Source organism: Burkholderia sp. MSMB1072 (assembly GCF_001524725.1).
GTDB lineage: Bacteria > Pseudomonadota > Gammaproteobacteria > Burkholderiales > Burkholderiaceae > Burkholderia.
Map to the genome: position 1 here is coordinate 56,030 of NZ_LOYC01000050.1, position 55,938 is coordinate 111,967.

General features: G+C 67.3%; 51 protein-coding genes and 1 tRNA gene (2 of these 52 only partly in view). 25 read left to right on the forward strand and 27 right to left on the reverse strand.

Annotated features, from left to right (window positions below; translation table 11 throughout):
• Positions 1-144, reverse strand: the start of a protein-coding gene (locus WS89_RS24390; RefSeq protein ID WP_059794097.1) for a LacI family DNA-binding transcriptional regulator. 921 nt of this gene lie to the left of the window's left edge; 144 of the gene's 1,065 nt are visible here — the first part of the coding sequence; its start codon is at positions 142-144; its stop codon lies off the left edge, out of view.
• Positions 145-309: 165 nt separating this feature from the next.
• Here WS89_RS24390 and WS89_RS24395 point away from each other — a divergent pair, with 165 nt between their 5' ends.
• Genes WS89_RS24395 through WS89_RS24405 form a run of 3 tightly spaced genes read left to right on the forward strand, consistent with a single transcriptional unit; the run spans position 310 to position 2,995 of the window.
• A complete protein-coding gene (locus WS89_RS24395) occupies positions 310-1,392 on the forward strand; it encodes a fatty acid desaturase family protein (protein ID WP_059794017.1) in 1,083 nt (360 codons plus the stop codon).
• A gap of 36 nt (positions 1,393-1,428) precedes the next feature.
• Positions 1,429-1,737, forward strand: a complete 309-nt coding sequence (locus WS89_RS24400) for a non-heme iron oxygenase ferredoxin subunit (RefSeq protein WP_059504510.1) — start codon at positions 1,429-1,431, stop codon at positions 1,735-1,737.
• 4 nt (positions 1,738-1,741) lie between these two features.
• Complete coding sequence (locus tag WS89_RS24405) at positions 1,742-2,995, forward strand: NAD(P)/FAD-dependent oxidoreductase (RefSeq protein ID WP_059794019.1); 1,254 nt, start codon at positions 1,742-1,744, stop codon at positions 2,993-2,995.
• Between the two features lie 207 nt (positions 2,996-3,202).
• Here the strand turns inward: WS89_RS24405 and WS89_RS24410 are convergent, their stop codons facing one another.
• The 3 genes from WS89_RS24410 to glpD form a co-directional block, all read right to left on the reverse strand.
• Entirely contained in the window at positions 3,203-3,919 is a 717-nt protein-coding gene (locus WS89_RS24410) for an MIP/aquaporin family protein (RefSeq protein ID WP_027785355.1), read from the reverse strand.
• Between the two features lie 80 nt (positions 3,920-3,999).
• Positions 4,000-5,502 carry a glycerol kinase GlpK gene (glpK, locus tag WS89_RS24415; RefSeq protein ID WP_059794021.1) on the reverse strand — a complete coding sequence of 501 codons (1,503 nt, stop codon included), beginning with the start codon at positions 5,500-5,502 and terminating at the stop codon, positions 4,000-4,002.
• A gap of 104 nt (positions 5,503-5,606) precedes the next feature.
• Entirely contained in the window at positions 5,607-7,130 is a 1,524-nt protein-coding gene (gene glpD / locus WS89_RS24420) for a glycerol-3-phosphate dehydrogenase (RefSeq protein WP_059794023.1), read from the reverse strand.
• Between the two features lie 162 nt (positions 7,131-7,292).
• Here glpD and WS89_RS24425 point away from each other — a divergent pair, with 162 nt between their 5' ends.
• Positions 7,293-7,661, forward strand: coding sequence for a hypothetical protein (locus WS89_RS24425; RefSeq protein ID WP_041489246.1), 369 nt, complete (start codon positions 7,293-7,295; stop codon positions 7,659-7,661).
• A gap of 90 nt (positions 7,662-7,751) precedes the next feature.
• Here the strand turns inward: WS89_RS24425 and WS89_RS24430 are convergent, their stop codons facing one another.
• Positions 7,752-7,949: a hypothetical protein gene (locus tag WS89_RS24430; protein ID WP_006477892.1), complete on the reverse strand. Its 198-nt coding sequence runs from the start codon at positions 7,947-7,949 to the stop codon at positions 7,752-7,754.
• A 301-nt stretch (positions 7,950-8,250) separates the two neighbouring features.
• A complete protein-coding gene (locus tag WS89_RS24435) occupies positions 8,251-9,030 on the reverse strand; it encodes a DeoR/GlpR family DNA-binding transcription regulator (protein ID WP_034208319.1) in 780 nt (259 codons plus the stop codon).
• 211 nt (positions 9,031-9,241) lie between these two features.
• On the opposite strand from WS89_RS24435, the gene WS89_RS24440 reads away from it, so the two are divergent.
• From WS89_RS24440 to WS89_RS24450, 3 genes are all read left to right on the forward strand, one after another.
• The gene (locus WS89_RS24440) at positions 9,242-10,882 is read left to right on the forward strand and encodes a gamma-glutamyltransferase family protein (protein ID WP_059794025.1); all 1,641 of its coding nucleotides are present in this window, start codon (positions 9,242-9,244) and stop codon (positions 10,880-10,882) included.
• 326 nt (positions 10,883-11,208) lie between these two features.
• Positions 11,209-12,036: a ferritin-like domain-containing protein gene (locus tag WS89_RS24445; RefSeq protein ID WP_059794100.1), complete on the forward strand. Its 828-nt coding sequence runs from the start codon at positions 11,209-11,211 to the stop codon at positions 12,034-12,036.
• Positions 12,037-12,106: 70 nt separating this feature from the next.
• Entirely contained in the window at positions 12,107-12,613 is a 507-nt protein-coding gene (locus WS89_RS24450; RefSeq protein WP_059794027.1) for a hypothetical protein, read from the forward strand.
• Here WS89_RS24450 and WS89_RS24455 read toward each other — a convergent pair.
• From WS89_RS24455 to WS89_RS24465, 3 genes are all read right to left on the reverse strand, one after another.
• Entirely contained in the window at positions 12,607-14,058 is a 1,452-nt protein-coding gene (locus tag WS89_RS24455) for a DEAD/DEAH box helicase (RefSeq protein ID WP_059504521.1), read from the reverse strand. The genes WS89_RS24450 and WS89_RS24455 overlap by 7 nt on opposite strands.
• A 137-nt stretch (positions 14,059-14,195) precedes the next feature.
• Positions 14,196-15,494 (reverse strand): c-type cytochrome, encoded by a 1,299-nt coding sequence (locus tag WS89_RS24460; RefSeq protein WP_059794029.1) that lies wholly within the window; start codon positions 15,492-15,494, stop codon positions 14,196-14,198.
• A 19-nt stretch (positions 15,495-15,513) separates the two neighbouring features.
• On the reverse strand, positions 15,514-16,278 hold the full coding sequence (locus WS89_RS24465; protein WP_034208313.1) for a c-type cytochrome: 765 nt from the start codon (positions 16,276-16,278) through the stop codon (positions 15,514-15,516).
• Between the two features lie 378 nt (positions 16,279-16,656).
• Here WS89_RS24465 and WS89_RS24470 point away from each other — a divergent pair, with 378 nt between their 5' ends.
• A complete protein-coding gene (locus WS89_RS24470; protein ID WP_059504525.1) occupies positions 16,657-17,589 on the forward strand; it encodes a CopD family protein in 933 nt (310 codons plus the stop codon).
• 179 nt (positions 17,590-17,768) lie between these two features.
• Here WS89_RS24470 and dgoD read toward each other — a convergent pair whose 3' ends face one another.
• Positions 17,769-18,917, reverse strand: coding sequence for a galactonate dehydratase (dgoD, locus tag WS89_RS24475; protein ID WP_059504527.1), 1,149 nt, complete (start codon positions 18,915-18,917; stop codon positions 17,769-17,771).
• A 145-nt stretch (positions 18,918-19,062) separates the two neighbouring features.
• On the opposite strand from dgoD, the gene WS89_RS24480 reads away from it, so the two are divergent.
• Positions 19,063-19,746 carry a FadR/GntR family transcriptional regulator gene (locus tag WS89_RS24480; RefSeq protein ID WP_034208310.1) on the forward strand — a complete coding sequence of 228 codons (684 nt, stop codon included), beginning with the start codon at positions 19,063-19,065 and terminating at the stop codon, positions 19,744-19,746.
• 33 nt (positions 19,747-19,779) lie between these two features.
• Here WS89_RS24480 and WS89_RS24485 read toward each other — a convergent pair whose 3' ends face one another.
• Positions 19,780-20,025, reverse strand: a complete 246-nt coding sequence (locus tag WS89_RS24485) for a DUF1272 domain-containing protein (protein WP_006483256.1) — start codon at positions 20,023-20,025, stop codon at positions 19,780-19,782.
• Positions 20,026-20,173: 148 nt separating this feature from the next.
• Between WS89_RS24485 and WS89_RS24490 the strand changes: the two genes are divergently transcribed.
• Positions 20,174-20,521, forward strand: coding sequence for a GFA family protein (locus WS89_RS24490; protein ID WP_059794031.1), 348 nt, complete (start codon positions 20,174-20,176; stop codon positions 20,519-20,521).
• Positions 20,522-20,560: 39 nt separating this feature from the next.
• On the opposite strand, the gene WS89_RS24495 is transcribed toward WS89_RS24490, so the two are convergent.
• From WS89_RS24495 to WS89_RS24510, 4 genes are all read right to left on the reverse strand, one after another.
• Positions 20,561-23,668, reverse strand: a complete 3,108-nt coding sequence (locus WS89_RS24495) for a transglycosylase domain-containing protein (RefSeq protein ID WP_059794033.1) — start codon at positions 23,666-23,668, stop codon at positions 20,561-20,563.
• Positions 23,669-23,914: 246 nt separating this feature from the next.
• Complete coding sequence (locus WS89_RS24500) at positions 23,915-24,802, reverse strand: LysR family transcriptional regulator (protein WP_059794035.1); 888 nt, start codon at positions 24,800-24,802, stop codon at positions 23,915-23,917.
• Positions 24,803-25,165: 363 nt separating this feature from the next.
• Positions 25,166-25,477 (reverse strand): cupin domain-containing protein, encoded by a 312-nt coding sequence (locus WS89_RS24505; RefSeq protein WP_059794102.1) that lies wholly within the window; start codon positions 25,475-25,477, stop codon positions 25,166-25,168.
• A 59-nt stretch (positions 25,478-25,536) separates the two neighbouring features.
• On the reverse strand, positions 25,537-26,220 hold the full coding sequence (locus WS89_RS24510) for a DJ-1/PfpI family protein (protein WP_059794037.1): 684 nt from the start codon (positions 26,218-26,220) through the stop codon (positions 25,537-25,539).
• A 117-nt stretch (positions 26,221-26,337) separates the two neighbouring features.
• On the opposite strand from WS89_RS24510, the gene WS89_RS24515 reads away from it, so the two are divergent.
• Entirely contained in the window at positions 26,338-27,312 is a 975-nt protein-coding gene (locus WS89_RS24515; protein WP_059504539.1) for a GlxA family transcriptional regulator, read from the forward strand.
• A gap of 175 nt (positions 27,313-27,487) precedes the next feature.
• Positions 27,488-28,462 (forward strand): LysR family transcriptional regulator, encoded by a 975-nt coding sequence (locus tag WS89_RS24520; protein WP_059794039.1) that lies wholly within the window; start codon positions 27,488-27,490, stop codon positions 28,460-28,462.
• 240 nt (positions 28,463-28,702) lie between these two features.
• Here WS89_RS24520 and WS89_RS24525 read toward each other — a convergent pair whose 3' ends face one another.
• A complete protein-coding gene (locus tag WS89_RS24525; protein ID WP_059794042.1) occupies positions 28,703-28,963 on the reverse strand; it encodes a hypothetical protein in 261 nt (86 codons plus the stop codon).
• Between the two features lie 609 nt (positions 28,964-29,572).
• On the opposite strand from WS89_RS24525, the gene WS89_RS24530 reads away from it, so the two are divergent.
• From WS89_RS24530 to WS89_RS24540, 3 genes are read left to right on the forward strand one after another with little or no spacing between them, the layout of a single operon-like run.
• Positions 29,573-30,832, forward strand: a complete 1,260-nt coding sequence (locus WS89_RS24530; RefSeq protein ID WP_059794045.1) for an HlyD family secretion protein — start codon at positions 29,573-29,575, stop codon at positions 30,830-30,832.
• An 11-nt stretch (positions 30,833-30,843) separates the two neighbouring features.
• On the forward strand, positions 30,844-33,012 hold the full coding sequence (locus tag WS89_RS24535; RefSeq protein WP_059794047.1) for a peptidase domain-containing ABC transporter: 2,169 nt from the start codon (positions 30,844-30,846) through the stop codon (positions 33,010-33,012).
• A complete protein-coding gene (locus WS89_RS24540) occupies positions 33,009-34,430 on the forward strand; it encodes a TolC family protein (protein WP_059794049.1) in 1,422 nt (473 codons plus the stop codon). The genes WS89_RS24535 and WS89_RS24540 overlap by 4 nt, the downstream gene beginning before the upstream one ends.
• A gap of 473 nt (positions 34,431-34,903) precedes the next feature.
• Here the strand turns inward: WS89_RS24540 and WS89_RS24545 are convergent.
• The 4 genes from WS89_RS24545 to WS89_RS24560 form a co-directional block, all read right to left on the reverse strand.
• A tRNA-Met gene (locus WS89_RS24545) sits at positions 34,904-34,980 on the reverse strand.
• A 160-nt stretch (positions 34,981-35,140) separates the two neighbouring features.
• Positions 35,141-36,799 (reverse strand): MFS transporter, encoded by a 1,659-nt coding sequence (locus WS89_RS24550; protein ID WP_034208301.1) that lies wholly within the window; start codon positions 36,797-36,799, stop codon positions 35,141-35,143.
• A 227-nt stretch (positions 36,800-37,026) separates the two neighbouring features.
• On the reverse strand, positions 37,027-38,574 hold the full coding sequence (locus WS89_RS24555; protein ID WP_059504550.1) for a sensor histidine kinase: 1,548 nt from the start codon (positions 38,572-38,574) through the stop codon (positions 37,027-37,029).
• A 17-nt stretch (positions 38,575-38,591) separates the two neighbouring features.
• Complete coding sequence (locus WS89_RS24560) at positions 38,592-39,320, reverse strand: response regulator transcription factor (protein ID WP_006497347.1); 729 nt, start codon at positions 39,318-39,320, stop codon at positions 38,592-38,594.
• Between the two features lie 188 nt (positions 39,321-39,508).
• Here WS89_RS24560 and recA point away from each other — a divergent pair, with 188 nt between their 5' ends.
• From recA to WS89_RS24610, 9 genes are all read left to right on the forward strand, one after another.
• The gene (gene recA, locus WS89_RS24565) at positions 39,509-40,579 is read left to right on the forward strand and encodes a recombinase RecA (RefSeq protein ID WP_059504553.1); all 1,071 of its coding nucleotides are present in this window, start codon (positions 39,509-39,511) and stop codon (positions 40,577-40,579) included.
• On the forward strand, positions 40,579-41,442 hold the full coding sequence (gene recX / locus WS89_RS24570) for a recombination regulator RecX (protein WP_059794051.1): 864 nt from the start codon (positions 40,579-40,581) through the stop codon (positions 41,440-41,442). The genes recA and recX overlap by 1 nt, the downstream gene beginning before the upstream one ends.
• Positions 41,443-41,587: 145 nt before the next feature.
• Positions 41,588-42,196 (forward strand): DUF2889 domain-containing protein, encoded by a 609-nt coding sequence (locus WS89_RS24575; protein WP_059794053.1) that lies wholly within the window; start codon positions 41,588-41,590, stop codon positions 42,194-42,196.
• Between the two features lie 68 nt (positions 42,197-42,264).
• Positions 42,265-43,431, forward strand: a complete 1,167-nt coding sequence (gene sucC / locus WS89_RS24580) for an ADP-forming succinate--CoA ligase subunit beta (protein ID WP_006477915.1) — start codon at positions 42,265-42,267, stop codon at positions 43,429-43,431.
• Positions 43,432-43,577: 146 nt separating this feature from the next.
• Positions 43,578-44,459, forward strand: a complete 882-nt coding sequence (sucD, locus tag WS89_RS24585; RefSeq protein WP_006477916.1) for a succinate--CoA ligase subunit alpha — start codon at positions 43,578-43,580, stop codon at positions 44,457-44,459.
• 157 nt (positions 44,460-44,616) lie between these two features.
• Positions 44,617-45,321: a TerC family protein gene (locus tag WS89_RS24590; protein WP_034208295.1), complete on the forward strand. Its 705-nt coding sequence runs from the start codon at positions 44,617-44,619 to the stop codon at positions 45,319-45,321.
• Positions 45,322-45,423: 102 nt separating this feature from the next.
• A complete protein-coding gene (locus WS89_RS24595) occupies positions 45,424-46,020 on the forward strand; it encodes a pilin (protein ID WP_059504558.1) in 597 nt (198 codons plus the stop codon).
• Between the two features lie 156 nt (positions 46,021-46,176).
• Positions 46,177-47,955 (forward strand): PglL family O-oligosaccharyltransferase, encoded by a 1,779-nt coding sequence (locus WS89_RS24600; RefSeq protein ID WP_059794055.1) that lies wholly within the window; start codon positions 46,177-46,179, stop codon positions 47,953-47,955.
• A 461-nt stretch (positions 47,956-48,416) separates the two neighbouring features.
• On the forward strand, positions 48,417-48,767 hold the full coding sequence (locus WS89_RS24610) for a TonB family protein (protein WP_059504564.1): 351 nt from the start codon (positions 48,417-48,419) through the stop codon (positions 48,765-48,767).
• A 506-nt stretch (positions 48,768-49,273) separates the two neighbouring features.
• Here the strand turns inward: WS89_RS24610 and moaC are convergent.
• A complete protein-coding gene (moaC, locus tag WS89_RS24615; RefSeq protein ID WP_059794059.1) occupies positions 49,274-49,768 on the reverse strand; it encodes a cyclic pyranopterin monophosphate synthase MoaC in 495 nt (164 codons plus the stop codon).
• A gap of 267 nt (positions 49,769-50,035) precedes the next feature.
• Between moaC and WS89_RS24620 the strand changes: the two genes are divergently transcribed.
• Positions 50,036-51,727, forward strand: a complete 1,692-nt coding sequence (locus WS89_RS24620; RefSeq protein ID WP_059794061.1) for a M48 family metalloprotease — start codon at positions 50,036-50,038, stop codon at positions 51,725-51,727.
• A gap of 49 nt (positions 51,728-51,776) precedes the next feature.
• On the opposite strand, the gene WS89_RS24625 is transcribed toward WS89_RS24620, so the two are convergent.
• From WS89_RS24625 to WS89_RS24650, 6 genes are all read right to left on the reverse strand, one after another.
• Positions 51,777-52,364, reverse strand: a complete 588-nt coding sequence (locus WS89_RS24625) for a DUF2946 family protein (RefSeq protein ID WP_059794063.1) — start codon at positions 52,362-52,364, stop codon at positions 51,777-51,779.
• Positions 52,357-53,394, reverse strand: a complete 1,038-nt coding sequence (locus WS89_RS24630; RefSeq protein ID WP_059794065.1) for a hydrolase — start codon at positions 53,392-53,394, stop codon at positions 52,357-52,359. The genes WS89_RS24625 and WS89_RS24630 overlap by 8 nt, the downstream gene beginning before the upstream one ends.
• Before the next feature lie 33 nt (positions 53,395-53,427).
• Complete coding sequence (locus WS89_RS24635) at positions 53,428-53,874, reverse strand: nuclear transport factor 2 family protein (RefSeq protein WP_006477934.1); 447 nt, start codon at positions 53,872-53,874, stop codon at positions 53,428-53,430.
• Between the two features lie 115 nt (positions 53,875-53,989).
• Entirely contained in the window at positions 53,990-55,027 is a 1,038-nt protein-coding gene (gene waaF, locus WS89_RS24640) for a lipopolysaccharide heptosyltransferase II (protein WP_059794067.1), read from the reverse strand.
• 139 nt (positions 55,028-55,166) lie between these two features.
• Positions 55,167-55,361 carry a zinc-finger domain-containing protein gene (locus WS89_RS24645; protein WP_006482499.1) on the reverse strand — a complete coding sequence of 65 codons (195 nt, stop codon included), beginning with the start codon at positions 55,359-55,361 and terminating at the stop codon, positions 55,167-55,169.
• A 50-nt stretch (positions 55,362-55,411) separates the two neighbouring features.
• A protein-coding gene (locus tag WS89_RS24650; RefSeq protein WP_059794069.1) for a branched-chain amino acid transaminase crosses the window boundary here: on the reverse strand, positions 55,412-55,938 show its 3' portion. It continues 397 nt past the right edge of the window; 527 of the gene's 924 nt are visible here — the last part of the coding sequence; the start codon falls outside the window, past its right edge; it ends in the stop codon at positions 55,412-55,414.

Consider the following 55,938-nt stretch of genomic DNA (forward strand, 5'->3'; position numbering starts at 1 on the left):
CACGCGTTCGCGCGCCTGCGCGGAGACGCTGCCGCGTTCGTTCAGTACGCGGTCGACGGTCGTCGTGCTGACGCCGGCGAGCGCCGCGATCTCGTCGAAACGCGCGGTGCGCTTGCGCCAGCGCGGCCCGGATTCACCTGCCATGGTCGTCTCCATCGTGAGGGTCGCCATCGATCGCGTGGCGTTGTCGGGAACGCTAAAGCGATGGCGAAATTTCGTCAACGTTTCGATTGAGGCGGGGCGGCCGGTCGCCTAATTTCGGTCTTGTTGCGAAGCGCTTGCCGCGCACAGAAACCCGAGGAGACAGAAATGGCCCATACCGACGACCCGGCACGAGAGCGCACGGCAGCGCGCCGTCAGGAATACAAAATGATCGGCGGCGCCGGCGAGCGCGCGCACGCGGCCGGGCTCGTCAACGCCGCGTGGTACCGGTGCGCGGTGCCGCGGCCGCTGATGAAGCAGTTGATGCAGCGCGGCGATGCGCGTGCGATTCGCGACACGCTGATCTGGTACGCGGCGATCGCGATCAGCGGCGCGCTCGCGTGGCTGGCGTGGCGTGCGCATTCGGCGTGGGCGATCCCGGCGTTCTTCGTGTACGGCACGCTTTACTGCAGCCCCGCCGATTCGCGCTGGCACGAATGCGGGCACGGCACCGCGTTCCGCACGCGCTGGATGAACGACGTGCTGTACCAGGTCGCGTCGTTCCAGGTGTTCCGCCGCGCGACCGCATGGCGCTGGAGTCATGCACGCCATCACACCGACACGCTGGTCGTCGGGCGCGATCCGGAAATCGCCGCGCCGAAGCCGACCGACTGGCTTGCGCTCGCGCTGAACGTCGTCGCGCTGAAGCACGTGGCCGGCGAGCTGCGCAAGATGATCGCGGTGTCGGTCACCGGCCGGCTCGACGACGAGGAGCGCACCTACGTGCCCGAATCGGAATGGCCGAAGGTCGTGCGCGAGTCGCGCATGCATCTCGCGATCTACGTGCTCGTGGCGGGCGCCGCGCTGTACTGGCGCACGATTCTGCCGCTGCTCTACATCGGGCTGCCGAGCCTCTACGGCGCATGGCTGTATCTGTATTTCGGCCTCACGCAGCACGCGGGTATGCCGGAGAACGTGCTCGATCACCGGCGCAACTGCCGGACCGTGATGATGAATCCGGTGTTCCGCTTCCTGTACTGGAACATGAACTATCACGTCGAGCACCACATGTTCCCGATGGTGCCGTTCCATGCACTGCCGAAGCTGCACGAAGCCGTGAAGGCCGACATGCCGCCGCCGTACCGCAGCACGCTGGCGGCGTATGCGGAGATCGTGCCGGCGCTGGTCCGGCAGACGCGCGACCCGTCCGATTACGTCGTGCGGCCGGTGCCCGGTGCCGCGCGCGCCTAGCAGTTATCGACTATCCCGACGAAGGAGACACACACCATGACGCAATGGATCGACACCGGCGCGCTCGACGACATCGACGACGAAGACGTCGCGCGCTTCGATCATGCCGGCCGCACGTACGCGATCTACCGGATTGACGGCGAGGTTTATGCGAGCGACGGCCTGTGCACGCACGAGCACGTGCATCTCGCGGACGGGCTCGTGATCGATCACGTGATCGAATGCCCGAAGCACAACGGCCGCTTCGACGTGCGCGACGGCCGGCCGCTGTCGGCGCCCGCGTGCGAGAAGCTGCGCACCTACCGGGCGAAGGTCGAGGACGGCCGCATCCTGATCGAGGTATGACGCGATGACCGGCGACCGGGTGATGGCGATCGTCGGCGCGGGCCATGCGGGCGGCCGCGCGGCGCAGGTGCTGCGCGCGTCCGGCTGGCGCGGGCGCATCGTGCTGATCGGCGCGGAGCCGCATTTGCCGTACGAGCGGCCGCCGTTGTCGAAGGGCGTGCTGACCGGCGAGCGCAGCGCGGCGCAATGCCGATTGCGCGATGCCGACGCATGGGCGGCCGATCGTATCGAGCGGATCGTCGCGACCGTCGAGCGCATCGATCCGCCCGCACGCGAAGTGCGCATGTCGGGCGGGCACGTGCTCCGCTACGACGCGCTGCTGCTCGCCACCGGCGGCCGCGCGCGCCGTCTGGGCGTGCCGGGCGCGGCGCTCGACGGCGTAGTCGCGTTGCGCACGCTCGACGATGCGGCCGCGCTCGGCGCGCGGCTCGTGCCCGACGCGCGGATCGTGCTGATCGGCGGCGGCTTCATCGGTCTCGAAGTCGCGGCGTCGGCGCGGCAGCGTGGCTGCCGCGTGACCGTGCTCGATGCGGCGCCGCGGCTGCTCGGCCGCGCGGTGCCCGAGCCGATCGCGGCCCGCGTGCATGCGTTGCATGTGCAGCGCGGCGTCGCGATCGGCCTGAACCGCCGGCCCGTCGCGATCGCACGCAGGCCGGACGGCGCACTGGCCGTCGTGCTCGACGACGGCGATACGCTGATCGCCGATACCGTGGTCGCCGGCATCGGGATCGAACCCGCGGACGAGCTGGCGCGTGCGGCGGGCCTCGCCGTCGATCGCGGGATCGTCGTGAATGCGCGGCTCGAGACGTCGGCGCCCGGCATTTATGCGGCCGGCGATGTCGCGGTGTTCCCGAGCGGGGCGTCCGGGCGGCTCGTGCGTCAGGAAACCTGGCACGGCGCCGAAACGCAGGCACGCGCCGCCGCACTCAACATGCTGGGTGCCGACGAACCGTATCGCGACACGCCGTGGTTCTGGTCCGATCAATACGATGCGCAGCTGCAGGTGGCCGGCGAACCGGCGCTCGGCGAGCACACGGTCGCGCGTGTGCTCGGCGAGGACGCCGAGATTCATTTCCACTTCGATGCGAGCGAGCGGCTCGTCGCGGCGAGCGGCTTCGGCCGTGCAGCGGGATTCGCGAAGGAAATGCGCGTCGCGCGCATGCTGGTCGAGCGCGGGATCGACGTGACGCCGGGCGCGGTCGCGGATGCGACGGTGAAGCTGAAGTCGCTGGTATCGGCCGCGAGCGATCGGCGGTGACGCGCTGCGGTGCCGGCCCGAGCGCGGCCTCACGCGAGTCGACAGCGACGAAGACGGCGACGAAGACGGCGACGGCCGACGACAGGCATCCGACGACGACCGACGAGCCTCGACAGTCGACGACGTGAGAATGAAGCGGGGGAAGGAGCGGGGAGAGCGGCAGCGCGCGGCAACCGCTGCCGCGCGCGAGCTCGAGCGAAACCGCGATCAGATCGTCGCGTGCAGGTGCAGATACAGGCCGGCTGCCGCGGCGCCGCCGAGCAGCGGGCCGACGACCGGCACCCAGGCATAGCGCCAGTCGCTGTCGCGCTTGCCGGGAATCGGCAGCAGCGCATGCATGATGCGTGGCGACAGGTCGCGCGCGGGGCTCATCGCATAGCCGGTGGGGCCGCCGAGCGAGATGCCGATGCCGAGCACCAGCAGGCCGACGGGCAGCGCGTCGAGTGCGCCGAGGCCGACCTGCGGCGACGCGAGGTACAGCACGCCGAGGATCAGCACGAACGTGCAGATCGCTTCGGTCAGCACGTTGTGCGTGACGCTGCGGATCGCCGGCGCCGTGCAGAACACCGCGAGCTTCAGGTCCGCATCCGCTTCCTTCGCGAAGTGCTGGCGATACGCGAGCCACACGAGCAACGCGCCGGCCATCCCGCCGAGCATCTGCGCGAGCACGTAGCCGCCGACTTTCGACCACGCGAACTTGCCCGCGAGCGCGAGGCTGATCGTGACGATCGGGTTCAGGTGCGCGCCGCTGAACGACGCGGTCACGTAGACGGCGACGAATACCGCCATCGCCCAGCCCATCACGATCACGATCAGGTCCGCGCCTTTGCCCTTGGTCTTCGCAAGCAGCACGTTCGCGACCGCGCCGTTGCCGAGCAGCACGAGGATCGCCGTGCCGATGAATTCCGCAATATAAGGTGACATGTTGTCTCTCGTAGAGTGCGGCGGACTCGCGCGCTGCGCGGTCCGCCGGTGTTGTTGTATTTCGTTCGAGGGTGTTGCGGTTACTGCGTGTCGTCGGCCCATGCCTTCGCGGCGCGCACCGCACGCTGCCAGCCGGCCATGCGCTGCTCGACCTGCTCCTTCGGCATCGACGGCGCGAAGCGGCGATCGAGCTGCCACTGGTCGCGCACTTCGTCGAGATTCTTCCAGTAGCCGATCGCGAGGCCCGCGAGGTAGGCCGCGCCGAGCGCGGTCGTCTCGGTGATCTGCGGACGCACCGCATCCACGCCGAGCAGGTCCGCCTGGAACTGCATCAGCAAGTCGTTCGCGCTTGCGCCGCCGTCCACCCGCAGCTCGCCGATGCTGATGCCCGAATCGGCTTCCATCGCGGCCAGCACGTCGAGCGACTGGTACGCGATTGCATCGAGCGCCGCGCGGGCAAGATGCGCAGCGCTCGTGCCGCGCGTGACGCCGAACACCGAGCCGCGCGCCCGCGCGTTCCAGTGCGGCGCGCCGAGGCCGGCGAAGGCGGGCACGAGGTAGACGCCGTCGGTATGCGGCACGCTGGCTGCGAGCGCCTCGATTTCCGCGGCCGTCTTGATGAGGCCGACGCCGTCGCGCAGCCACTGCACGACCGCGCCCGCGATGAAGATGCTGCCTTCGAGCGCGTACTGCACGTCGTCGCCGATCTGCCACGCGATCGTCGTGACGAGGTTGTTCTTCGACTCGATCGGCTTGTCGCCGGTGTTCATCATCAGGAAGCAGCCGGTGCCGTAGGTGTTCTTCACCATGCCCGACGTCGTGCACATCTGGCCGAACAGCGCGGCGTGCTGGTCGCCGGCGATCCCGGCGAGCGGGATCTTCGACGCGAACACGGTGGTCTTCGTGTGGCCGTAGATCTCCGACGACGCCTTCACTTCCGGCAGCATGCTGCGCGGGATGTCGAGCAGTTCGAGCAGCTCGTTGTCCCACTCGCGCGTGTGGATGTTGAACAGCATCGTGCGCGACGCGTTGGTCACGTCGGTCACGTGCAGCTCGTGCTTCGTGAAGTTCCACACGAGCCAGCTGTCGACGGTGCCGAACGCGAGCTTGCCCTGGCGGGCCTTGTCGCGCGCGCCCGGCACGTTGTCGAGGATCCAGCGGATCTTGGTCGCGGAGAAGTACGAGTCGATCGGCAGGCCGGTCTTCGCGCGCACCTTCGCTTCGAGGCCCTGCTGCTTCAGCGAATCGCAGAAGTCGGCTGTGCGCCGATCCTGCCAGACGATCGCGTTGTAGACGGGCTGGCCCGTCTCGCGATCCCAGACGATCGTCGTTTCGCGCTGGTTCGTGATGCCGATCGCGGCGATCGACGTGCCGTTCAGGCCCGTGCGCGTGACGGCTTCCGCGGCGACGCCGGCTTGCGTCGACCAGATTTCCTGCGGGTCGTGCTCGACCCAGCCGGGTTGCGGGTAGATCTGTTCGAATTCCTTCTGGGCGATCGATACGATATTGCCCTGGCGATCGAACAGCATCGCGCGGGAACTCGTGGTGCCCTGGTCAAGCGCGAGGATGTACTGGTCCTGCATGTCTCTCATCTCCATCCGTGGATTGGCTTAGTTGTGATGCGCGCCGCATGTGGGCGGCGCGTCGGTGAATCAACGTCGGTCAGGCAACTGCAACTGCATTCGAATCAGGCGTGCGGCGCATGCGCGGCGGCGAACCATGCGTCGACCGCGGCGGTCACGGCATCGAGCGTGCCGGGCGCGACGTGCAGCCCGAGCTTCGAGCGCCGCCACAGCACGTCCTGCGCGCAGGTCGCCCATTCGGCGTCGCGCAGGTAGCGCAGTTCCGCGTCGTGGATGCCCGGTGCGATTTCGGCGCCGAGATCGGCAAGCGACTTCGCGCCGTCGATCACGCGCTCCGCACGGGTGCCGTACGCACGCGCATAGCGGCGCGCGAGTGCGGCGGGCAGCCACGGATGGCGTTTCGCGAACGCGCCGGCGAACCCGTCGAACTTCGCGTTCGCGATGTCGCCGCCCGGCAGCGCGATGCCGGCCGTCCAGGGCTTCGCGTCGCGGCCGAGCGCGCGGCACAGCATGTCGCCGGCTTCTTCCGCGAGCTTGCGGAACGTCGTGATCTTGCCGCCGAACACCGACAGCAACGGGGCGCCCGCGCCGTCGTCGAGCTCGAGGCGATAGTCGCGCGTGACGGCCGATGCGTTCGCCGCGTTCTCGTCTTCCAGCAGCGGGCGCACGCCCGAATAGGTCCAGTGCACGTCGGCCGGCGAGATCTTGCGCTTGAAGTAGCGGTTGATCGAATCGCACAGGTACTGCGTCTCGTCGCGATCGATCGCGACCTTCGCGGGATCGTTCGTGTATTCGACGTCGGTCGTGCCGATCAGCGTGAAATCGTGCTCGTACGGAATCGCGAAGATGATCCGCTTGTCCGGGTTCTGGAAGATGTAGGCGTGATCGTGATCGAACAGGCGGCGCGTGATGATGTGGCTGCCCTTCACGAGCCGCACGCTGTGATGCGCGCCGCGGCCGAGCGCGCCGTGCAGCACTTCGCCGACCCACGGGCCGGCCGCGTTCGCGATCGCGCTCGCGTGTACGACGCGGATCGAACCGTCGGCCTGCTGCAGCCGCGCTTCCCATGCGTCGCCGCGGCGCTCGGCGGAAACGAGCTTCGTGCGCGTCAGGATCTCGGCGCCGCGCTCCTTCGCATCCATCGCGTTCAGCACGACGAGGCGGGCGTCGTCGACCCAGCCGTCGGAATACACGAAGCCGCGCTTGATCGAGTCGATCAGCGGCGCGCCGGCCGCATGGCGGCGCATGTCGATGCCGCGCGAGCCGGGCAGCAGCTCGCGTTTCGCGAGGTGATCGTAAAGGAACAGGCCGATGCGGATCAGCCAGGCCGGGCGCAGGTTCGGCATGTGCGGCATCACGAAGCGCAGCGGCCACATGATGTGCGGCGCCGCGCGCAGCAGCGTTTCGCGTTCCTGCAGCGCCTTGCGCACCAGCCCGAACTCGTTGTACTCGAGGTAACGCAGGCCGCCGTGAATCAGCTTCGTGCTGGACGACGACGTGTGCGACGCGAGGTCGTCCTGCTCGCAGAGCATGACCGACAGGCCGCGGCCGGCCGCATCGCGCGCGATCCCCGCGCCGTTGATGCCGCCGCCGACGACGAGCAGATCGTAGCGATTCGGTTGGGTCACCTGCTGTCCTTATCGTCTGTTGAAATAGGGCGAACATGAAATGTTCGAATTCGAAATTTAACGAACGAAATCGAAAAAGTAAAGTTCGAAAAAGCGGGGCCAGTAGCGCGCCAGCCGATCCCGGACGATACTGACGAAATCGACCGTTTCGCGAGGTGAATCATGCGTATTGGGATGTGGGCCGGCGTGTGCGCCGTCCTTCTGGCGGGGTGCAGCGCGGGTATGCCGCCGCTCGCCGGCAACTGGCGGGCGCCGTCGTTCGTCGACCTGCAGACGTCGTGCGGCGGCGCGGCGCGCGACTGGGGCGCGGACGCGCAGCCGGTCTACTCGACGCTGTACGACGCGTACGTCGCGAAACGGTATCGCGGGCTGACCGAGGCGAACTATTGTGCGTTCGTAAACGAACTTTCGACCCACTATGTGGCGCCCGACGCGGCGGCGCGCGCCGGCTGGATCGCCTATTTCAACGGGGCGCGTGCGCAGGCCATCAGCTGGCGGGCGGCGGTCGATCCGACGCTGCGCGGCGGCTGATGCCGGGGGCGGCGAACGGCGGGCAGGCGGGAGGCCGAAACGAACGCGCGGCCGGAGTCCGGCCGCGCGTTCGGGTCAAAGCGGCGGGGCTTACGAATAGCGGTACTTGATGGATCGCAGCGCGGCGTCGCCGGTCTCGGTCACGCAGTATTTGCGTCCCGAGCCGAGCCCTTCCAGGCGGACGAGCTGTTGTTCGAGCAGGATGTCCAGTTCATCCCGATCCATGTCGCGCTGATCAGGCGCGTCCTTCACAAGCAAGAGCGTGGCGAATTCATGCGGACTCAGCATCGTTCTCTCCATGGCAATCGGACTGCCCGCGCGGCCGGCGCATACGCCGCCGCGCGATACCCCGCGAGGGTATGGCTTGGGGGGAAAAGCTGCATTCGCCGGCCTGCGATTCGCACCGCCCTGGCACAGGCGGATCGGCGAACGGGCCGGGGAACTGGAGTCTAGTCGAGCGCGCAGGCAACGACAAATCGTGCCCCGTTAATTTTCCGTTTGACAGAAGGGCCCGCCGCGAGCGGTTCGCGCGCGGCGTCAACTTCTTGATTTCACTTGAAGTTTCAGGTGCGCTGCAACATCGCGAGCGTCATTCCGCGACGTACACCTGGGTGCCGGCCGCGGCCACCGTGTCGGCCATGTCGGGCGGCAGCGGCTTGTCGGTGAAAAGCGCGTGCACCTGGCTCAGATGGCCCTGGCGCACCAGCGCCGGGCGGCCGACCTTCGAATGGTCGGTCACGAGGTAGACCGTGCGCGCATGCTGCATGATCGCCTCGGCCACGCGCACCTCGCGCGTGTCGAAATCGCGCAGCGTGCCGTCGGCCTCGATCGCGGACGTGCCGATGATCGCGTAGTCGACCTTGAATTGGCGGATGAAGTCGATCGCGAGCTCGCCGACGATACCCTTGTCCCACGGCCGCACGATGCCGCCCGTGATCAGCACCTCGCAGTCGGGGTAGCCGCTCATCATCGACGCGACGTTCAGGTTGTTCGTGATCACGTGCAGCCCGTGATGGCGGTTCAGCGCGCGCGCGACTTCCTCGGTCGTCGTGCCGAGGTTGATGAACAGCGATGCCTGGTCGGGGATGTGCGATGCCGCGAGCGCCGCGATGCGTCGTTTCTCGTCGTGGAACATCCGCTGGCGCGCCGTATACGACACGTTCTCCGAGCTGGTCGGCAGGCTCGCGCCGCCGTGGTAGCGGCGCAGCAGGTTCAGGTCGGCGAGCCAGTTCACGTCGCGGCGGATCGTCTGCGGCGTCACCGCGAAATGCGCGGCGAGATCGTCGACGGTCACGAAGCCGTCGCGCTGCACCCATTCGAGCAATTCCTGCTGGCGCGCGTTGAGGGTGAGGCGGGGATCTCGGGTCATGGCTCGATGGTCGGGTCGTGAGACGGAGCGGGTATTGTAAGGGCGGCAACGGCGTTCGGCCGGCCAGCCGGCCGTCGGCGCACATGAATCATGTAGAAATTGCATGGATTCATGTGACAAATGAATTTGTGCGATTGCGCCGATCGCGCTGCAATGGCGGATTGCCCGCTCGCGCGGGCGCGTTCATTCGGCTTTCGACGAGGTGGTATCGATGACTGATTTCAACTGGCACAACCCGTATCCGTCGACCCGCATTCCGGTGTTCGCGCGCAACGTCGTGTCGACGTCGCACCCGCTTGCCGCGCAGGCCGGGCTGCGGATGCTGTGGAAGGGCGGCAACGCGGTGGACGCGGCGCTGGCCGCGGCCGCCGCGATCACGGTCGTCGAGCCCGTGTCGTGCGGGCTCGGCGGCGATGCATTCGCGCTCGTGTGGGACGGCGAGCGGCTGTCCGGGCTGAATGCATCGGGCGTCGCGCCGGCCGCGTGGAACGTCGACTACTTCCGCAAGCGCCACGGCGCCAACGCGCGCGGCATCGCGAACAAGCCGACGCGCGGCTGGGACACCGTCACCGTGCCGGGCGTGATCGCGGGCTGGGAAGCGCTGCACGCGAAGTTCGGTTCGCTGCCGTTCGCGGACCTGCTCGAGCCGGCGATAGAGATCGCGGAGCGCGGCTATTCGGTGTCGCCGATCGTCGCGCACAAGTGGGCGGCGGCCGTTCCCGAACTGCAGGGCCTGCCCGGCTTCGCGGACACCTTCATGCCGCGCGGCCGCGCGCCGCTCGTCGGTGAACGCATGTGCCTGCCCGGGCATGCGCAGACGCTGCGCACGCTCGCGAAGGACGGTGCCCGTGCGTTCTACGAAGGCGCGCTCGCCGAGCGTATCGCCGCGTTCGCGCGCGAAGGCGGCGGCGCGCTGACCGAAGCCGACTTGCGCGCGTACCGGCCGGAATGGGTCGAGCCGATCGGCAAGCGCTTCGGCCGCCACACGATTCACGAGATCCCGCCGAACGGGCAGGGCATCGCCGCGCTGATCGCGCTCGGCATCGCCGAGCATGCGGGCGCGACCGAATGGCCGATCGACTCGGTCGATTCGCAGCACCTGCAGATCGAGGCGATGAAGCTCGCGTTCGCGGACGTCTATCGCTACGTCGCCGATCCGCGCGCGATGGACGTCACGCCCGAACAGATGCTCGACGATGCCTATCTCGCCGAACGCGCGAAGCTGATCGATCCTGCCCGCGCGACGCACTTCGCCGCCGGCCGCCCGCATTCGGGCGGCACGATCTACCTCGCGGCGGCCGACGAACGCGGAATGATGGTGAGCTTCATCCAGTCGAACTACATGGGCTTCGGTTCGGGGCTCGTCGTGCCCGGCACGGGCATTGCGCTGCAGAACCGCGGGCACGGCTTCTCGATGGACCCGGCTTCGCCGAACGTCGTCGCGGGCGGCAAGCGGCCGTTCCACACGATCATCCCGGCGTTCGTCACAGAGGAAGCCAACGGCCGCACCGAGGCCGTGATGAGCTTCGGCGTGATGGGCGGCGACATGCAGCCGCAGGGCCATCTGCAGACCGTCGTGCGGATGCTCGGCTATGGCCAGCAGCCGCAGGCCGCATGTTGCGCGCCGCGCTGGAAGGTCAACCGCGACTTCACGCTCGACGTCGAGGCGACGATGAACCGCGCGACGGTCGACGCGCTGGCCGCCCGCGGCCACACGATCCAGTCGATCGACGATCCTTACATGGATTTCGGTTCGGGGCAGTTCGTCTGGCGCCTCGATCCCGACGATCCGGAGCGCGGCTACGTGGCCGCGAGCGACAGCCGGCGCGACGGGCTGGCGGCCGGTTTCTGACGGATCGCTTCCAGCGTTACCGGCAATTTTCACGCATCACGGGCGGCCCGGCGGCCGCCCGTTTCGTTTCGCGCGGCGGATACGGTCGCACGCGCGCAAGCGGTTCGAAGGCCTCGTCTAACGAACGGCAACGGACGCCGTGGAACTGCGCCTGCCGGGTATGGTCAGTGCTTTGGAGCACGAACGTCAAAGTCCGGCTAAGATGCCAGGATGGTTCGGCCGGACCGATTCACTATAAACGCATGTAAAACGCCGCCTGCGGATCGGCTGGCGCCTGTGCCCCAGGCATGGGCCGGCCTCCGCGCGACGACTGGGAGCGCACCACCATGGACACCAAAACGACGCATGTGATGCCGTGGCGTATCGAGGACATCGACCTGAACCGGATCGATCGTCAGCGTGCCGCCGCGAACGAGGATCTGTTGTTGCTGCTGTGCGCATCGTCGTTCATCGAAAGCGGCTCGGATCTCTATACGAGCAATCTGAGCGAATTCTTCAACGACGATCCGGAAGTTTCCGCATGGCTCAACAATGCGTGGGAGCACGAAGAATTGCAGCACGGCCGCGCGCTGAAGGCGTACATCGCGCACGTGTGGCCCGAGTTCGACTGGGATACCGCCTTCGCGAATTTCTTTGCCGAGTATTCGAAGACCTGCTCGGTCGAGGCGTTCGAAAAGACCCGCGCGCTTGAAATGGTCGCACGCTGCGTCGTCGAGACGGGCACGGCCACGCTCTATCGCGCGATCAACGAATGCTCGGACGAGCCGGTGCTGAAGGAAATCACCGACAACATCCGCACGGACGAAGTGCGCCACTACAAGCACTTCTTCAAGTTCTTCAAGAAGTACAACCAGGTCGAAGGCAACGGCCGGCTCGCGGTGCTCGGGGCGCTCGCGCGCCGCGTGATGGAAATCAAGAACGAGGATTCCGAGATCGCGCTGCGCCACGTATTCGCGATCCGCTATCCGGACCGCGTCGGCGACAGCCAATACAACCGCGAGCGCGCCGCGCGCATCAGCAGGCTCGTGCGGCGCAACCTGTCGGCCGACATGTGCGTGAAGATGCTGCTCAAGCCGCTCGATCTGCCCGCGAAGATCCAGCCGAGCGTCCACTATCCGCTCACGAAGATCACGCGGCACGTTTTCCTGCGCTGATCGCCGCGGCGCGGCCCGTCGCGCTATGCTGGCGCATCCTCGTCCGATCCGTACCCGGGGCCACGCCATCATGACCGATACCCATCGCCACGCGCTCGAACAATGGACCTTCGACGCGTGGCCGTCCGCCGTCGTGTCGTTGTTCGACGGCACCGCACTCGAACGTCATGCCGATATCGCCGCGTCGCTGATCGTCGCGACCGACGACGGCCAGTTGCGCACGACGCTGCTCGGCGTCGGCGAGATCTATGCGCACGATGCGCGCACGCTGCTGATCGCGCTCTGGCCGCAGTCGCGGACGGCCCGCGCGATCGCGCAACGGCGCACGGCCGCGTTGACGCTCGTCGCGGACGGTGCGTTCTTTCAGGCGCAACTGGAGATGGCGCCGCTCGAAGGAGACTTCGGGGGACTGGCCGGATTCGCTGCGACGATCGCGCACGGCGATGCGCAGCGGGTCGGCTATGCGCGTCTCGCGACGGGCGTCACGTTCACACTGGAAGGGGAGCGCGCCGCGGTGCTCGCACGCTGGCAGCGCCAGATCGAGCACCTGCGGCGCGCGGCCGCGCGGCTTCAGTGACCGCGCTGGCCGCTGCGCGACGAACGGTTGCGGTTCGCGTGCGCGGCGTTGCCGCTCGCCGGCCGGGCGCCGTTGCCGCCGCCCGCCGGACGGCCGCCGCCGTTACCACCGGCGCCGCCCTGCGTGCGCGGCTTCGCTGCCTTTTGCGGTGCCGCTTTCGGTTGCCCGGCCTTCGGTTGCGCGTTGCCGTCGCGTTTCGCGGCCGGCTGGCCTGAGCCGCCGCCACGCGGCGGGCGATTGCCGCCGCCGCCGCGCGGTTGCTGTTGCCCGCGGCGTTGCTGGATCGGCTCCGGCTTCGCGTTCGGATCGGGTTCGAAGCCTGCGATCACTTCCTGCGGGATCTCGCGCTTGATCAGCCGCTCGATGTCGCGCAGCAACTGCTTCTCGTCGACGCACACGAGCGACACGGCTTCGCCGGTCGCGCCCGCGCGGCCCGTGCGGCCGATCCGGTGCACGTAATCCTCGGGCACGTTCGGCAGGTCGAAGTTGACGACGTGCGGCAACTGGTCGATGTCGATCCCGCGCGCGGCGATATCGGTCGCGACGAGCACCTGCAGCGTGCTGTTCTTGAACTCGGCCAGCGCGCGCGTACGGGCCGACTGGCTCTTGTTGCCGTGGATCGCCATCGCGCTGATGCCGTCCTTCGTCAGTTGCTCCGCAAGCCGGTTCGCACCGTGCTTGGTGCGCGTGAACACGAGCACCTGGAACCAGTTGTGCTCGCGGATCAGGTGCGTGAGCAGCTCGCGCTTGCGGTCGCGGTCGACCGGATGAATCTTCTGCGCGACGCTCTCGGCGGTCGTGTTGCGGCGGGCGACCTCGATCAGCGCGGGCGAGTCGAGCAGGCTGTCGGCAAGCGCCTTGATCTCGTCGGAGAAGGTGGCCGAGAACAGCAGGTTCTGGCGCTGCGGCGGCAGCTTCGCGAGCACGCGCTTGATGTCGTGGATGAAGCCCATGTCGAGCATCCGGTCGGCTTCGTCGAGCACGAGGATGTCGAGATCCGACAGGTCGATGGTCTTCTGCTGCATGTGGTCGAGCAGGCGCCCCGGCGTCGCGACGACGATGTCGACGCCGCGCTTGAGCGCATCGATCTGCGGATTGATGCTGACGCCGCCGAACATCACGGTCGAGCGCAGCTTCAGGTACTTGCTGTACGCGCGCACGCTTTCCTCGACCTGGGCGGCGAGTTCGCGCGTCGGCGTGAGGATCAGTGCGCGCACCGCGCGCTTCGCGCCACGGTGCTCGGCATAGAACGTGTGCAGGCGTTGCAGGATCGGCAGCGTGAAGCCGGCGGTCTTGCCGGTGCCGGTTTGTGCGCCGGCGAGCAGGTCGCCGCCGCCGAGGACGGCCGGGATCGCCTGCTGCTGGATCGGGGTCGGCGACGTGTAGCCGAGCTCGTTGACCGCCTTGACCAGCGGTTCGGCCAGGCCTAGAGATTCGAAAGACATAGATACCACTCTTGAGTTTTATGATCGGCGATGCATCGCGCGGCCCGCGCGGCAAACCTGCATCGCAAAACAGCCAAAAAGCAAAAGGGCGCGGCCGCGGTTTCCCGCAGCCGCGCCCCGTGTGTGTGAGCCGCTTCTTAGTCGAGCGGCGCGGAACGCAGATCGCTCACCTGTTGCGGCGAGATCGGCGTACCGTTGTTACCCCAAGACATCCGGATATACGTGACGACCGCCGCGACTTCCTGGTTCGACAGCGACTGTGCGAACGGCGGCATCCCGTACGGACGCGGATTCTTGAACGTGCTCGGCGGGTAGCCGCCATTCAGCACCATGCGGATCGGGTTGACGGCCGATTCCATCATGATCGAGTGGTTGCCCGCGAGCGGCGGATAGGCCGGCGGCTTGCCGGCGCCGTTTTCGGCGTGGCAGGTCGCGCAGTTGTCCGCGTAGATCTTCTTGCCCTGCTCGAACAGCGCGTTGCCGAACTGCTTCGACGGCTCGTACTGCATGTTCTTCGGCGCTTCGGCCTTCTGCGGGATCGACTTCAGGTACGTCGACATCGCGCGCGTATCTTCGTCGGTCATGTACTGCAGGCTGTTGTGGACCACGTCCGCCATCGGGCCGAACACCGCGCCCTTTTGCGACACGCCGGCTTGCAGCAGGTCGGACAGCTCCTGCACGTGCCAGTCGCCGAGGCCGAGTTCCTTGTCGTTCGTCAGCGACGGCGCATACCAGTTCTGCAGCGGGATCAGGCCGCCGGCGAACGCCGACGAGTTCACCGGGCCGCCCATCATGTTGATCGACGTGTGGCACATCGAGCAGTGGCCGAGGCCTTCGACGAGATACGCGCCGCGGTTCCATTCGACCGACTTCGTCGGATCCGGCTTGTACTCGCCTTCCTTGAAGAACAGCGTGCGCCAGCCGATCAGCAGGTTGCGGTTGTTGAACGGGAACTTCAGTTCGTGCGGGCGGCTCGGCACCGACACCGGCGCCACCGAGCGCAGGTACGCGTAGATCGCGTCCGAATCGGCGCGCGTGACCTTCGTGTAGCTCGCGAACGGGAAGCCCGGATAGAGCAGGCTGCCGTCCTTCGAACGGCCGGTGTGCATCGCGCGGTAGAAGTCGTCCGACGTCCACTTGCCGATACCGTTCTGGTCGTCCGGCGTGATGTTCGGCGTGTACATCGTGCCGAACGGCGTCGCCATCGGCAGGCCGCCCGCGAACGGCTTGCCGCCGCGCACGGTGTGGCACGCGATACAGTCGCCCACGCGCGCGAGGTATTCGCCCTTCTTGATCAGCGCGGCCTGGTCGGCCGGCGTGGCCGCGACGGCGGCAGCGCCGTGCAGCGTGTCGTTGCCCGGCCACAGAACCGGCACGAGGGCGGCGGCCGCGATGATCGCGACGGCCGAGAGTGCAAACAGGGACTTGCGTTTCATTGTGTCTGTCTCCCTTGCCTTATTGCGGTTCGCTGCCGCAGGCGAGCGGAGTCTTCATCGAACGCGCCGGAGCCGGCACGGGGTTGGCGGGCGCCGGTTGCGCGGCGAGCCATGCGGTCACGGCCGTCACGTCTTCGTCGGAAAGCTTCGCGGCGATGTCGTGCATGCAATCGGGCGCCTTCGCGTGGCGGTTGCCCGAGCGCCATGCGCCGAGCTGTGCGCTCAGGTAATCGGCGTGCAGGCCGACGAGGCCCGGGATCGCCGGCTGCATGCCGGTCAGCCCTGCGCCGTGGCAGGCCACGCAGGCCGGCAGCTTGCGGGACGGGTCGCCCTGCGTGACGAGCTGCTTGCCGCGGGCGAGCGTCGCGGCCGGCAGCGTCGGCTTCGCCGGCGTCGGGTACGGCGGACGTTCGGCCGAGAAGTGCTCGGCGATTTCGCGCAGGTAGTCGTCGTTCAGGTACGTCAGCAGGTAATTCATCGGCGGGTACTTGCGCCGGCCGTCACGGAAGTTGACGAGCTGGTTGTACAGGTACTCGGCCGGCTTGCCGGCAAGCCGCGGGAAATAGTCGTTGTCCGTGCCCTGGCCGTGAACGCCGTGGCATGCGGTACAGCCGCGCACACGCTCGGCCATGGTATCGGGTGCCTTGAGCGGCGCCTGCTGGGCGTGCGCTTGCTCCGTGGGCTTGGTCTGCGCTTGGGCAGCGCTCGTAAGGCCCGCGCCGCCGATCATCAGAACGGCGAGCAGCGGACGGAAGAGGCGTCTTGAAGACACACGAGACTCCATGATTATTCGTCGGGGACCTTGTCCGGGCTACGATCGGCTCGGCGCATGGACGGCAGGACAGCCGGGCTGCTGCGACGCGGCATTCTATCATCGATGGGTAATGACGGCTATTTGACGAAAGGACATCGGTTCCTGTCTGTTTGCGACTTGCGACAATTTGACGCGCATTGCGCCACGCGCGAGTGAACCGGCGTGCGCTTTCACCCTCGAAGACCGTACACTCGCGGGTCGCGCGGCGCCGCCTCCGCCGCAGGTCCAGTCATTTCTCCCGTTTCCGGATTCATCGATGACGTTTCTTACCGTGCCGTTGCCTGCCTCACGCCGTCCGTCCCGTTGCCGCCGCACTGCCGGCCTGCCGCTTGCGGGAGGGCATGCGCGATGAAGTTCGACAGTTTGTGGATCGGGCAGGTCGCGCTCGCGGCGCTGATGGACGCGGCGTTCGCGATGGCGGTCGGCTCGGCGCTGCTCAAGGCGTGGCTCGGCAAGGACGGCGCGCGGCCGGTCGTCGCGCCGTCGCACCCCGCATGGCTGCGTGCGCAACATTCGCTGGTCGCGGCGGCGCTGGCACTGGTGCTCGCCGATCTCGGCTGGCTCGTCTACGAGGCCGCGGCGATGAGCGGCGCGGGGCTCGGCGGCGCGTTCGCCGCGATGCCCGTCATGCTGATGCAGACGCACACGGGCTTCGCGTGGAGCGTCGCGTTCGCCGGCGCGGTGGTGCTCGCGATCGTCGCGCTCGCGAAGCCGGACGGCCCGCTCGCGCATGCGGTGCTGTGGCTCGCGGTGATCGTGGTCGCGGCCGGCAAGGCGTCGCTCGGCCATGCGGCCGATAGCGGCGTGCTGTCCGCGGCGGTCGGCGTGCAGACGCTGCACCTGCTGGCCACCGCCGTATGGGGCGGCCTCGTGCTCGCGGGTGGGCTCGCGGTGCTGCCGGCGCTGGGGTCGTCGGTCGCGCGCGGCGCGCTGATCCGCATCGGCCAGCACCTGTCGCGTACGTCGATCGTCGCGGTCGTCTTCGTGCTCGGCACCGGCGTGCTCAACGCGATCCGCGGGCTCGGCGGCTCGCTCGCGCCGCTCGACGGCAGCACGTGGGGGCGCGTGTTGCTGCTGAAGCTGCTGCTCGTCGCGCTCGCGCTCGTGCTCGGCGGGCTCAACCGCTTCTCGGCGCTGCCGCGCCTGCGCCGCACCGCGTCGACCGAGGACGCGTACACGTTCCGCAACATCCTGCATCTCGAAGGGATGACGATGATCGGCGTATTCGTCGCGGCGGCCGTGCTGTCGTTCAGCGTGCCGGGGTTCGCGGCGCTCGGCTGACGGCGCGCTCCGTGCGGCGCGACGTCATGGCGACGCGCATGTAAAACGGCCGCCCTGCCGGGCGGCCGTCCGGAACCGGCTGTCCGAGACCGGCTGTCCGAAACCGGCCGTCCGCAACCGGCCGTCGGCAACCGAATGCGTATCGCGCCGGCCGCAGCCGCGCGCGATGCGCATCGCACTCACCACTCGGCGACGCTGCCATCCGCGTGGCGCCACACCGGGTTGCGCCAGCGATGGCCCGTCTTCGCCATCTCGCGCACCTTTTCCTCGTTCACGTCGATGCCGAGCCCCGGGCCCTGCGGGATCGCGACGAAGCCGTCTTCGTAGCGGAACACTTCGGGATTGCGCAGGTAGTCGAGCAGGTCGTTGCCCTGGTTGTAGTGGATGCCGAGGCTCTGTTCCTGGATGAATGCGTTGTAGCTGACCGCGTCGAGCTGCAGGCACGCGGCGAGCGCAATGGGCCCGAGCGGGCAGTGCAGCGCGAGCGCGACGTCGTAGCTTTCCGCGAGCGTCGCGATCTTGCGGCATTCGGTGATGCCGCCCGCGTGCGATGCGTCCGGCTGGATGATGTCGACGTAGCCGCCCGCGAGGATGTGCTTGAAGTCCCAGCGCGAGTACAGCCGTTCGCCGAGCGCGATCGGCGTATTGGTCTGGTTGACGATGTCGCGCAGCGCCTCGGCGTTCTCCGACAGCACCGGCTCCTCGATGAACATCAGCTTGTACGGGTCGAGCTCCTTCGCGAGCACCTTCGCCATCGGCTTGTGCACGCGGCCGTGGAAGTCGACGCCGATTCCCACGTGCGGGCCGACCGCATCGCGCACCGCCGCGACGTTCGCGATCACCTGCTCGACCTTGTCGTAGGTGTCGACGATCTGCAGTTCTTCGGAGCCGTTCATCTTCAGCGCCTTGAAGCCGCGCTCGACGACCGCGCGCGCATTGTTCGCGACGTCGCTCGGCCGGTCGCCGCCGATCCACGAATACACCTTGATGCGGTCGCGCACCTGGCCGCCCAGCAGCGCGTGCACCGGCACGCCGTGATGCTTGCCCTTGATGTCCCACAGCGCCTGGTCGACGCCGGCGATCGCGCTCATCATGATCGGCCCGCCGCGATAGAAGCCCGCGCGGTACATCACCTGCCAGTGATCCTCGATCAAGCGCGGGTCGCGGCCGACGAGGTAGTCGGCCAGTTCGTGCACGGCGGCCTCGACCGTGTGCGCGCGGCCTTCGACGACCGGCTCGCCCCAGCCGACGATGCCCTCGTCGGTTTCGATCTTGAGGAACAGCCAGCGGGGCGGGACGACGAAAGTTTCGAGGCGAGTGATTTTCATGAGGCGAGTCTCCATGATTGACCGGCGCGGCCGTGCGGACGCGGCGCGCGATCCGTGCTTTCGCGGTTATCCTAGCGTAGTCGAATAAAAAATAGTATTAATAGCATTAATGTGCAGATAGTGGGCACCCGCCCGACGGAGAACGATCATTCAACGCGACCTGCATGGACAGACGGCCTTCCGGCTCGCGACGGCGATCCTGCGCGGCGACTATCCGCCCGAATCGCTGCTGCCGAGGGAACCCGACCTGATGGAGATGTACGGCGTGAGCCGCACGGTGATGCGCGAGGCGTTGCGCACGCTGACGTCGAAGGGGTTGGTCGAATCGCGGCCGAAAGTCGGCACGCGCGTGCGGCCGCGCCGTGCGTGGAACCTGCTCGATGCCGATCTGCTCGACTGGTATGCGCGCGTCGCGCCGCCGCTCGCGTTCGCGCTGAAGCTGCAGGAGATGCGCGAGATGATCGAGCCATACGCGGCCGCGCTGGCCGCGCGCACGCATACGCCCGACGCGTTCGACGCGATCGAGGGCGCGGCGCGCGCGATGGCCGCCGCGCGCAACGTCGACGAATGGGTGCGCGCCGACCTGCGCTTTCACCTGAGCGTGCTGGAGGCCGGCGGCAACGAGCTGCTGGTGCCGCTCGGCGCGCTGATCGATCGCACGCTCGAGGCGCAACTGCAACTGAATGCGCGTCGGGCGGACGTGTACAACGCGTCGCTTGCCGAGCATACGGCCGTCAGCGACGCGATCCGCGTGCGCGACGAGGACGGCGCGCGCCGCGCGATGGCGACGCTGCTCGCGGTGACGCGCGCGCGCATCGAAGCGTCGTGACAGGAGCGGGGCGGGGCGGCCGGTGCCGCGCCGTCAGGCGTTCGCGCAGCCGCCCGGCTTGTGGATGCGTTCCGTCGACGGCGGGTACTTCGCGAGCAGGCTCGCCGGTCGCCGCGGGCGCGCGACCAGGTCGCCGCCGCAGTTCGGGCAGCGGCCCTTCAGCACGTCGTCCGCGCAGGTCGCGCAAAACGTGCACTCGAATGTGCAGATGCGCGCTTCCGCCGAATCGGGCGGCAAGTCCTTGTCGCAGCATTCGCAGCCGGGGCGCAGTTCGAGCATGACGGTCTCCTGGGTCAGTGAAGGATGGGCGCCGCCCGGACATTGCGTGCGGCGCATGCGAGCGCTACTGTACGCGTTTGTATCGGCCCGGCCAACGGCGTCCCGCCCGGGCGCCGGCGACGCCCATGGGCCGCACCGGGAGACGACCATGCTTTATCGCGGAAGCTGTCACTGCGGCGACGTGACGTTCGACGCGGAAGGCGACCTGCAGGGCGTGATGGCGTGCAACTGCTCGATCTGCCAGCGCAAGGGTGCGCTGATGTGGTTCGTGCCGCGCGACCGCATGAAGCTGCTGACACCCGACGAGAATCTGGCGACCTACATGTTCAACAAGCACGTGATCCGGCATCGCTTCTGCAAGCGCTGCGGGATTCATGCGTTCGGCGAAGGCGTCCACCCGGACGGCACCGCGATGGCCGCGATCAACGTGCGTTGCCTCGAAGGCGTCGACCTCGACGCGCTGCCCGTCACGCACTACGACGGCCGCTCGCGCTGAACGGCGCGCGGGCGCGGGCGCCGATGCGCCGCAATCGGCTCAGGACGGTTGCACGGCGGCCGCGTTCGGCGCAGGCGTTTCCGCCTGCGGTGCGGGCCCGGCGGTGCGCGTGCCGGCGTCGGCCGGGCGTTCGATCAGCGGCGCGAGCGCCGGCGCCATCGACTTCAGCAACTGCACGGCCATCGCGCTCGTGAAGTCGTAGCGCGCCGCATACGGCTCATGCGCGGTCGCCGTCAGCACCCCGAAGAACCGGTCGCCGATCGCGAACACGAAGGTGCCGCTGCGGTTGACCTTGCGCGACTCGATCAGCCGCGCGCCGCGCGCATAGACGTTGAAGCGCTGGTCGCCCGTCCCCGTCTTGCCGTACACGTCGAGCGTCTTGCCGTCCGGCAGCGTGAGCCCGCCCGCGAGGCGGCGCGCGGTGCCGTGGAGCACGACGTCGCGCAGCAGCGTGTGCGCGACGTTGACGATCTCCGGCGCCAGCATCGGCTGCGGCTGCGCGGCCGCGCGGACGAAGCGGGTTTCGTACGGCGTGCCTTTCGCGAAATCGAGCCGCGTGATCGTTTCGGTCGGCGCCTTCCGGCCGCCGTTCGCGATCAGGCCGATCAATTTCGCGAGCGCGTCGGGCTGGTCGCCCGATGCGCCGATCGCGGCGGCATAGGACGGCGTCACTTCCGCGAACGGGTAGCCGAGCGCGCGCCACGACTTCGTGATTTCCGCATACGCGCGCAGCTCGACCATGCGGCGGATGCGCCGGTCCTGCGTCGCGTGGTAGCGGGTCTTGTACAGCCACGAATACGTGTAGAAGCGCGCATCGCGGCTGTCGCGCTGAACGTCGGCAAGCGCTGCGCCCGGGTGCGCGCGCAGGTAGTTGAGCGTCCACAGCGCGAGCGGATGGACGCTCGCGATATAGCCGCGGTCGTTGAGGTTGAAGCGGTCGATCGCGTACTTCGCATAGAGCGCGGCGAGATCGTCGTCGGACAGCGTCGCGGCCGGCGTGCCTTTCAGTTGCGCGCGCATCTGCGCATCGAACCACGCGAGCGATTCGTTCGGCGCGACGCTGCGCAGCACCGTCGCGATCTTCGGCGGCGACTTGCGTACGTCGCGCAGCATCAGCGCGAGCGCGTCGTCGGGCGCCTTGCCCGCATAGCGCGTGTAGTAGCGCTTCACGTAGACCTGGCTTTCGCCGTCGACGAATTGCTGGAGGTAATGCTGGCGCTGCGCGGGATCGCCCAGCCACGACGACGACGGGCCGGCCGCCTGCAGCGTTTCGTAGTGGACGATGTCGCGCATCAGTCGCACGAACACGAGGTTCACCGAGTGCTCGAACGCCGCGTGCAGCGTCATGATGCGGCCGTTGTCCGACTTCTCGAAGTTGGAGAACACTTGCGCACCGCCGCCCGTGTAGAACACGTCCGGGCTCGCCGAATACTTGCGTTCGACGGCTGCATCGAGCATTGCCTGCAGCGAGCGGTCGCGCGTATGCGACAGGTAGTCGAGCGCCCAGCGCGACAGCCCGTCGATCGGATCGGGCTTCACGCGCGCCAGCTCCGCGTTCGACAGGTTCGCATAGCGCGCATGCAGGTCGGAGACGATCTGCAGGTACGTGATCAGCGTGCGCAGCTTCGCGGTCGAGCCGAGGTTGATGCGGCCGCCGCGATTCACGTCGAACGGCTGGTTCACGCTGTCGGTCTGCACGCGCAGCAGGTTCGCGCCGTTGCGGTGTTCGTACAGCGTGAAGCTGTACGTGAGATGCGACGGGTCGTCCTTCGGCGCGAGCATCTCGAAACCGTACAGGCCGGCGGCCTGCGCGCCGTCGCGCGTCGACGCCTGCGCGAGCCGCTGCGCGACCGCCTGCTGCACGCCGTTGTCGAGGGTGCTGGTGGCCTGCAGGTCGAGCTGGTCGAGCTGGTACAGGTCGCTGATGCCGAGCGCGGACAGCAGCGACGCGCGTGCGGACGTCACGGCCTTGCGCGACACGAACGACTGCACGCGCGCGGCGGCCGGCGGTGCGCTGCGTTCGATCTGCGCGGCGAGCGCGGCGTCGCGCAGCGCGGGCGAGATCACGCCGCCGTTCGACAGCAGCCGCAGGTAGCTGTCGGTCAGCTTCTGCAGCGCCGGATAGCCGCGGTTGAGGAAGTACGACGGCGCGCGCTGCGCGATCAGCAGCGACAACACCTCGCGGAACGTCTTGCCCTGCTGGTCGACGTTGTCGCCGGTCGTCGGCGCGGACAGCACGCGGTTCACGTCGTTGAAGTCGCGGCCGTACCACGCGGCCAGACCGTCGCCGATGCCGGTGATTTCGCCCACGTGCGGCCGCGCGGCGAGCGGCACCGAGTTCAGGTAGCGCACGACGATCGTGCGGCGCGCGAGCATCGTCTGCGGGCCGTTCAGGTAGGCGCGCACCGACGCGGACGCGATCTGCCGCAGCTTCTCGGGCGGCGTCGCGGTGCGGCCCTCGGGCGAATGGCGGAACTTCTCGATCTGCGTCGCGAGCGTGCTGCCGCCCGGGCGTGCCTGGTGGCGGTTGACGACGTGCAGCGCCTGGTCGGCGAGCGCGCGGCCGAAGCGCCCCCAGTCGATCGCGGGGTTGCGGTTCGGTTCGTTCGCATCGAGCAGGTAGCGATCCTCGATGAACAGCAGCGAATCGGCGATCACGCGCGGCACCGTGTCGAAGTCGGCATAGACGCGCTGCGGAAACACGGTCGCGAACAGCGGCGAGCCGGTCGAATCGAACAGCATCAGGCCTGTCTGGTCTTTCTCTTCGTAAGGGAGAAACAGCCCGCGCTGGCCGAGCGACAGCATCCGCTGCGAATCGCGCGCCTGTTCGCTAACGACGAAGCCGCGTGCAAGCAGTCGTTGCTGGAACGCGGGAATCATCGCGTAGCCGAAGCGCCGGTCGTACGGGCCGTCGGCGGGGAAGCGGATGTGGTCGCTCGGCCCCGCTTCGACCGTGTAGCCGACGTCGCGGGTGAGCTCGGACAGGTAGTGCGCCTGCAGCCGGGACGTTTCGATCTCGGTCTGCACGAGCCGCGCGACGATCGCCACCGCGATCAGCAATGCGGCGAGCAAAGACCACTTGACCCACGTCCAGACCGATGCCGGACCGGTCACGCGCGGCAGGATACGATTCAGCGGCCGATTCATGGCGGCGTCTCCCTGAGGGCGCGGTTATCCGGCCGCACCCCATTAAGGATTAGTGTAGTCCTCCGCGGCGGGCTGCCAAGGGCGGTCGACTACCGAGATGCGCCGGCGCAACAGGCGTGCCCATGCCGGCCGGGGGATGGGCCGACGGCCGTCGAACGCCTGCCGGCGGGCCGCCCCGGCGACGCGAGGGCCGGGCGGGCGGCGGCGGGTCGGCGTGAAAAAATGGTGCGCGATTTCGTCGTTCATTCAACTGACGAAATGGTCGATCAGGTGATCGACGAAAAGCCGGGCCTTGCGCGGAAAGTGCCGGCGGCTCGGGTACGCGACGTTCATCTCGAGGGCCTCGAGCAGATAGCCTGGCAGCAGCGCGAGCAGCCGGCCGTCGTCGAGATCCCGCTCGACGAGGAAGTCGGGCAGCACGGCGACGCCCATGCCCGACAGCGCCCAGTTCCGGATCAGGCCGGCGTTGTTCGACGACGCGGACTTGTTCGGACGCACGGTGATGCGCGTCTGGTCGTGATCGAACGACAGGTATTCGCCCGCGAAATCGGCATGGAATGCGAGGCACGCGTGCGACGCGAGATCGTGCGGATGGCCCGGCGCGCCATGCCGGTCGACATAGAGCGGCGCGGCGCAGACGATCCGTTTGATGCGCGTGAGCGGGCGCTTCACGAGGGTGTTGTTGCTGATGTGCTGGGACAGCAGCAGCCCGATGTCGAAGCCCTCGGACACGAGGTCGACGTGGCGGTCCACGATCGTGACTTCCGGCACGATGGCCGGATGCAACGTCTTGAATGCATCGATCGCGGGCGCGAGCACGTGCATGCCGAACATGACCGGCGCGGCGATCTTCAGCGATCCGATCGGTTCGTGATGCATCGATGCGATCGTATCCTCGACCCGGTCGATTTCGTCGATCACGTGACGTATCTGCGCCAGATAGAGATGGCCTGCGTCGGTCAACGACAGGCTGCGGGTCGTGCGATTCAGCAGGCGTGCGCCGAGCCGGTCCTCGATGCCCATGACGAGCCGGGTGGCCGACGAATTGGAGATGTTCAGTTCCGTGGCCGCGCGCGCAAAACTGCGCAGTTCGGCGACCTTGACAAATAACCGCATCGGCAGGAGTTCGTCCATTTTTTTATCGATAAAGAGAAAGCGGTGATTGAATTCTATCTATCGATTTGGTGATTTGAACGACTCGTTTGGGCGATTGATTATTATGAAATCACCTGTTTATCCGGTGTGCGAGCAGCCTGAGAATAAAGGGTTCCGGCGTGAATCGGCGATCGAATCAACGATTCGATTCGATCGCCATTAAAACTTTTTGATGGTTTTGTATTTAGTAATTGTACGAAAATATAGGCTGATTTTTTATTTAAAGCATCAGGCATTCTCGATGCAACGCGATGTCGAGCCGGACGCGTCCCTGTCGCCACGGCAGATTCGCACCCGGACGCGGTCGCCATCCGCGCGGCATCGATGCGCGCGCGCCTGCCGTCACACGCTGCCTTCGGTCTCGATCACGAGGATGCGCGCGGCGCCGAGCGGATGCGCGACGTGCTCGGTGCCGGCCGTCGCGTGGAAGACGTCGCCCGTTTCGAGCACCGTCGCGTGCTCGACGCCTGCGTCGCGATAGCGCATCTCGACGCGGCCATCGAGCACCGCGAACACCTCCTCGCCGTCGTTCACATGCCAGCGATAGGGCTGGTCGGTCCAGTGCAGCCGCACCGTGATGCCGTTCAGATTCGCGATGTCGAGGGCGCCCCACGCGAGGTCCGCCGTGAATGCGGCACTCCGGATGATGTTCATCGATGTGTTCTCCTGCACGTGTGTGCGCCGCTTTCCGGTGATTTTTCCGACATCCGCATTCAGCGCGACGTGGCGCGCAGCGCCTGCTCGACGATCTGCTTGCGCTTCGCGAAGCCGGCCGCCGAACGCTCGGTGACGCGCTCCACGACCGCGGCCGGCGCGGTGTCGGGCGAGCCGGCGTCGAACGGCGGCGCGGGCGCGTATTCGAGCTGCAACTGGATCGCCTGCGCTTCTTCGTCGCCGACCAGCTCCGCGGCGATCGTCAGCGCGAAATCGATGCCGGCTGTCACGCCGCCGCCCGTGACCAGGTTGCCGTCGCGCACGACGCGCTCGCGCACGGGGATCGCACCCAGCGGTTCGAGCAGCGCGTGGAACCGCCAGTGCGTCGTCGCACGCCGCCCGCGCAGCAGCCCGGCCACGCCGAGCAGCAGCGAACCCGTGCAGACCGACGTCACGTAGCGCGCGGTGGCCGCGCGCCGTTGCACGAACGCGATCGTTTCGGCATCGAGCAGCAGTTCGTTGATGCCGATCCCGCCGGGGATGCAGATCACGTCGAGCGGCGGGCAGTCGTCGAACGTACAGGTCGGCGCGAGCGCGAGGCCGCTGCTCGACGCGACCGCGTCGCGCGACTTCCACACCAGATGGACGGCCGCGTCCGGCAGCGACGCGAGCACGTCGTGCGGGCCGGTGAGGTCGAGTTGCTGGACGCCGGGAAAGACGAGAAGGCCGATATGCAGGGTCATGCGAAGGCTCCGGGAGGGAAGGGAACGTGTGCCGTTCGGCACGGGATGGACAGATCGATTCTAGGCGCGTAGTGTTTGGCGAAATTGCCATATCACCCACGTTTTCAGCCAATCGTCATGCCTGCCGCCACCCCGCGTTCGATCCTGATCCTCGCGTTTGCCCGTGCGCAACTGCTCGACGTGACGGGGCCGCTGCAGGTGTTCGCGTCGGTCAACGAGCTCGCGCTGGAGCGCGGGCAGCCGGCGCCGTATGCGCCGCGCGTGGTGGCAGTCGAAGCGGGGCCCGTCGAGACGTCGTCGGGCCTCGTCGTGATGGCCGAGTCGCTGCGCGCGGCCGCGCGCCATCCGGATACGCTGATCGTCGCCGGCGGCAAGGGCGTGCATGCGGCGTCGAAGGATACGCGGGTGGTGCGGTGGGTGCGGCAGCAGGCCGGACGCGCGCGGCGCGTGGCCTCGGTCTGCACCGGCGCGTTCCTGCTCGCCGAGGCCGGCCTGCTCGACGGGCGGCGCGCGGTCACGCATTGGGCGCGCTGCGACGAATTCGCGGCGCGCTACCCGAACGTGCGCGTCGAGCCGGACCCGATCTTCATCCGCGAAGGCGCGCTGTGGACGTCGGCCGGCGTGACGGCCGGCATCGATCTCGCGCTCGCGCTGGTCGAGGAGGATCTCGGGCGGGCGACCGCGCTCGACGTCGCGCGCGAACTCGTCGTGTTCCTGAAGCGTCCGGGCGGGCAGGCGCAGTTCAGCACGATGCTGTCGATGCAGCGCACCGCCGATCGGTTCGGCGAGCTGCACGCATGGATGGCCGAGCACCTGACGGCCGACCTGTCGGTGCCCGCGCTCGCCGAACGCGTGAGCATGAGCGAGCGCAGCTTCGTGCGCCACTATCGCGCGGAGACCGGCCGCACGCCTGCGCGCGCGGTCGAGCAGATCCGCGTCGAAGCCGCGCAACGCCTGCTCGGCGAAACGGCGTGGCCCGTGAAGCGGATTGCCGGGCGTTGCGGCTTCGGTTCCGAGGAGACGCTGCGGCGCAGTTTCGTGCGTGTGCTCGGCGTGTCGCCGCAGGCGTATCGCGAGCGGTTCGTGCGGTAACGTACTGCGGATGATCGAGGCCGGCGCGGCGGCGCCCGGAACTGAACGGAAACCGGTCGGTTTCCAGTCCGAAGCGTCGAAACTATTCAGGATCGGAGAACAATGGGCGGGGGCTTGTGCCGCGCCCGCCGCGCGCTCTATTCTGTTCCGTTGGCGATTCGAAGGGGGAAGCAGCATGGACCGCATCCAGGCAATGGAAGTTTTTACCCGCGTGGTCGACGCGAACAGCTTCACGCGGGCGGCCGACACGCTTGCGATGCCGCGTGCGTCGGTGACGACCATCATCCAGAATCTCGAGGCGCTGCTCGGCGTGCGCCTGATGCACCGGACGACGCGCCGGCTGTCGCTGACGCCGGAGGGCGCCGCGTACTACGAGCATTGCATGAAGATCATCGCGGAGATCGCCGAGGCCGACGCGAGTTTCCAGGCCGGCAACCGCAAGCCGAGCGGCATGCTGCGCGTCCACATGCCCAGTTCGCTCGGGCGCCGCATCGTGCTGCCGTCGCTGTCGATCTTCCGGCAGCGCTATCCGGACATCACGCTCGAACTGGGCCTGTCCGATCGCTACGTCGATCCGGTCGAGGAAGGCATCGACTGCATGATCCGGGTCGGGCCGCTCGAGGATTCGTCGATGGTCGCGCGGCGCATCGGGATGCTGAAGCGTGTGACGTGCGCGTCGCCCGATTACCTCGCCCGTCACGGCGAGCCGAACGAGATCGCCGATCTCGTCGACCATCATGCAGTGAATTTTCGTTCGAGCCACGGCGCGCGGGCGATTCCGTGGGTGTTCATGATCGACGGCAAGCCATTCGAGGTGCGGATGAACGGCAGCGTCACGGTCAACGATTCGGATGCCTACGTGACATGCGGGCTCGAAGGCTTCGGGATAATCCAGCCGACGCTGTTCATGGTGCTGCAGAACCTGCTCGACGGCTCGCTGGTCGAGGTGCTGCCGGACTGCAATCCGAAGCCGAAACCGATCTCGATCGTGTATCCGCACAACCGGCATCTGTCGCAGAAGGTGCGCGTGTTCGCCGACTGGATCGCGGAGGTGTTCGAGTCGACGCCGGCGCTGGAGGGTGGGGAGAATTGGCGGGGGAGGGTGGGGGCGCAGGCGGCGCGGGGGCCGCGCAGTTCGGTGGCGGCGTAGTGGGTGTAAATGGGCGAGGCCTTTCCGAGCAGGCGAGGCGGCTTGCGAAAAGGGGCGCGCGCGAGGCAGCGCCGGGTGTGAGGCGCGCAGGTAGTACACGCCGGGGCGGGAGCGGGTAAGGCGGAGGGATTTGTGCATGGTCCGGATCGGGGGACGCCGACCGGGACGGAAATCGGGCTAGCCTCGCAGGAAACGAAATCGGACAGCGCGAACGCTGTCCGACCGACTTACACCGTGTAGTTACACACCCGGCGCGAAGAACCCGTCGACTGCGCCGACAACCCCACCCACGGCTCCGCCTGCCAGATAGCCCAAAACAGCGGCCGTCAGCGAGGTTGCCGGGGCGCCGAGGCCGGCGGTTCCATACTCGCCGGCAATCCAGCCGCCCAGCGTGGCGGTGGTCAGCGCGCCCGATTGCGCACCGTTGACCAGCCCCAGGACGGCGCCGACGAGGCCCGCACCCGATACGGCATTCACTTCCTGCATGTTGAGTTCTTGCATGATTAGTATTCCTTTATTGTCGCATGCTTACCAGATGCCCCTTCTGGCAGGGTTATCGGCCCGGACCGTCGCGGTCGCCGGCCAATCTCGCGTGTCGCAGCGCGTTGCGCAATCGAGTGCTATCGCGCTGAGCAATATAAAGAATCCGGATCGCCGGTTGTGACACGAATCGATTCTATATACGGAAAGTTACTGTCGATTGGCGTTATAGAATTTTATATATCTTTCTTTTTTGAATTAAAGTTATAAATTGCTGAATGAGTTGACTGGATTGGTGGGTATGTCGAAAACTTTCAAAATCCGAGCCGCTTGATGGGCGGTTGCTGCAATATGAAACTGGTTTGCGGCATGGAATTCAATGATTTCAAGCATGCTGTCCATGCCGTCTGGCTGGGGGTGGGTTGTGAAAAGATACGGATCTTATGTATCGCGAGTGATTGAATGGGTTATCTATAAAAAGAATTTGGAGTCGGTTGTGAAATCGGTTTCGCATATTGGTCTGGGAATTTTTACTCATTGGCGGGCTGGCATTTCAGGTAAATAATGCTCGTTTAAATATTTCAACTTCTCGTTGGCTAACGATTCCCAGTCGGAAAGCTCGATTGCCTTATGACGATAGATAATCTTTTCCGTCCGGAGGCGCGGGCAGCGCAACGCACATCGGTGCTCGGCGAAATCGTGCTGGTGCGTCCTGTGTCGTTCACGTTCCTGGCGGCCGCGGCTGTCTGCATGGCGCTTGGCGTCATGCTGCTGTTTGCGTTCGGCAGTTATACGCGCCGAACGACGGTCGACGGCGTGATCGTGCCCGACGCGGGTCTCGTCAAGGTGTATGCACAGCAGCCGGGTATCGTGCTGCGCAAGGCCGTGCTCGAAGGGCAGCACGTGACGCGCGGGATGGTGCTGTATACGGTTTCCACCGACCTGCAGAGTGCCTTCGGAGGCCGGACCCAGGCCGCGCTGATTGACCAGGCGCGGCGGCGCAAGTCGTCGCTGCTGCAGGAGATCGACAAGACGCGGCTGTTGCAGCAGGACGAGCGCGACACGCTGCGGGCCAAGCTCGCGAGCCTGCGTGCCGAACTTTCGCGCATCGACGATCAGCTCGCCGAGCAACGCTCGCGCGCATCCATTGCCGCGGACGGCGTCGCGCGCTATCGACGCCTGCTCACGCAGGACTACATCTCGACCGACCAGTTCCAGCAGCGCGAAGCCGATCTGCTCGATCAGCGATCGAAGCTGCTGGGCCTGCAGCGCGACCGAGCGAATGTGTCGCAGGCGCTCGATGAGACCGCAAACGAGCTCAATGGCCTGCCGCTCAAGCAGCAGAACCGGCTGTCGCAGATCGATCGCAGCGTGATCGACGTCGAGCAGGCGTTGATCGAGAGCGAGGCGAAGCGCGAAATCGTCGTTACCGCACCGGAGACCGGCGTGGCGACGGCCGTGATCGCCGAGCCGGGGCAGATGATCGACGCCGCGCATCCGGTCGCGAGCATCGTGCCGGACGGGGCGCACTGGCAGGCGAATCTTTTCGTGCCCAGCGCGGCGGTCGGTTTCGTGCACGTCGGCGATGCCGTGCTGGTGCGCTATCAGGCTTATCCGTACCAGAAGTTCGGCCAGTATCGCGCACGCGTGACGTCGATCGCGCGCACAGCGCTGTCGACGGCCGAACTGTCGACGAGCGGCGCGCCCGCGGCCGGCGAAGGCTCGTTCTACCGTATCACCGCCGCGCTGGCATCCGAGCACGTGACGGCCTACGGAAAGCCGCAGCCGTTGCAGGCCGGCATGGCGCTGAAGGCCGACATCCTGCAGGAGCGCCGTCGCCTGTACGAATGGGTGCTCGAACCGCTGTACAGCCTCACCGGAAAATTCTGAACGTATCGATCATGTCCTTCCTCGACCGTCTCTCGTTCGGCGTTGGCGGCAAGCTGCCGATGATCCTGCAGACCGAAGCGACCGAATGCGGGCTCGCCTGTCTCGCAATGATCGCCGGTTACCACGGCCATCACGTGGACCTTGCGACGCTGCGCGGCCGCTTTCCGGTGTCGCTCAAAGGCACCGGCCTCGCCCGTGTCATCGAGATCGCACATCGGCTCGATTTCGGCACGCGCGCACTCAAGCTCGACCTCGACCAGCTCGGCCAGTTGCGGATGCCTTGCATCCTGCACTGGAATTTCAATCACTTCGTCGTGTTGATGGAGGTGAGCGGCAGGGGCGCGGTGATTCACGATCCAGCACAGGGTATCCGTAAGGTACCGCTCGACGTGCTGTCGCGCGCGTTCACCGGCGTCGCGCTGGAGCTGTGGCCGACGAGCGGTTTCGAGACACGCGACGCGGCACCCGCGGTCAAGCTGCGCGCGCTGCTTGGCCCCGTGTCCGGGCTGTCTCGCTCGCTCGGCCAGGTGCTGGTGCTCGCGCTCGCGCTCGAAGTGTTCGCGCTGGTGCAGCCCTTCTTCCTGCAGTGGGTGATCGACGAGGTGATCGTCGGCGCCGACCGCGATCTCCTCACCGTCCTCGCACTCGGTTTCGGCCTGTTGCTGCTGATGCAGCAGGCGACGAGCGCGATTCGTGCGTGGGCGCTGATGTATTTCGGCACGATGCTGAACGTGCAGTGGCGCGCGAACGTGTTTACGCATCTGCTGAGCCTGCCCGTGCGCTACTTCGAACGGCGGCACCTCGGCGATGTCGTGTCGCGCTTCGGCTCGATCGACACGATCCAGCAGACGCTGACCACGTCGTTTCTCACCGCGGTGATCGACGGCCTGATGACGATCGTCACGCTCGCGATGATGTTCGTGTACAGCCGCGTGCTCGGCTGTGTCGCACTCGCGGCGATGACCCTGTACGCGCTGCTGCGCTGGCTCTGGTACCGGCCGCTGCGCCGCGCGACCGAGGAGCAGATCGTGCGGGCCGCGAAGCAGCAGAGCCACTTCCTCGAGACCGTGCGCGGCGTGAAGACGATCAAGCTGTTCGGCCGGCAGCACGAGCGCCGTGCGAGCTGGCTGTCGCTGCTGGTCGAGCAGGTCAATGCGGGGCTGCACGCGCAGAAGCTGCAGTTGCTCTACCAGCAGCTCAACGGGCTGCTGTTCGGCATCGAGGGGCTGCTGATCATCTGGCTCGGCGCCAGGATGGTAATGGAAGGTCAGTTCACGGTTGGCGTACTGATGGCGTTCAACGCATACAAAGGGCAGTTCGATGGCCGCGTCGGCAGCCTGATCGACAAGTACTTCGAGGTCAAGATGCTGCAACTGCAGGGCGAGCGACTCGCCGACATCGTGTTCGCGAAGCCGGAACCCGATGCGAGCATGCGCCATGTGCCGGGCGAAGCGGACGATCTCGCGGCGAGCATCGAGTTCGACGCGATCGCCTTTCGCTATGCGGACGACGAGCCGACGGTGCTCGACGGCGTTTCGTTCGCGATCGCACCCGGCGAATCGGTCGCGGTCGCCGGGCCGTCCGGCTGCGGCAAGACGACGCTCGTCAACGTGTTGCTCGGCGTGCTGCAGCCGACCGCAGGCTGCGTGCGGATCGGCGGCGTCGACGTCGGCCTGCTCGGGCTCGAGCGGCTGCGTGCGCTAGTCGGTACCGTTCTGCAGGACGACGTGCTGTTCGCGGGATCGATCGCCGAGAACATCGGCTTCTTCGATCCGGATGCCGACCCGCAGTGGATCGTCGAGTGCGCTCGGCTCGCGGCCGTGCATGCGGACATAGTCGCGATGCCGATGGGCTACAACACGCTGGTCGGCGACATGGGCACCGTGCTGTCCGGCGGCCAGAAGCAGCGCGTGCTACTCGCGCGTGCGCTCTACAAACGGCCAAAGATCCTCGTGCTCGACGAGGCGACGAGCCATCTCGACCTGCACCGCGAACAGCAGGTCAACGCGGCTATCGGCGCGCTGCAGATGACGCGCGTGATCGTCGCGCACCGACCGGAGACGATCGCGTCCGCCGGGCGCGTCGTCATGCTGAACGGCGGACGGATCGTGCTCGACCGGCCGACGGCGCCGCTCGCGTCGAACCCGTCCCCGACCGCCGCGGAGGAGGCCGGCCGATGAAACGCCTGCTTTTGCTGGCCGCGATTGCGTGGGCAGCCGTCGCCGACGCGCAGATGCTCGACGTGTTTCGCACACGCGAGGACGTATCGGCCGGGCCCGCGACGCCGCTGCTGGTTGACGCGTCGTGCAGCCCGATACCGGACGACCGTCCACTCGAGCTCGACGATGCGATCCTGCAGGCGATTTGCACGCATCCGCAGGCACGTCAGGCATGGGCGAACGCGCGTGCGCAGGCGGCCGCCGTCGGCATCGCCGAAGCGGCGTACCTGCCGACGCTGAACGGGACGGCCGGTGTCCAGCGCGATACGCTGTCGACGACCTACGACTACAGCGCGCTCGGTCTCGGTTCGCAGAGCCAGTCGCAGAAATCGACCAGCAAGTACGGCACGCTCAACCTGAGCTGGGTATTGCTCGATTTCGGCAAGCGAGGCGCTGCGCTGCGGCGGGCGCGCGCATTGCTCGCGGCGGCCAACGACGCGCAAAGCGACGCATTGCAGACGGTATTTTTCAATGCCGCACAAGCGTACTACGCGGTGCAGAGCGCGCGAGCATCCGTCGATGCGGCGAAGCAGGCGGAACGCATCGCGAGCGACAGCCTTGCGGCGGCCACGGCGAAACACGACGGCGGTGCCGGCACGCTGAGCGACCAGTTGCAGGCGCAGACACTGTATCGCCGAGCTGTGCTCGATCGTGTCGGCGCCGAAGGTGATGCACAGGTGGCGGCAGGCGCGCTCGCGGTCGCGATGGGACGCAATGCGAACACGCCGTTTCGGATCGCCGCGACGAAGTCCATTCAGAAGGTGGCGGACGTCGAAGACGTCGATCGCCTGATCGCGGAAGCAATGGATCGCAATCCGAAGCTTCTGGAAGCTCGCGCGCGACTGGACTCGGCGCGCGCGAACGTCGACGCCGCCCGCGCACAGGGCCGGCCGACGGTGTCGCTGACCGGCAGTCTGACGCAAAACAATCCGTCGTACCAACAGCAACCCGAATCGTTTCCGATTTCGCGTAGCCACGGCAGCTCGATCGGCATCCAGGTGACTATTCCGTTGTTCGAGGGCTTTGCGTCCGGCTATCGTGTCGCTCGGGCCGAGGCTCAGGCCGACGGGCAGGAGGCGGAGCTGCGCAATGCCGAGCTGCAGGTGTCGCTCGACGTGTGGAAGAGCTATCAGGAATTGCGAGCCGATACCACGAATCTGACCACGTCCGGTGCGCTGCTGGACGACGCGCAGCGCTCGCTGGACGTGGCGAGCGGGCGTTACAAGGAAGGCGTCGGCAGCTTCACCGAGTTGCTGAATGCGCAGACGGCGCTTGTCGATGCGCGCAAGCAGCGTGTGCTCGCCGTGGCGAAATGGCGAACGGCGCGCCTCAGGCTCGCGGCCGGCCTGGGAAAGTTGGGGATGTCGACTGAGCAATAGGACAAATCCTGTTCCAGCCAGAATCAGGCGGGGCAGGCCTTATACGATCCGCGAGGCGCAATGCATTCCGGAGCGGGCGATCGAGGGGCAGCGGAGCGCGTGGTCGTCGGGGTGATCGATGGGTTGACAGGCACGGCTATAAGACCAGGCAGAAGAAATCGAAGACCTATGCCGCCACCTCCGCCAAGGTCGTTACGGGCGCCGTTGCGGTCGGTCCAGAACGAACGGCATCGCAAGATAGGGCGTGCGAAGCGAGAGCTGCCGCGTTGTGGGCGCTAGAAAAAGGAACCGTTGTTGCGAACTTCGATAGGCCGGCTGCAGCAGGCCAGTCAGATTCCGGATAACCCGTGTGCGCAGCCGCGAGGTTAGGATTGGCGATGCTGGTGTTGCAGCCGCATGCTGTTTGCGGAGCGCGGGTGGGTTTTGCGGAGCAAAGAAAAAGGGCCCAGCTTGCGCTGGGCCCTTTCTGCATTTGGTGGCGAATCAGGGATTCGAACCCCGGACCTGCGGATTATGATTCCGTCGCTCTAACCGACTGAGCTAATTCGCCGAAGACTTGAATTATGTCGATCGGCCGGCCGGCTGTCAATACCTTTTTCCGTCTTTCCCGAAAAAAGTTGCCGCCGGCCCGTGTCGGCCTTCACTGCAGGCGGGGGCGGTCGCCGGAACACATGCATCCGCCGGCCGTCTCCCCCGCTCCACGCACAACGTCAATCCTGCGCGTAGATGTCCGAGTCCTTCGTCTCCTTGACGAACAACAGGCCGATCACGAAGGTAGCCAGCGCGATCACGATCGGATACCAGAGTCCCGAATAGATGTTGCCCTTCGCCGCGACGATCGCGAACGCGGTCGCGGGCAGGAAGCCGCCGAACCAGCCGTTGCCGATGTGATAGGGCAGCGACATCGACGTGTAGCGGATCCGCGTCGGGAACATCTCGACCAGCATCGCGGCGATCGGGCCGTAGACCATCGTCACGTAGATCACGAGGATCGTCAGGATCACGATCGTCATCGGCCAGTTCAGTTGCGCCGGGTCGGCCTTCGCCGGGTAGCCGGCCCCCTTCAGCGTCGCCGCGAGCGTCTTGTCGAACGCCGCGCCCTGCGCCTTCGCGTCGGCCGCCTTGCCGTCGTAGGTCTGGATCACCGTGTCGCCGACCTTGATCTCGGCCGGCGTTCCGGCCGGCGCCGCGACGTTCTCGTAGTTCAGGCCGGCCTTCGCGAGCGCGCTCTTCGCGATGTCGCACGAGCTGGTGAACTTCGACGTGCCGACCGGGTTGAACTGGAACGAGCAGGTGGCCGGATCGGCCACGACCGTGATCGGCGCCTTCTGCGTCGCGAGTTCGAGCTGCGGATTCGCGTAGTGCGTGAGCGCCTTGAACAGCGGGAAGTAGGTCAGCGCCGCGATCAGGCAGCCCGCGAGGATGATCGGCTTGCGGCCGATCTTGTCCGACAGCGAACCGAAGAACAGGAAGAACGGCGTGCCGATCAGGAGCGCGATCGCGATCAGGATGTTCGCGCTGGCGCCGTCGACCTTCAGCGTCTGCGTGAGGAAGAACAGCGCGTAGAACTGGCCCGTGTACCACACGACGGCCTGGCCGGCCGTCAGGCCGACGAGCGCGAGGATCACGATCTTCAGGTTCTTCCACTGGCCGAACGCTTCGGTCAGCGGCGCCTTCGACGTCTTGCCTTCCGCCTTGATGCGCAGGAACACCGGCGATTCGTTCAGTTGCAGCCGGATCCACACCGACACCGCGAGCAGCAGGATCGACGCGACGAACGGCACGCGCCAGCCCCAGTTGCCGAACGCCTCCTCGCCGACGAACGTGCGCACGCCGAGGATCACGAGCAGCGACAGGAACAGGCCGAGCGTGGCCGTCGTCTGGATCCATGCGGTGTAGAAGCCGCGCCGGTTGGCCGGCGCGTGCTCGGCGACGTAGGTCGCCGCGCCGCCGTACTCGCCGCCGAGCGCGAGGCCCTGCAGCAGCCGCATCGCGATGAAGATCACGGGGGCGGCGATGCCGATCGACGCGTAGCCGGGCAGGAAGCCGACCACGAACGTCGAGACGCCCATGATCACGATCGTCACGAGGAACGTGTGCTTGCGGCCGACGAGGTCGCCGAGCCGGCCGAACACGATCGCGCCGAACGGCCGCACCGCGAAGCCGGCGGCGAAGCCGAGCAGCGTGAAGATGAACGCGGCGGTCGGATTGACGCCGGAGAAGAAGCTCTTGCTGATGTAGGCCGCGAGCGAGCCGGCCAGGTAAAAGTCGTACCACTCGAACACGGTGCCGAGCGACGACGCGAAGATCACCTTCTTCTCTTCGCCCGTCATCGGCGAGTGCGAAATTTGCCCGCCTAACGTTGCCATGAATCGTCTCCAAGTCCCTTGATATAGATGTGCGGCCGCCTTGGGAGGGGCGGGCCTGTCGACGATTATTGGCACGGAAACTTACGGCGCACTGACTCGCGCGTACAAAACGACTGCGCGTTAACCCGTGTCGAATCGGCCGCTTCGCGGGCCGATCGTGGTGCGAACGGCCGGTAAATCGCCGGTTTCGACGTGTTTGCGCCGAGTCGCGGCGGCGCGCGTCAGGGTTAATCCGGGGCGGGGGCGGCGAGCGGCAGGCTGATGCGCACGAGCGTGCCGGCGAGGCGCGGCGCGTGCTGGTAGACGTGATCGTCGAGCGTCAGCGTGCCGCCGTGCTGCGTGGCGATCTCGCGCACGATCGCGAGCCCGAGGCCGCTGCCGTCGCCTTCGCGGCCGAGGATCCGGTAGAAGCGCTCGACGACGCGCTCGCGCTCGCCGGCCGGGATGCCGGGGCCGGTATCTTCGACTTCGAGATGCACGAGCCGCGCGGCGGGCTCGGCCCGCACGCGCACGGTGATGCGGCCGCCTTCCGGCGTATAGCGGATCGCGTTGTCGACCAGGTTGCCGAGCATCTCGCGCAGCATCACCGGGTTGCCGTCGACATCGAGCGGCGCGTCGTCGTCCGGGCCTTCGTACCCGAGATCCATGCGTTTCGCGAGCGCGGCCTGTACCCAGTCGCGCACCGTGCGCCGCGCGAGCGCGGCGATCTCGACCGGCTCGAACGTGAGCCCGCTCGCGCGGTTCTCGGCACGCGCGAGCGCCAGCAGTTGCGTGACGAGCCGCGCGGCCTGCTCGGAGCTCGTCGCGATCTGCTCGAGCGAGCGCTGCACGTCGGGCGGCACCGGGTGGCGTAGCGCGAACTCGGCCTGCGTGCGCAGGCCCGCGAGCGGCGTCTTCATCTGGTGCGCGGCGTCGGCGATGAAGCGTTTCTGCAGCGCCATGTTCTGTTCGAGGCGCGCGAGCAGGTCGTTGAACGACGTGACGAGCGGTTCGATCTCGGGCGGCGCGCGCTGCGCCTCGACGGGCGACAGGTCGTCGGGCCGCCGCGCGCGAATGTGCGCCTGCAGCGCGTTGAGCGGCGCGAGCCCGCGCGACAGCCCGAACCAGACGAGCAGGATCGCGAGCGGCAGGATCACGAATTGCGGCAGGATCACGCCCTTGATGATGTCGTTTGCGAGCGCGTTGCGCTTGTCGAGCGTCTCGCCGACCTGCACGAGCACGGGCTGCGCACCGCTCGCCTGCGGCAGCGCGACCGTCGTATACGCGACGCGCACGTCGTTACCGCGCAGCAGGTCGTCGCGGAACACGACGACGCCCGGCGGCGGGCGGTCCTCGTCGCGCGGCAGCGGCATGTCGGCCTCGCCCGCGACCAGCTCGCCGCGCGTGCCGAGCACCTGGAAGTAGACGCTGTCGATGTTGTCTGCGCGCAGGAAGTCGCGCGTTTGCTCCGGCAGCGTCAACTCGGCGACGCCGTTGACCGGATGGATCTGCCGCGCAAGCACGTACGCGTTGGTCTCGAGCGCGCGGTCGAACGGGCTGTTCGCGATCGTCTTCGCGACGAGATAGGTGACGGCGATGCTCATCGGCCACAGCAGCAGCAGCGGCGCGAGCATCCAGTCGAGGATTTCGCCGAACAGCGAGCGCGGGCGCGGCGTTTCGGGCGATTCGGTTTCGTCGGGCGGCGCGAACGGGTTCTCGTAGCGCGCGTCGCGCGCCTCGTCGGCAGCCGACGACGGCGAGCCGGTCGGGTGGCGGGAATGGGCCGGCGTGGCCATCGCGGCGCCGCGCGGTGTCAGCGCAGCGGCGTGCCGGCCGCCGCGGGCTGGGGCGCCGCCGTGTCGGCCGGCGTCGCGGGCGCGACCTTCTCGAGGCAATAGCCGAGGCCGCGCACGGTCGAGATCCGCACGCCGCTCGGTTCGATCTTCTTGCGCAGCCGGTGCACGTAGACTTCGATCGCGTTGTTGCTGACTTCCTCGCCCCATTCGCACAGGTGATCGACGAGCTGTTCCTTCGACACGAGGCGGCCGATCCGCTGCAGCAGCACCTCGAGCAGGCCGAGTTCGCGCGCGGAGAGATCGAGCACGTGATCGTTCGCGTACGCGATGCGGCCGACCTGGTCGAACGCGAGCGAGCCATGGCGCACGACGGTCGGGCCGCCGCCGGCGCCGCGCCGGGTCAGCGCGCGCACGCGAGCCTCGAGCTCGTTGAGCGCGAACGGCTTGGCCATGTAGTCGTCGGCGCCGAGGTCGAGCCCCTTCACGCGTTCGTCGACGCTGTCGGCGGCGGTCAGGATCAGCACGGGCAGATTGGAATTGCGCGCGCGCAGGCGCTTGAGCACGTCGAGCCCGGACATTTTCGGCAGCCCGAGATCGAGGATCAGCAGGTCGAAAGTCTGCATCGACAGTGCGGTGTCGGCGTCGACGCCGCTCTTCACGTGATCGACGGCATAGCCCGATTGGCGGAGTGACCGGGTGAGGCCGTCCGCGAGTATGCTGTCGTCTTCGGCGATGAGGATTCGCATGTTGCTGACCGATGGCCGGCGGGCGTGCATGCCGGCGCGGCTGTCTCCGAAATTATCCGTGTACAACGCAGCCTGCATTGCGGGCTTGCATAAAACACTGTTTTTTTATACAGTGTCTGCATTCGTGGGCAGCGCTTGAAGCGGGCGCGCCTCTGACAGACGCTGCTCATCATAGCAAAGGACGATTCATGGAAGATAGCAAGAAGGGCTCCGGGATGACCGCCGAGAAGAGCAAGGCGCTGGCGGCCGCACTCGCACAGATCGAGAAGCAGTTCGGCAAAGGGTCGATCATGCGGATGGGCGACGGCGAAGCGGCCGAGGACATCCAGGTCGTCTCCACGGGCTCGCTGGGTCTCGATATCGCGCTCGGCGTCGGCGGCCTGCCGCGCGGCCGGGTGGTCGAGATTTACGGTCCGGAATCGTCCGGTAAAACCACGCTCACGCTGCAGGTCATCGCCGAGCTGCAGAAGCTGGGCGGCACGGCCGCCTTCATCGACGCCGAGCACGCGCTCGATGTCCAGTACGCGTCCAAGCTCGGCGTCAATGTGCCGGAACTGCTGATCTCGCAGCCGGATACCGGCGAGCAGGCGCTGGAAATCACCGACGCGCTGGTGCGCTCGGGTTCGATCGACATGATCGTCATCGACTCGGTCGCGGCGCTCGTGCCGAAGGCCGAAATCGAAGGCGAGATGGGCGATTCGCTGCCGGGTCTGCAGGCGCGCCTGATGTCGCAGGCGCTGCGCAAGCTCACCGGCACGATCAAGCGCACGAACTGCCTCGTGATCTTCATCAACCAGATCCGGATGAAGATCGGCGTGATGTTCGGCAACCCCGAAACCACGACGGGCGGCAACGCGCTCAAGTTTTATGCGTCGGTGCGCCTCGACATCCGCCGGATCGGCTCGATCAAGAAGAACGACGAGGTAATCGGCAACGAAACCCGCGTGAAGGTCGTCAAGAACAAGGTGTCGCCGCCGTTCCGCGAGGCGATCTTCGACATCCTGTATGGCGAGGGCATTTCACGTCAGGGCGAGATCATCGATCTCGGCGTGCAGGCGAAGATCGTCGACAAGGCCGGCGCCTGGTACAGCTATAACGGCGAGAAGATCGGCCAGGGCAAGGACAACGCGCGTGAATTCCTGCGCGAAAATCCGGAAATCGCGCGCGAGATCGAGAACCGCATCCGCGAATCGCTCGGTGTCGTCAGCATGCCCGATGGCGTAGGCAACGAAGCCGAGGCGTTGGACGAAGAAGAGTAATGGTTGCGCGCCGAGGTCAGACTGGCGAGTCGGAGGAGCGCGACACGCCCGAAAGGGCGGGACGCTCCGGCCGGCGAACCGGGTCCTCGGGCGCCGACCGGTGCGACGCAGGCGGCAACGCCGCGAACCGCGCCGCGACGAGGGCATCCGACGATGCCCTCGTTTCGTTTGAGATTGCCGTACCGGACGATCCGTTCGACGACGACGAGTCGTTCGATGCACACGATCGCTCGCGCCGTCGCGTGTCCGGTGTCCGTTTCCCGGGCGATCGCACAGCCGATTCGCCCGCGGCAGAAGATGTCTATACGCGCAGCAGCCAGCATCCGCGCCGTACACGCCGTGCAGCCGGTGCGCCGTCGGGCGCTGCTTCAAGCGACGCGCCGGGCGCCGGCGAGCGCAAGTCGTCAAAGCCGCCGCGCTCGTTGAAGGGGCGCGCGCTCGGCTATCTGTCGAGGCGCGAATACAGCCGCGCGGAGCTCGCGCGCAAGCTCGCGCCTTACGTCGGCGAGGACGAGACCGTCGAGCCGGTGCTCGATGCGCTGGAAAAGGAAGGCTGGCTGTCCGACGCGCGCTTCGCCGAGAGCCTCGTACATCGTCGCGCGTCGCGCGTCGGCGTCGCGCGCATCGTCAGCGAGCTGAAGCGACATGCGGTCGGCGACGGTCTCGTCGAAGAGGTGCATGCCCAATTGCGCGAGACCGAATTGACGCGCGCGCAGGCCGTCTGGCGCAAGAAATTCGGTGCACTGCCGCAAACGCCCGCGGAGCGCGCGAAGCAGGCGCGTTTCCTTGCCGCACGCGGCTTCTCGAGTGCGACCATCGTGAAGTTGCTGAAAGTCGGCGACGATTTCCCGATCGACGGCTGACGCGCTCGGTCGCGCGCGTGGCGCGCGATTTTGCTGCATTGCAACCGCTTCCGGCAGGCGGGAATACCCGCCGTCGCGACAAACTGTCTCAAATACCCGATATGCTAAAATCCACGGGTTTTCCTCTTCGGCCTCAACCTCCAGCATGCCGCTATCCGAGCCCGTGCCCCGTCAGTTGCGACATCGACGCGCAATCCGAGCGGAAGCCTACGAGCGCGGCGACGGCTTGTGGGACATCGAAGCCTGCCTGACCGACCACAAGCCGCGCGATGTCGCGCTTGCGTCGGGCATCCGGCCCCAGGGCCTGCCGATCCACGAACTCTGGCTGCGCGTGACCATCGATCGTGACCTCAATGTCGTCGACGCCGAAGCGTCTTCGGAATGGGTGCCCTATCCCGGTCACTGTCAATCCGCCCCGCCTGCCTATCGGGCCCTCATCGGGCTCAATCTCTTCCGCAATTTCCGCCGCAACGCGAACCGGCTGCTCGCCGGCGTCGCAGGCTGTTCCCATCTCACCGAACTGTGCGCCGTGCTGCCGACGGCCGCGATCCAGGCGTTCGCCGGTGACGTGTGGAACGTGCGCGAGGAGGGCGGCGAAGGGCCGGCCCATGACGGCGTGCACGCCGAACCGCCGTTCCAGCTCGGCCGCTGCCGAGCGCTGCGATTCGACGGCGAGGTCGTGCGGCAGTACTACCCGCGCTGGTATGGCCCGATTCAGCCGGATCTGCCCGGTGAAGGCAGCACGAAGGAATGAACGGAAATCATTCGAAGAAGCGTCTCAAGCGACATTTCATCCAACTCTCAGACTGAAGGGAATCACGCATGAAGATTCACGAGTACCAGGGTAAGGAAATCCTGCGGAAATTCGGCGTCGCGGTACCGCGCGGCAAGCCGGCGTTCTCGGTTGACGAGGCCGTCAAGGTGGCGGAAGAGCTCGGCGGCCCGGTTTGGGTCGTGAAGGCTCAGATTCACGCGGGTGGCCGCGGCAAGGGCGGCGGCGTGAAGGTGGCGAAGTCGATCGAACAGGTGCGCGAATACGCGAACCAGATCCTCGGCATGCAGCTCGTCACGCACCAGACGGGCCCGGAAGGCCAGAAGGTCAATCGCCTGATGATCGAGGAAGGCGCCGACATCAAGCAGGAACTGTACGTCAGCCTCGTCGTCGACCGTATCTCGCAAAAGATCGTGCTGATGGGTTCGAGCGAAGGCGGCATGGACATCGAGGAAGTCGCCGAAAAGCATCCGGAACTGATCCACAAGGTCATCGTCGAGCCGTCGACGGGCCTGCTGGACGCCCAGGCCGACGACCTCGCCGCGAAGATCGGCGTGCCGGCCGCTTCGATCCCGCAAGCGCGCGCGATCCTGCAAGGCCTGTACAAGGCATTCTGGGAAACCGACGCATCGCTGGCTGAAATCAACCCGCTGAACGTCTCCGGCGACGGCAAGGTCACCGCACTCGACGCCAAGTTCAACTTCGACTCGAACGCGCTGTTCCGCCACCCGGAAATCGTCGCGTACCGCGATCTGGACGAAGAAGATCCGGCTGAAATCGAAGCGTCGAAGTTCGACCTCGCGTACATCTCGCTCGACGGCAACATCGGCTGCCTCGTGAACGGCGCAGGCCTTGCAATGGCGACGATGGACACCATCAAGCTGTTCGGCGGCGAGCCGGCGAACTTCCTGGACGTCGGCGGTGGCGCGACCACCGAGAAGGTCACCGAAGCGTTCAAGCTGATGCTGAAGAACCCGGACCTGAAGGCGATCCTCGTGAACATCTTCGGCGGCATCATGCGCTGCGACGTGATCGCGGAAGGCGTGATCGCCGGTTCGAAGGCCGTGAACCTGAACGTGCCGCTCGTCGTGCGCATGAAGGGCACGAACGAAGACCTCGGCAAGAAGATGCTGGCCGATTCGGGCCTGCCGATCATCTCGGCCGACAGCATGGAAGAGGCTGCGCAGAAGGTCGTCGCGGCTGCCGCGGGCAAGTAAAGAAGCGCCCCCAGACCTGGCGCTATGCGCCAGGCCCCCGGGGGGTCAAGAAAACTTGGGGCGGCCCGGCGTTTTCTTGGCGCGCTAATGAACACGTATGGCGGCGCGGTTTGCACGCGACGCCGATCGAACAGAGGTCAAAATACATGTCGATTCTGATCAACAAGGACACGAAGGTCATCACGCAGGGCATTACCGGCAAAACCGGTCAGTTCCATACGCGCGCCTGCCGTGAATACGCAAACGGCCGCGAAGCATTCGTCGCGGGCGTGAACCCGAAGAAGGCCGGCGAAGATTTCGAAGGCATTCCGATCTACGCGAGCGTCAAGGAAGCGAAGGCGGAAACCGGCGCAACCGTGTCGGTCATCTACGTTCCGCCGGCAGGCGCAGCCGCTGCGATCTGGGAAGCGGTCGAGGCCGATCTGGATCTCGCGATCTGCATCACGGAAGGCATTCCCGTCCGTGACATGATCGAAGTGAAGGACCGCATGCGTCGCGAAGGCCGCAAGACGCTGCTGCTCGGGCCGAACTGCCCGGGCACGATCACGCCGGACGAACTGAAGATCGGCATCATGCCGGGTCACATCCACCGCAAGGGCCGCATCGGCGTCGTGTCGCGTTCGGGCACGCTGACGTATGAAGCGGTTGCCCAACTGACGGCACTCGGCCTTGGCCAGTCGTCGGCAGTCGGTATCGGCGGCGACCCGATCAACGGTCTGAAGCACATCGACGTGATGAAGATGTTCAACGACGATCCGGATACGGATGCGGTCGTGATGATCGGCGAAATCGGCGGTCCGGACGAAGCCAACGCCGCCGAATGGATCAAGGACAACATGAAGAAGCCGGTCGTCGGCTTCATCGCCGGCGTCACGGCGCCTCCGGGCAAGCGCATGGGCCACGCCGGCGCACTGATCTCGGGCGGTGCGGATACGGCCGAAGCGAAGCTGGAAATCATGGAAGCGTGCGGCATCACCGTCACGCGCAACCCGTCGGAAATGGGCCGTCTGCTGAAGAAGGCGCTGTAATTGTTTCCACTGGGCTCGTCCTGTAAAAAACGCCGGCTTTGCCGGCGTTTTTTGTTATGCTCGCGCAATGAATTCGTAAGCACCGGGCATGCGTCCTGCATGTGCCGGCGATGAACCGGGTCGCCCGCGAGGCGGCCGCCGTCCTTTCCTCACCGCCATGCTCGAATTCCTGACCTCGCTGCACTGGGGCGCCATTCTCCAGATCGTCATCATCGATATCCTGCTCGGCGGCGACAACGCGGTCGTGATCGCGCTTGCGTGCCGCAACCTGCCGGCGAACCAGCGGTTGCGCGGGGTCGTCTGGGGCACCGCGGGGGCGATCCTGCTGCGTGTCGCGCTGATCACGTTCGCGGTCGCGCTGCTCGACGTGCCGTTCCTGAAGCTCGGCGGCGGGCTGCTGCTGCTGTGGATCGGCATCAAGCTGATGGCGCCGGCCGCCGACGCGCACGACGACATCAAGCCGGCCGACCGGCTGTGGGACGCCGTCAAGACGATCGTGATCGCCGATGCGGTCATGAGCCTCGACAACGTGATCGCGATCGCCGGAGCCGCCGAGCAGGCCGATCCGTCGCACCGGATCGCGCTCGTGATATTCGGGCTCGTCGTCAGCGTGCCGATCATCGTATGGGGCAGCACGCTGGTGCTGAAGCTGCTCGATCGTTTCCCGGTCGTCGTGGCGTTCGGCGCCGGGCTGCTCGGCTGGATCGCGGGCGGGCTGATCGTGAACGACCCGGTCGGCGACCGCTGGCCGGTGCTCGATACGCCGTCGGTGGTATACGGTGCGAGCATCGCCGGCGCGCTATTCGTCGTCGCGATCGGTTACGCGCTCAGGAAACGCCGCAGCGTGCCGCACGCGCATTGACGACTGACTGGCCATCCGGCCGACTGCCGGCCTCGCGGCCCGCTGGCTACGATCGAGACGCCTGCCTGTATCGGCAGGCGTTTTTCGTTTCCGGAGCCTGTCATGTTCGAAGCCTTTTCCGTTTCCCTGTTCCGTCGCGTTGCCGCCGATCTCCGGCGCGCGAGTCGGCCGTCGCCGCGCTGGCGGCCGGCCGGCTTCACGCTGATCGAACTGATGATCGTGCTGGCGATCGTCGGCGTCGTCGCGGCCTATGCGATTCCCGCGTACCAGGATTACCTCGCGCGGTCGCGCGTCGGCGAGGGGCTGGCGCTCGCGTCGTCCGCGCGGCTCGCGGTCGCCGACAATGCCGCGAGCGGCGCGAGCCTCGACGGCGGCTATAGCCCGCCTGCCGCGACCCGCAACGTCGAATCCGTCACGATCGACGGCGCGACCGGCCAGATCACGGTCGCGTTCACCGCGCGCGTCGCCGCGGCCGGCGCGAATACGCTGGTGCTCGTGCCGTCTGCGCCGGACAAGGCCGATGCGCCCACCGCGCGCGTGCCGCTCAAAAAGGGGGCGATACAGGCGGGCGCGATTGCATGGGAATGCTTCGCCGCCGGCAAGGACGCGTCGTCGCTGCCGGCACCGGGAGCGGGGCCGTTGCCTGGCGCCGCCGCGACGCTGCCCGCGAAATATGCACCGGCGGAGTGCCGCGCGTAAGGCTGGCGCAGAAGGAGGGCGGCCGCGCATGCGGCCCGCCGCCCGCCGATTCGGCCGGCGCGGGCTGCGGCGCCGCGCCGGCTCGCGCAGCGACAGCCCCGCACAGAGCAGGGAAAGTTTTGTATAGTGCGCCGGTTGCTGACATCCGGTTCGCTCATGCCTTCTACTTTTTCCCGTTCGTTGTCGCTCGTTGCGCTGGCTGTCGCCCTGATCGTGCCGTACGCGATCACGAATCACACGTATCCGATCCCGACCTTCTATTCCGAGTTTTCCGCGCTGGTGCTGTATCTGCTGGTGGGCATATCCGTCGTGCTGCTTGCGCGCACCGGCCGGCCGGTCCAGCCGTTTGCCGCGCCGGCTGCGTTCGCCGCGCCGCTCGGCTTCGCGGCGGTGTTGATCGCGCAGGTCGCGCTGATCCCGCTCAAGGTGCCGTCGATGAACTGGCTGGCGGTCGGTTATCTCGCGGCCGCGCTGGTTGCAATGCAGGCCGGCTACGCGCTTGCGCGCGACGGCATGGCGGAAACCGTGTCGCGGATGATGGCCGGTGCGCTGCTCGTCGGCGGCGTGTTCGCGGTCGGTACCCAGATCGTGCAGTTGTTCCACCTCGAGTCGGCCGTTTCGCCGTTCGTCGTGGTGTACAACATCGCGGTCGACCGCCGCCCGTACGGCAACATGGCGCAGGCGAATCACCTGGCCAGCTACATCGCCTTTGCGCTCGCGGGCGCGCTGTATCTGGTGCAGACTCGCCGGCTCGCGGTGTGGGCGTGGCTCGCGCTGTCGCTCGTGCTGTCGGTCGGTCTCGCGCTGACGGTGTCGCGCGGGCCGTGGCTGCAGGTCGCGGTGATGGTCGTCGCGGGCTTCTGGATGGCGTGGGTCGAATCGCGCCGCACGCCGGGCAATGCGCGTGCGTGGCTGATACCGGTCGTGCTCGCCGTCGCGTTCGTCGCGGTGAACGTCGCGGTGCGCTGGGCCAACGTGCACTACCACCTGAATCTCGCGGAGTCGGCAGCCGACCGGATGCGCGATGCCGGGCAGATCGCGCCGCGCCTCGCGTTGTGGAAGTACGGGCTCGCGATGTTCCGCGAGCATCCGCTGCTCGGGGTCGGTTGGGGCGAATTCCCGTCGCACCAGTTTGCGCTCGTGCGCACGCTCGGCGGCGTCGAGATCGCGAACAATTCGCACGACATCTTCATCGACCTGCTCGCGAAGTCCGGTCTCGTCGGGCTCGGCGTGCTCGCCGTCGCGCTCGTCACGTGGTTCGTGCGCGCGGTGCGGGCGCCGCAGTCGAGCATGCGCGTGTTCGGTTTCGCGCTGATCGGCATCCTGCTGATGCATGCGCTCGTCGAATATCCGCAGCAATACATGTTCTTCCTGCTGCCGGCGATGTTCGTGATCGGGCTGCTCGAGGTGAAGCCGCTGCGCATCCTGCGGGGGCGGGCGGCATTCGGGCTGTTCGCGGTGCTGTCGTTCGGCGGCGTGCTGGCGGCGGTGCCGGTGCTGCGCGACTACCAGCGCGCGGAAGTGCTCTATTACGGCAGCAGCCCGGCCGCGCAGTACCGCGATGCGCCGTCGCTGCTGTTCGGCGCGTGGGGCGATTACGGTGCGGCGACGCTGCTCCCGATTTCGCCGGACGATTTGCCGGCCAAGCTCGCCGCGCACGAGCGCGCGATCGCGCTGCTCCCGGGCGAGACGGTGCTGCGCCGTTACGCGGTACTGCAGGCGCTGGCCGGCCGCGAAGCCGACGCTCTCGATACCGTCGCGCGGCTGCATGTGTTCGCGAAGGAATTGAAGGACTGGCCGCAGCAACTGGCCCCGTTGTACAAGCTGTGCGACCAGGAGCCGGCGCTGAAGGCGTTCAGGGCGGCCGTCGTCGCGAAGTACGGGGAAGCGCCGGCCGACGAGGGCGACGAATCGGACGACGACGATTCGGATTGACGCACGTCGGGCATGTCGCGCACGCCGGAACGGGGAATGCCGGTGTCCGTTGCGTCGCGCCGAAGGCGGCTGACGTCGGCGCAACACGACGCGGCGCGTAGCGTGCCGCTCCGGTCGGCCATCGATTACGTCGCGGATCGCGCGGATTCCGGTCGAATGAGCGGCGATTCGCGTCAACCATTGTCAAATCGCCGCCGCTGGCCGGGCGGCGCGTGCACAATGCGCGAAAGCGCCGGCGTGCGCGCCGGCGCGGGGCGTAGCCGGCGCGAACACGGAAAACTTCCCGGCTATTCGGGCATTTCGCCGGGCAGGATCGCGGTCGAGCGTCGCTCGGCCGTGCGGCCGTAACGGGGCGCCGGTCCGATGGCCGCGGCGCAGTGCGACACACGCGATGCGGGCGGGGAAGGCTTCCGTCGCGCGGCGCGTGTGCCTAGAACAGTGCTGAAGAACGATATTCGACCATGGCCATTCGCTCGACCTACCTGATCCTGCCCGCCGTCGCGATGCTGTTTTCCGGCTGCGCGATGCTGTCGTCGTCGCAGGAAAGCAAGCTGACCTGCCACATTCCGCGTGCCGTCTATCCGGATACCGCGAAGCCGCTCACGCGTCCGGCGACCGTGCTGGTGCGTGCGTTGATGACGACGTCCGGCGAAGCGCAGAACGTCACCGTGACGACGAGCAGCCGCAATGCGGCGGCCGATCGCGCGGCCGTCGAAGCGATGACGCACGCCACGTGCGTGCAGACTGGCGCGACGGCGAATCCTTTCTTGCTGACCCAACCGTTCGTGTTCGAACCGCAGCGCGGGCAGTGACGCGGGAGCGGCGGCCGGCGCCGTTGCCGCGTCACCTTCGACCGTCCGTCGAGGGCCGATTGCCGACGATGGGCTTCGACTATCGCTGACCGGTACGTTCTGAAGCCGACGGAGCCACGCTTCGCGATCGAGGATTGACGAAACGGCCTTCCGACACGTGACCGCCAGGCGAAAGCCATTTCCTCGAGCCTGCGGACAAGGCGGAGACTTCAGCCGATCTATTGCCCGCCGATCCGGTCGATCGATGTTTCGGTCGGTGTCGAGCCAATTGCGACGACGGCTATCCGGGCCTTGTCGCTGCATATATCAAAGACAATGAAATGCGGCGGCCTTCCGCACGTCAGGCAAGAAAGAATTCGCATATCGCGGCCGCGACCCTGGAAGCAACCGCCGCTTGCTACGAGGAACGCTTTCGGCGGTTTATGGATGTTCCGAAATACCGAGTCGTCGATGTCAGCCGCCAGGGCCGGGTCGGCGCATGCCGAACGACGGGAAGGGCTTATCAATCAGTCGCTTGCGCTTACGTCTTCCGCCTTCCAGTCCCCCGACTTCCCGCCGCGCTTTTCCCGCACGCTCACGTCCGTGATCACCATCCCGCGATCCACCGCCTTGCACATGTCGTAGACGGTCAGCAGCCCGACCTGGACGGCCGTCAGCGCTTCCATCTCGACGCCGGTCCGGCCGAACGTCTCGACCTGCACGATGCAGTGGACACCCGGCAGCGCGTCGTCGAGTTCGAAGTCGACGGCCACGCGCGTCAGCGCGAGCGGGTGGCACAGCGGAATGAGATCGGCCGTGCGCTTCGCGCCCTGGATCGCCGCGATACGCGCGACGCCGAGCACGTCGCCCTTCTTGGCCTTGCCGTCGCGAATCAGCGCGAACGTGGCCGGCAGCATCCGGATCGTGCCGCGCGCGATCGCGATGCGTTGCGTTTCCTGCTTGCCGCCGACGTCGACCATGTGGGCGTGGCCGGCGGCGTCGAAATGGGTGAGTCCTGACATGGCTTCCTCTAGTGGAACGGCGTGCGCGCGCACGTGCCTCGATCCTGCTTCGCGATCGGCTGGCCGCCGGATTCCATACCGGCGCGACGAACCGATCCAACCTCTCAACGGGCGCCTATCATAGCAGCGGCGTTCGCGTTGCCGCAGGCGCAGATGACGCACGCGCGGCACGGGACAGTCGTCGCGGCGCCGGTACAATGACCCGAATATTCAGACCAAACGCCGCTGCGCGCCGGGTGCGCGGGACGGCGTCGTTTTCATCCTGCCATGCGTGTCAAACAGTTGCTTGCCGTATCGCTGTCGGCGGCGCTCGTGCTGCCGCCGGGCGGCCATGCGCAGAGCGCATCCGCGCCACCGCTCGAGCCGGCCGGCGGCGCGACGTCGATTTCCACCGTGCCGTCCGGCATCGCGACCGGCGTGTTCGGCACGTACGGCGGCGCGGAGAGCCGGTTTTCGGGCGCGGGCGGTGCGTCGGCGCCGGTCGCGAGCCTGCGCGCGCCGCTGCGTGCGCTGGAGCTGCCCGATCTCGGCGACGGCTCCGGCGGTTCGCTGACGCCGCGAGCCGAGCGCCGGCTCGGCGAGCGCGTGATGCGCGAAGTGCGGCGCGATCCCGACTATCTCGACGACTGGCTCGTGCGCGACTACCTGAATGCGATGGCGGCGCGGCTCGCGGCCGCGGCGGCGGCGCGCTACATCGGCGGCTACATGCCGGACTTCGACCTGTTCCCGGTGCGCGATCCGCAGATCAACGCGTTCTCGATGCCGGGCGGCTTCATCGGGATCAACAGCGGGCTGGTGGTGACGACGCAGACGGAGTCGGAGCTTGCATCGGTGGTCGGCCACGAGATGGGCCACGTGCTGCAGCGGCACATCGCACGGATGATCGGCGCGAGCGAGAAGACCGGCTACACGGCGCTCGCGACGATGCTGCTCGGCGTGCTGGCCGGCGTGCTCGCGCGCAGCGGCGATCTCGGCAGCGCGATCGCGATGGGCGGGCAGGCGTATGCGGTCGACAACCAGTTGCGCTTCTCGCGGTCGGCCGAGCGCGAGGCCGACCGCGTCGGCTTCCAGTTGCTTGCGGGGGCCGGCTACGACCCGTACGGGATGCCGGGCTTCTTCGAGCGGCTCGATCGCGCGTCGATGGGCGATGCGGGCGTGCCGGCCTATGCGCGCACGCACCCGTTGACCGGCGAGCGGATTGCCGACATGGAGGACCGTGCGCGGCGCGCGCCGTACCGGCAGCCGCGCCAGTCGGCCGAATATGGGTTCGTGCGCGCGCGGCTGCGCGTCCTGCAGAACCGGGCGCCGACCGACATCTCGGCCGAGGCGCGCCGGATGCAGCTCGAGATCGACGATCGCACGGCGCCGAACGTCGCGGCGAACTGGTACGGCATCGCGCTCGCGAACACGCTGCTCGGCCAGTACGACGCGGCGGACAAGGCGCTCGCGTCGGCGCGCAGCGCGTTCGATGCGCGCGAGCGGCGCGACGACGATCCGGCAAGCAGTTCGCCGAGCCTCGACGTGCTGGCCGCCGACATCGCCCGCCGCGCGGGCCGAACCGACGACGCGGTACGGCTCTCGGCGCTCGCGCAGCGGCGCTGGCCGGCGTCGCACGCGGCGGTCGTCGCGCACCTGCAGGCGCTGATCGCCGCCCGCCGCTTCGCCGAAGCGCAGACGCTCGCACGGGCGCAGGCCAAGGCCGACCCGGAACAGCCGGACTGGTGGGATTACCTCGCGAAGTCGAGCGACGGCAAGGGCGACGTGCTCGCGCGGCGCCGGGCGCTGGCGGAGAAACTGGCGCTCGACGGCGCGTGGCCGTCGGCGATCCGGCAACTGAAGGAAGCGCGCGACGCGAAGGACGTGTCGTTCTACGAGCAGTCGATCATCGGCGCGCGGCTGCTGGAATTCGAGGCGCGCTACAAGGAAGAGCGCGACGACGAGAAGAACGGGCGCGGATAGCGGCCCGTCGGGCGGGCAGGCGTGACATGCGGGCTATGGCGATCGCGCGTCAGCGGCCGTCGTCCGACGCATCGCGCGCCCGCTGCGCGGGACTCGCGACGAACCCGAACGTCGCAGGCACGTCGGCGCAAGCGAGCTGGCCGAGCGTCAGCGTGCGCCCGTCGCGCCAGTGCAGCACGGGCGGTGTCGCGTCGAAGTCCGCATGATCGGCAAACAAGCCGAGGTCGTGATCGTGCAGCGCCGCGATGCGCGCGGGGGGGCCGGCATCGCGAAACAGCACGCCGCCGCCGTCGTCGAGCCAGACTGCGTCCGGTTCGAACGGGGCGCCCGTCTGGTCGGTGAGCGCAAGCTGCCCGTCGCGTTCGGCGAGTCGCACGACCCACGGCGTATACGCGAGTTCGACGTACACGCGCTGCGGCCCGTTCTGGAAGAACCACTGGCCGTGCTCGTCGCATGCGTAGTTGCGGCCGATGAACGCGTTCAGCGCCGCATGCCGGATCGGCGAGCCGAGCTCGCCGGCCGCCTGCGCCGCGTCGTCGCGCAGCCGCCAGGCGCCGCGCCGGTCGAGCAGCAGCCAGCCGGTGCAATCCGGCACGTTCGGCCATTTGGCGAGCGCCTGCCTGACGATGTCATCCATGGTCGACGAATTTCGAGCAATAGCCGAACACCCGCGCCGACAGCCAGTCGAGGCGGCCGGGGAACGGCCCGGTCATGAAGCCCGCGTGACCGCCGTGCGCGGGCTGGTCGAGCTCGACGGCCGGCGAAACGTCGGCGGGCCCCGGCAGCGCCGATTCGGGCAGGAACGGGTCGTTGCGGGCGTTGAGGATCAGCGTCGGCACGTCGATCGCGGGCAGCAGCGGCCGGGTGGTCGCCTTCGTCCAGTAGTCGTCCGCGTTCGCGAAACCGTGCAGCGGCGCGGTCACGACCTCGTCGAAGTCGCGCATCGTCACGGCCTGCAGCATCGCTTCGCGGTCGAACAGCCCCGGATACTGGTCGAGCTTGGCGAGCGCCTTGCGCTTGAGCGTCTTCAGGAAGCTGCGCGTATAGACCATCGCGAACCCCTGCGACAGCGCGCGGCCACCGGCGTGCACGTCGATCGGCGTCGAGATCGCGGCGGCGGCGTGCACGATCGACGTGTCGCTGCGGTGCTCGCCGAGCCAGCGCAGCAGCACGTTGCCACCCAGCGACACGCCGGCCGCGACCAGCGGCCCGCGATGCTGCGTGGCGAGCCGGCGCAGGATCCAGTCGACCTCGGCGCTGTCGGCGAGATGGTAGAAGCGCGGCTGGCGGTTGATCTCGCCGCTGCAACTGCGGAAGTGCGGCACGACGGCGTGCCACCCCTTCGCGCGCGCGGCCGCCATCATCGCGAGCGCGTAGTGCGAGCCGGAGCTGCCTTCGAGGCCGTGGAATAGCACGAACAGCGGTGCGTCGGCCGCCGGCGCCGCGCTGTCGAGATGCGCGACCCAGTCGAGGTCGATGAAGTCGTGGTCGGGGGTTTCCCATCGCTCTCGTCGGTAAGCGACAACCGGACGCCGCGCGAACAGCGCGGGCACGATGGTTTGCACATGGCTGTTGGGCAGCCAGCGCGGTGCGCGATAGCGCAATGAATCGTCGTCGGGGGCCGGGGCCCCGGTCAGCGGCGAGGTGGGCGGAGAAGCCGTACTCATGATCGCCCCGCTAATGCGTTGCTTCGTTCTTCGTCAGTGCAGCGGACCCTGCCCGTGACGGATCTTCGCGGCGAATTGTCCGGCCGCTTGTTCAGGAATCGGGCTCGCGTGGATGTGCGCGATACGCCACTCGCCGCGTTCGTGAATCATCACGTACGTCGCGAAAACCATGTCGGGTTCGGCCGTCAGGTCGGCCTGCTGATGCGCTTCGGCGATCGTATAGACGACCGTGCCGAGGCTGTCGTACACGCGGATGTCGAGCGGCTCGATCGTGACCGGGCGCGTCGCGAGCCGGTTGGCGAGCCCGCCGCGGATCTGGTCGAGGCCGTGCAGATGCTCGCCGTCCGCCCATACGCAGCTGGCGAAATCCTCGTCGATCCACAACGCCAGCAGCGCGTCGAGATTGGCATCCGCGACGGCCTGGTAGTAGGCGTTCAGCGTATCGGCAGCGGCTTCGAAAAGGCGGGCAAAACGTGGCATCGGGGTTGTCTCTCGCGCGCATCGCGCGCCGTATTCAGCATGGCGGCCCGGATCGAGCCGCCGCGCACCGGTGAATCGGATTGCCCGGCGCGCCGTGCGACGCCGCCGGTCAGGGTCAGCGCTGCCCGACGAGCATGCCGCGCAAATCGCCGAATACCTGCTCGGGACCGAGTTCGCGCAGGCACTTCAGGTGGCCGAGCGGGCACTCGCGTTCGAAGCAGGGACTGCATTCGAGATGCAGCCATTGTACCTTCGCCAGGTCCGACAGCGGAGGGGTGTGGCGCGGATCGGTCGATCCGTACAACGCGACGAGCGGCCGGCGCAGCGCGGCGGCGACGTGCATCAGCCCCGAATCGTTGGTGACGACGGCATTCGCGCGCGCGATCAGCGCGCACGCCTCGGACAACGACGTCTGCCCGCACAGGTTGCGCACGTTCGGCGCGTGGTCGGCGATCGCCTGCGCGGCCGCGGCATCCTTCTGCGAGCCGAGCGCGACGATCTGCGTATACGGGAACGACTGGTGGACGATGGTCGCGAGCGACGCGAAATGCTCGGGCGGCCAGCGCTTGGCCGGGCCGTATTCGGCGCCGGGGCAGAACACGACGAGCGGCTTGCGCGTATCGAGATTGAAGCGTGCGGACACGCGCGCCGTCTCGTTCAGGTCGGCGTCCAGGCGCGGCGCGGGCAGCGTCTTCATCGACTCGGGCAGCTTCGCCCCCGGCGCGTAGGCGAGCGCCGCGTAGTGGGTCGTCATCGGCGGGCGCTCGCCCGACTTGGCCGGATTCGCGTGCCGCACGTTCAGCAGCCCGTAGCGGTGCTCGCCCGTATAGCCGATCCGCAGCGGGATGTTCGCGAGCCACGGGATCACCGCGGACTTCAGCGAATTCGGCAGCACGTACGCCGCGTCGTAGCCGACGTCGCGCAGGTCGCTCGCGAGCTGCCAGCGGCGCAGCAGCTGCAGCTTGCCGTGCGCGAGATCGGTCGCGTAGACATCGTGGATCTCGGGCATCCGCTCGAGCACGGGCGCGACCCACGAGGGTGCGACGGCATCGATCGCGATGCGGGGATGGAGCTTTTTCAGCAGCGCAAAAAGCGGCTGCGCCATCAATGCGTCACCGATCCAGTTCGGTGCGATAACCAGCGCTCGACGCATCAGGTCGACTTCCGATGTCGTAATGAAGCACGGCGCACGGACGCCGCGTTCGGGTTGCCAGAATGGGGAAGGGCGGCGCGCCGGAGCTCCGGCTGCGCCGCCTTGCGGATCGAAGGCCCTCGGGCCCGGCCGTCGGGGCTCAGTGGCCCTTGACGACCTCGCCGTCGCGCAGCTTGTAGCGCGTGCCGCAGTACGGGCAGCGCGCCTCGCCGTGCGACACGTCGATGAACACGCGCGGATGCGCATTCCAGCGCGTCATGGCCGGGTTCGGGCAGTAGGCGGGAAGATCCTTGGCCGTCAGCTCGACCAGCGGCATTTCCTTGATTTCACTCATGAGACTTTCTCTTATCACTCTTGTGTGGGGCAGTCGGTCGCGCGGCGCGCTCAGACCTTCGTCAGCCAGTGCGCGTACTTCGCGTTCTTGGCCGACACGATATCGAAAAACGCCGACTGGAGCTTTTCCGTGACGGGGCCGCGCGCGCCGCTGCCGATCGTGCGGTTGTCGAGCTCGCGGATCGGCGTGACTTCGGCGGCCGTGCCGGTGAAGAACGCTTCGTCGGCCGTGTAGACCTCGTCGCGCGTGATGCGCTTTTCGATCACGTCGATGCCGGCGTCCTTCGCGAGCGTGATGACCGTGTCGCGCGTGATGCCGTCGAGGCACGACGACAGGTCGGGCGTATACAGCTTGCCGTTGTTCACGAGGAAGAAGTTTTCGCCGGAGCCTTCGGACACGTAGCCGTCGACGTCGAGCAGCAGCGCTTCGTCGTAGCCGTCGGCCGTCGCTTCCTGGTTCGCGAGAATCGAGTTCACGTACCAGCCCGACGCCTTCGCGCGCACCATCGACACGTTCACGTGGTGGCGCGTGAACGACGACGTCTTCACGCGGATGCCCTTCGCGAGGCCTTCTTCGC

What these genes read in the sequence shown, in the direction of transcription:
- WS89_RS24395 (WP_059794017.1), top strand. Translation starts at nt 310, where the DNA reads ATGGCCCATACCGACGACCCGGCACGAGAGCGCACGGCAGCGCGCCGT.
- WS89_RS24400 (WP_059504510.1), top strand. Translation starts at nt 1,429, where the DNA reads ATGACGCAATGGATCGACACCGGCGCGCTCGACGACATCGACGACGAA.
- WS89_RS24405 (WP_059794019.1), top strand. Translation starts at nt 1,742, where the DNA reads ATGACCGGCGACCGGGTGATGGCGATCGTCGGCGCGGGCCATGCGGGC.
- WS89_RS24410 (WP_027785355.1), bottom strand. Translation starts at nt 3,919, where the DNA reads ATGTCACCTTATATTGCGGAATTCATCGGCACGGCGATCCTCGTGCTG.
- glpK (WP_059794021.1), bottom strand. Translation starts at nt 5,502, where the DNA reads ATGCAGGACCAGTACATCCTCGCGCTTGACCAGGGCACCACGAGTTCC.
- WS89_RS24425 (WP_041489246.1), top strand. Translation starts at nt 7,293, where the DNA reads ATGCGTATTGGGATGTGGGCCGGCGTGTGCGCCGTCCTTCTGGCGGGG.
- WS89_RS24430 (WP_006477892.1), bottom strand. Translation starts at nt 7,949, where the DNA reads ATGCTGAGTCCGCATGAATTCGCCACGCTCTTGCTTGTGAAGGACGCG.
- WS89_RS24435 (WP_034208319.1), bottom strand. Translation starts at nt 9,030, where the DNA reads ATGACCCGAGATCCCCGCCTCACCCTCAACGCGCGCCAGCAGGAATTG.
- WS89_RS24440 (WP_059794025.1), top strand. Translation starts at nt 9,242, where the DNA reads ATGACTGATTTCAACTGGCACAACCCGTATCCGTCGACCCGCATTCCG.
- WS89_RS24445 (WP_059794100.1), top strand. Translation starts at nt 11,209, where the DNA reads ATGGACACCAAAACGACGCATGTGATGCCGTGGCGTATCGAGGACATC.
- WS89_RS24450 (WP_059794027.1), top strand. Translation starts at nt 12,107, where the DNA reads ATGACCGATACCCATCGCCACGCGCTCGAACAATGGACCTTCGACGCG.
- WS89_RS24455 (WP_059504521.1), bottom strand. Translation starts at nt 14,058, where the DNA reads ATGTCTTTCGAATCTCTAGGCCTGGCCGAACCGCTGGTCAAGGCGGTC.
- WS89_RS24460 (WP_059794029.1), bottom strand. Translation starts at nt 15,494, where the DNA reads ATGAAACGCAAGTCCCTGTTTGCACTCTCGGCCGTCGCGATCATCGCG.
- WS89_RS24465 (WP_034208313.1), bottom strand. Translation starts at nt 16,278, where the DNA reads ATGGAGTCTCGTGTGTCTTCAAGACGCCTCTTCCGTCCGCTGCTCGCC.
- WS89_RS24470 (WP_059504525.1), top strand. Translation starts at nt 16,657, where the DNA reads ATGAAGTTCGACAGTTTGTGGATCGGGCAGGTCGCGCTCGCGGCGCTG.
- dgoD (WP_059504527.1), bottom strand. Translation starts at nt 18,917, where the DNA reads ATGAAAATCACTCGCCTCGAAACTTTCGTCGTCCCGCCCCGCTGGCTG.
- WS89_RS24485 (WP_006483256.1), bottom strand. Translation starts at nt 20,025, where the DNA reads ATGCTCGAACTGCGCCCCGGCTGCGAATGCTGCGACAAGGACTTGCCG.
- WS89_RS24490 (WP_059794031.1), top strand. Translation starts at nt 20,174, where the DNA reads ATGCTTTATCGCGGAAGCTGTCACTGCGGCGACGTGACGTTCGACGCG.
- WS89_RS24495 (WP_059794033.1), bottom strand. Translation starts at nt 23,668, where the DNA reads ATGAATCGGCCGCTGAATCGTATCCTGCCGCGCGTGACCGGTCCGGCA.
- WS89_RS24500 (WP_059794035.1), bottom strand. Translation starts at nt 24,802, where the DNA reads ATGGACGAACTCCTGCCGATGCGGTTATTTGTCAAGGTCGCCGAACTG.
- WS89_RS24505 (WP_059794102.1), bottom strand. Translation starts at nt 25,477, where the DNA reads ATGAACATCATCCGGAGTGCCGCATTCACGGCGGACCTCGCGTGGGGC.
- WS89_RS24510 (WP_059794037.1), bottom strand. Translation starts at nt 26,220, where the DNA reads ATGACCCTGCATATCGGCCTTCTCGTCTTTCCCGGCGTCCAGCAACTC.
- WS89_RS24515 (WP_059504539.1), top strand. Translation starts at nt 26,338, where the DNA reads ATGCCTGCCGCCACCCCGCGTTCGATCCTGATCCTCGCGTTTGCCCGT.
- WS89_RS24520 (WP_059794039.1), top strand. Translation starts at nt 27,488, where the DNA reads ATGGACCGCATCCAGGCAATGGAAGTTTTTACCCGCGTGGTCGACGCG.
- WS89_RS24525 (WP_059794042.1), bottom strand. Translation starts at nt 28,963, where the DNA reads ATGCAAGAACTCAACATGCAGGAAGTGAATGCCGTATCGGGTGCGGGC.
- WS89_RS24530 (WP_059794045.1), top strand. Translation starts at nt 29,573, where the DNA reads ATGACGATAGATAATCTTTTCCGTCCGGAGGCGCGGGCAGCGCAACGC.
- WS89_RS24535 (WP_059794047.1), top strand. Translation starts at nt 30,844, where the DNA reads ATGTCCTTCCTCGACCGTCTCTCGTTCGGCGTTGGCGGCAAGCTGCCG.
- WS89_RS24540 (WP_059794049.1), top strand. Translation starts at nt 33,009, where the DNA reads ATGAAACGCCTGCTTTTGCTGGCCGCGATTGCGTGGGCAGCCGTCGCC.
- WS89_RS24550 (WP_034208301.1), bottom strand. Translation starts at nt 36,799, where the DNA reads ATGGCAACGTTAGGCGGGCAAATTTCGCACTCGCCGATGACGGGCGAA.
- WS89_RS24555 (WP_059504550.1), bottom strand. Translation starts at nt 38,574, where the DNA reads ATGGCCACGCCGGCCCATTCCCGCCACCCGACCGGCTCGCCGTCGTCG.
- WS89_RS24560 (WP_006497347.1), bottom strand. Translation starts at nt 39,320, where the DNA reads ATGCGAATCCTCATCGCCGAAGACGACAGCATACTCGCGGACGGCCTC.
- recA (WP_059504553.1), top strand. Translation starts at nt 39,509, where the DNA reads ATGGAAGATAGCAAGAAGGGCTCCGGGATGACCGCCGAGAAGAGCAAG.
- recX (WP_059794051.1), top strand. Translation starts at nt 40,579, where the DNA reads ATGGTTGCGCGCCGAGGTCAGACTGGCGAGTCGGAGGAGCGCGACACG.
- WS89_RS24575 (WP_059794053.1), top strand. Translation starts at nt 41,588, where the DNA reads ATGCCGCTATCCGAGCCCGTGCCCCGTCAGTTGCGACATCGACGCGCA.
- sucC (WP_006477915.1), top strand. Translation starts at nt 42,265, where the DNA reads ATGAAGATTCACGAGTACCAGGGTAAGGAAATCCTGCGGAAATTCGGC.
- sucD (WP_006477916.1), top strand. Translation starts at nt 43,578, where the DNA reads ATGTCGATTCTGATCAACAAGGACACGAAGGTCATCACGCAGGGCATT.
- WS89_RS24590 (WP_034208295.1), top strand. Translation starts at nt 44,617, where the DNA reads ATGCTCGAATTCCTGACCTCGCTGCACTGGGGCGCCATTCTCCAGATC.
- WS89_RS24595 (WP_059504558.1), top strand. Translation starts at nt 45,424, where the DNA reads ATGTTCGAAGCCTTTTCCGTTTCCCTGTTCCGTCGCGTTGCCGCCGAT.
- WS89_RS24600 (WP_059794055.1), top strand. Translation starts at nt 46,177, where the DNA reads ATGCCTTCTACTTTTTCCCGTTCGTTGTCGCTCGTTGCGCTGGCTGTC.
- WS89_RS24610 (WP_059504564.1), top strand. Translation starts at nt 48,417, where the DNA reads ATGGCCATTCGCTCGACCTACCTGATCCTGCCCGCCGTCGCGATGCTG.
- moaC (WP_059794059.1), bottom strand. Translation starts at nt 49,768, where the DNA reads ATGTCAGGACTCACCCATTTCGACGCCGCCGGCCACGCCCACATGGTC.
- WS89_RS24620 (WP_059794061.1), top strand. Translation starts at nt 50,036, where the DNA reads ATGCGTGTCAAACAGTTGCTTGCCGTATCGCTGTCGGCGGCGCTCGTG.
- WS89_RS24625 (WP_059794063.1), bottom strand. Translation starts at nt 52,364, where the DNA reads ATGGATGACATCGTCAGGCAGGCGCTCGCCAAATGGCCGAACGTGCCG.
- WS89_RS24630 (WP_059794065.1), bottom strand. Translation starts at nt 53,394, where the DNA reads ATGAGTACGGCTTCTCCGCCCACCTCGCCGCTGACCGGGGCCCCGGCC.
- WS89_RS24635 (WP_006477934.1), bottom strand. Translation starts at nt 53,874, where the DNA reads ATGCCACGTTTTGCCCGCCTTTTCGAAGCCGCTGCCGATACGCTGAAC.
- waaF (WP_059794067.1), bottom strand. Translation starts at nt 55,027, where the DNA reads ATGCGTCGAGCGCTGGTTATCGCACCGAACTGGATCGGTGACGCATTG.
- WS89_RS24645 (WP_006482499.1), bottom strand. Translation starts at nt 55,361, where the DNA reads ATGAGTGAAATCAAGGAAATGCCGCTGGTCGAGCTGACGGCCAAGGAT.